Genomic DNA, 55,719 nt, shown 5'->3' on the forward strand with positions numbered 1-55,719 from the left:
GGTGGGGGCCGGGTCGGAGGGGCGGGGCGCGGTGCCGTAGCCCCGGATGGAGACGACAGCGCCCGCGGGGGCGATCGTCACGCGTGCGCTCCAGTGCCCGGACGGCTCGCGCAGATGGTCGACGTACACCTTGATCGTGAACGTCTCGCCGGGCCGGAGGGTTCCCGCGGAGCGGCTCGGATACAGCCAGGGGGCGTGGGTGGCCACGGACCAGCGGACCGGCGTGGCGCCCGACGCCGTGAGGGTGATCAGGGTGGTGTCGCCGATGCTGTCGGCGGTGATGTCGAGCCGGCCCGCGGCCTGGTGTCCTGGGCCGTCGACGCCGAGGACCTCGACGGAGACGTCGGGGGTGGGGTCCTCGCGGGACCCGGGGTCGGGCTCGGTGGCGTTGCCCGCGTTCTCGTAGCCGTAGCCGTCTCGGTCGGCGGCGCCCTTGCCGTCGCCCTGGTCGTCCTCGCGGCTGGTGGCGGTCGCGCGACCCTCCTCGCCCTCACCGGCCACCGGGGCGCCCCGGTAGGCGGACCAGAGGGCGATCACGGGGGCGGCGACCACGGTGGCGACGACGGTCGTGGTGACGGCACGCGCGCGTAGCCGGTCCCGGCGGGCGGCACGGTCCTTGGGGTCCATGGGGAAGCCGCGCCGGTCGAAGCGTGGAGCGCCGCCCCGCGCGCGCGGGTGGTGCGCCATCGCGAGGTGCAGGGCGGCGCGGGGCGCCTCCAGGACGGGCAGTTCGGCGGGGGTGACCGCGGAGCCGGGCCAGCGGCCGGGGACGGCGCGCTCCGCGGTACGGCGGCAGCGCGGGCAGTCGTCGACGTGCCGGACGAGTTCCTTGCGCACGGCGGAGCTGAGGACGAGCTGGCCGTCGCCGGTGAGGCGGGCGACGCCGGGGCAGTTGCCGGTCTCCACGACGGCGAGGGCGGCGCGGGTGCGTTCCACCTCGCAGGCGGCGGAGGCGAGCAGGTCACGGGCGGCGGCGAGGTCCATGCCGAGGACGGCGGCGACCTCGTGGGCGGCCAGGTGGTGGCGTACGGCCAGTTCGAGGGCCTCGCGCTGCTCGGGGCTGGTGCCCGCGGCCTCCGGCCAGGCGAGCCTGGCGAGTTCGCGGCGCCGCCGGCGCTGTTCCTCCTCCGGTACGGCGGCGGGGGCGGGCTGGGCGGAGCCGTGCCGGGTGGTGGGGCGGCCCGCGGCGTGGTGGGCCTGACGTTTCTGCTTGGCCTCGGCCAGCTTGCGCAGGCACGACCAGCGGGCCAGCGCGTACAGCCAGGCCCGGCGGTCCCCGGTGGCCTCGGGGGCGCGCTGGCCGCGGCGCTCGGCGAGGGCGAGGGCGTCACCGAGGGCGGCGGTCGCGGCGTCGTGGTCGCAGAGCACGGACAGGCAGTACGTGAACAGTCCGTCCAGGTAGGGCTCGTATCGCGTGGGCGGGCGCTGGGCCAGCGTGCGCGCCGCGGCGCGGTCGCGCGCCTCGCTGTGCGTGCGGCGCGCGCCGGAGCGTGCGCCGGGGGTGCGGGTCGAGGTCTCCGGGCTGCTGCTCATCACCCGGCGACCGTAGGCGTCGTGGGAGTGTCCGTTCTCGCCCCTTGAGCACTTTTAATCCGTACGGGTGAAACGATCCCTCATAAGGGGACAGGAAGGATTCATTCCATGGCCCGTTCGTGGCGGTGGCGGCTGGTTCCTGGCAGTTCCCGCAGGTTGCGGCGGTTGTCGCGCCGAGGGAAGGCCGGGCGGGAGCCTGGGGGAACTCTGGGGAAAAGCCTGGGGAAAAGCGGTCGCCGACCGCGTTGTCAGTGCCGGCGGATACGGTTCCGTGCATGGCTGCCCGTACGAAGACCACCAAGGACCGGCCGTCCTACCGCTGCACCGAGTGCGGCTGGCAGACGGCCAAGTGGCTCGGCCGCTGCCCCGAGTGCCAGGCATGGGGGACGGTCGAGGAGTACGGCGCGCCCGCCGTGCGCACCACCACCCCGGGCCGCGTCACCAACTCCGCGCTGCCCATCGGCCAGGTCGACGGCCGCCAGGCCGCCGCCCGCTCCACCGGCGTGCCCGAACTGGACCGGGTCCTCGGCGGCGGGCTCGTCCCCGGCGCCGTGGTGCTGCTCGCGGGCGAGCCGGGCGTCGGCAAGTCCACGCTGCTGCTCGACGTGGCGGCCAAGGCGGCCAGCGACGACCACCGCACGCTGTACGTCACGGGTGAGGAGTCCGCGAGCCAGGTCCGGCTCCGCGCCGACCGCATCGGCGCCATCGACGACCACCTCTACCTGGCCGCCGAGACCGATCTCGCCGCCGTCCTCGGACACTTGGACGCGGTGAAGCCGTCCCTGCTGATCCTGGACTCGGTGCAGACGGTCGCCTCTCCGGAGATCGACGGCGCGCCCGGCGGCATGGCCCAGGTGCGGGAGGTCGCGGGCGCCCTGATCCGCGCCTCCAAGGAGCGCGGGATGTCCACGCTCCTGGTGGGCCATGTCACCAAGGACGGCGCGATCGCCGGACCCCGGCTGCTGGAGCACCTCGTCGACGTCGTCCTGCACTTCGAGGGCGACCGGCACGCGCGCCTGCGTCTGGTCCGCGGCGTCAAGAACCGCTACGGCGCCACCGACGAGGTCGGCTGCTTCGAGCTGCACGACGAGGGCATCACCGGCCTCGCCGACCCCAGCGGCCTGTTCCTGACCCGGCGGGCCGAGCCCGTCCCCGGCACCTGCCTGACCGTCACGCTGGAGGGCCGCCGCCCGCTGGTCGCCGAGGTGCAGGCGCTCACGGTCGACTCGCAGATCCCCTCCCCGCGCCGCACGACCTCCGGTCTGGAGACCTCCCGCGTGTCGATGATGCTGGCCGTCCTGGAACAGCGCGGCCGCATCAGCGCCTTGGGCAAGCGGGACATCTACTCCGCGACGGTCGGCGGCGTGAAGCTGTCGGAGCCCGCCGCCGACCTCGCCGTCGCCCTCGCGCTGGCCTCCGCCGCCAGCGACACCCCGCTGCCGAAGAACCTCGTCGCCATCGGCGAGGTCGGCCTCGCGGGCGAGGTGAGACGGGTCACGGGCGTGCAGCGCAGGCTCGCCGAGGCGCACCGGCTGGGCTTCACGCACGCCCTCGTACCGGGTGATCCGGGCAAGGTTCCGTCCGGCATGAAGGTGCTGGAAGTCGCGGACATAGGGGACGCCCTGAGGGTGCTGCCGCGCTCCCGTCGGCGAGAGGCCCCCCGGGACGCGGAGGACCGCCGGTAGACTTTGCCCTGGTCTCGCCCGTCCGTGCGAACAGAGTGCGCGATACGGGAGCGCCCCAGAACCTGCGACCGGAGGAGTGCAGTGGCAGCCAACGACCGGGCAGCAGCTCCCGGAAAGTCCGGTGGGAGTGCCGGTTCAGATGGCCTGATGCGCGCCTCGCTGAGCGCCGTGGCGCCTGGCACCGCCCTGCGTGACGGCCTCGAGCGGGTCCTGCGCGGCAACACCGGCGGCCTGATCGTGCTGGGCTCCGACAAGACGGTCGAGGCGATGTGCACAGGCGGTTTCGTGCTGGACGTCGAGTTCACGGCGACCCGGCTGCGGGAGCTGTGCAAGCTGGACGGCGGCATCGTGCTCTCCTCCGACCTGTCGAAGATCCTTCGCGCGGGCGTGCAGTTCGTGCCCGACGCGACGATCCCCACGGAGGAGACGGGCACCCGGCACCGCACCGCGGACCGCGTCAGCAAGCAGGTCGGCTTCCCGGTCGTCTCCGTCTCCCAGTCGATGCGGCTGATCGCCCTGTACGTCGACGGGCAGCGCCGCGTCCTGGAGGACTCCGCGGCGATCCTGTCCCGCGCCAACCAGGCCCTCGCCACGCTGGAGCGCTACAAGCTCCGCCTGGACGAGGTCGCGGGCACGCTGTCGGCGCTGGAGATCGAGGACCTGGTGACGGTCCGCGACGTCTCCGCGGTGGCGCAGCGCCTGGAGATGGTCCGCCGGATCGCCACGGAGATCGCCGAGTACGTGGTGGAGCTGGGCACCGACGGGCGGCTGCTCGCGCTCCAGCTGGACGAACTGATCGCGGGCGTCGAGCCCGAGCGCGAGCTGGTCGTCCGGGACTACGTCCCCGAGCCCACCGCCAAGCGCTCCCGCACGGTCGACGAGGCCCTCGCCGAGCTGGACGCCCTCACCCACGCCGAGCTGCTCGAACTGCCCACGGTCGCCCGCGCCCTGGGGTACACGGGCTCGCCCGAGACCCTCGACTCCGCGGTGTCCCCGCGCGGCTTCCGGCTGCTGGCCAAGGTGCCGCGGCTGCCCGGCGCCATCATCGACCGCCTGGTCGAGCACTTCGGCGGCCTCCAGAAGCTGCTCGCCGCCAGCGTCGACGACCTCCAGACCGTGGACGGTGTGGGCGAGGCCCGCGCCCGCAGCGTGCGCGAGGGGCTGTCGCGGCTGGCGGAGTCGTCGATCCTGGAGCGGTACGTCTGAGCCCTCGCACCGCCTCGGCCGGCAGCGCCGGACGGTGAGGTGAGGACCGCGCCGGACTGGAGGACCGCGCCGGACTAGTCGGCTTCCAGCACGAACGACGTCTGGACCTTCGCGTACCCCGGCGCCTTGGCCTCCACCAGATAGGTCCCGGCCTTGGCGGTGCCCGCCGGAGGGGTGGCGCAGGACGGTGCGCTCGGCCTGCGGTCCCACTCCACGGGGTAGGTGACGCTGCTGCCCGCGGGCACCCGGAAGTACAGGCTCGCCGCGCCCTTGGGGCAGTCGGCCGACGACCAGTACGGGTCGTCGCTCGCGGCCTGAGTGATCGTCAGCACCGCTGCCTTCGGGCCGAGATCGACCTTGCAGTCGCTGCTGGAGGAGTTCTTCGCCGTCAGCCGGAAGGCGGGCCGCTGGCCGGGCTCGTACGAGTTCCGGACGCTGCGCAGGGTCAACGACACCGATCCGGACGTGCAGTTGGGGACCGAGGAACCCGTCGGCAGGGCGTCACCGCTGCCGACCTCGCCCCCCGCACCGCCGGAACCGGCGCTTCCGCCCGCACCGCCGGCACCGCCGGTACCACCGGCGCCTTCGCTCCCACCGGTCCCGCCTGTACCGCCTGTACCGGCGCTCCCCTCATCGCCGTCGTCCCCCGAACCCCCTCCGGAACCGGCCCCGTTGGAGTCCCCGCCGCTCGACTCGTCGCGCCCGCCGGGCGCCTGGCTGATCGCCGGTCCCGATCCGGACGGGCCGGGCGTGATGGTGGAGACGGTCGGCGCGGGATTCTTGCCGTTGGACCCGTTCGCGCCGTTGCCGCCGCCTCCGCCGCCGGACGTCACGATCCAGACGGTCAACAAGGCCAACAGGGCGAGCACGGACAGCATGACGGCCCTCCGTCGCCAGTAGATGGAGGAGGGAAGCGGCCCAACCGGATTGCGCAGAGATCCCACGGCGCAAACTGTACGAGAGATCGGCGCGTTCGCTTGCCACACCCGCCGCCCGCGCACCAACTTTTACGGATCATCATCCCGCGCCCGGCGCGCCAGCGCCCACCGCACGCCCGCTCGCACGCGGTCCGGCATGGCAGGATCGGAAACGCCATGACTGCGCCAACGAAGCCCCAGACCCAGCCCGAGCCCCGCACCCGGCAGCCGCAGGAGCCCAGCGGCCCGACCGCCCCCCGCGCCGTCCCCGAGGCCGACGGCCTCCCGCACGGCACCGGCGCGGACCTGCACTCCCCCGTCATCAGCTGGTTCGACGAGCATGCGCGTGACCTCCCCTGGCGGCACCCCGAGGCGGGGCCGTGGGGGGTGATGGTCAGCGAGTTCATGTTGCAGCAGACGCCGGTGAACCGCGTCCTGCCCGTCTACGAGCAGTGGATGGCCCGCTGGCCCCGCCCCGCCGATCTCGCCCAGGAGGCACCCGGCGAGGCGGTCCGCGCCTGGGGCCGCCTCGGCTACCCGCGCCGCGCCCTGCGGCTGCACGGCGCCGCGGTCGCCATAGCGGAACGGCACGGCGGTGACGTACCCACCGATCACGCGCAGCTCCTGGCGCTGCCCGGCATCGGGGAGTACACGGCGGCGGCCGTGGCGTCGTTCGCGTACGGGCAGCGGCACGCCGTGCTGGACACCAATGTGCGCCGGGTCCTCGCGCGGGCGGTCACGGGGGTGCAGTACCCGCCGAACGCGACCACCGCCGCCGAACGCAGGCTGGCGCGGGCGCTGCTGCCCGAGGAGGAGCGCACCGCGGCGCGCTGGGCGGCGGCCTCGATGGAGCTGGGCGCGCTGGTGTGCACGGCGAAGAACGAGTCGTGCCACCGCTGTCCGATCGCCGCGAGCTGTGCCTGGCGGCTCGCGGGCAAGCCGGAGCACGACGGGCCGCCGCGCCGCGGTCAGACGTACGCGGGGACGGACCGTCAGGTGCGCGGCAAGCTGCTGGCCGTGCTGCGCGAGGCACACGCGCCGGTGCCGCAGGCGACGCTGGACCGGGTGTGGCACGAGCCGGTGCAGCGGGCGCGGGCGCTGGACGGGCTGGTCGCCGACGGGTTGGTGGAGCCACTGCCGGACGGGCTGTACCGGCTGCCCCTGAGCTGAGCCGCACATCTCGCGCATATCGGGGCAGGTGTGGACCAGCCCTACCACTCCCTTAGCTCCTCCCTACTTCCGTTACACAACTGACGGACAGCCGAGCGTTTCCCGACGGGTGCTCCGCACAGCGCCGTGACAACCGCTCCGTAGCTTCGTTCCGTGCCCGACACAGGCGGCGCGGCGGCTACACAACGGGGAAGCGGGAGGCGGTTGATCATGGCGCAGAAAGAGGTGCTCGAGTTCGAGGAGTACGTCCGCACCCGGCAGGACGCGTTGCTGCGCAGCGCCCGCCGCCTCGTCCCGGACCCGGTCGACGCCCAGGACCTGCTCCAGACGGCGCTGGCGCGGACGTACGGCCGCTGGGACGGGATCGCGGACAAGCGGCTCGCGGACGCCTATCTGCGCCGGGTCATGATCAACACGCGGACGGAGTGGTGGCGGGCGCGCAAGCTGGAGGAGGTGCCCACGGAGCAGCTCCCGGACGCGTCCGTCGACGACTCCACCGAACAGCACGCCGACCGGGCCCTGTTGATGGATGTCCTGAAGGTGCTCGCCCCGAAGCAGCGCAGTGTCGTCGTGCTGCGACACTGGGAGCAGATGTCCACCGAGGAGACGGCCGCGGCCCTGGGTATGTCGGCCGGAACGGTCAAGAGCACGCTGCACCGGGCACTCGCCCGCCTCCGCGAGGAGTTGGAGGCCCGCGACCTGGACGCACGCGCTCCGGAGCGTGAGGAGCGGGAGCGTTGCGCGGCCTGACCGAACTGTGGCCCGGCCCGGCCCGGTCCACCCTCCGGGCGGTGACCGCGGCGGCCGCCGCCTTAACCGCCTTCGCGCTGCTGGTGTCGGCGTGCGGCAGCAGCGGCACCGGCGCGCGGGACGAGGGGCCCGCCGGGTCGGACTCGGTGGCGGGGGCCGCCGCGTCCCCGTCGATGATGGCGCCGTCCGTCACCCCCGAGCGGGTGGACGCGGTCCGGCTGGTCAAGGCGGACCCGCTGGTCTCGGCGGCGGTCAAACGCGATCTGAAGCCGTGCGCCGCCGACGAGTACCCCATCGACGTGTCCTACGGCGAACTGACCGGCGGCACCGCGAGCGATGTCGTGGTCAACGTCCTGACCTGCGGTGACGCCGTGGGCGTCGGCTCGTATGTGTACCGCGAGGCGGACGGCGGCTATCTGAACGTGTTCCGCGCGGAGGAGCCGCCGGTCTACGCGGAGATCGACCGCGGCGACCTGGTGGTGACCAAGCAGGTGTACGAGCGCGGCGACCCGGTGTCGAACCCGTCCGGCGAGAACGTGATCACGTACCACTGGACGGGCGGCCGGTTCGTCGAGCGGTACCGCACCCACAACGAGTACGGCACGGTCGCGGGCGAGCCGACCCCGGTCCCCGGGGACACCTGAGACCACCGACGAGAACTGAGAGCACCTGGATGGCAGAGCAGACCCACGTCCTGTTCGTCGAGGACGACGACGTCATCCGCGAGGCGACCCAACTCGCCCTGGAGCGGGACGGCTTCGCGGTCACGGCGATGCCCGACGGCCTGTCCGGCCTGGAGGCGTTCCGCGCCGACCGCCCCGACATCGCCCTGCTGGACGTCATGGTCCCGGGGCTCGACGGCGTCAGCCTGTGCCGTCGAATCCGGGACGAGTCGACCGTGCCGGTGATCATGCTGTCCGCGCGGGCCGACGCCATCGACGTGGTGCTGGGTCTTGAGGCGGGCGCCGACGACTATGTGACCAAGCCGTTCGACGGCGCGGTGCTGGTCGCCCGGATCCGTGCGGTGCTGCGCCGCTTCGGGCACGCGAGCGGCGGCGGACAGCGGGAGGAGCGGGCCGGACCGGCTGCCGGTGGGGTGCTGACCTTCGGCGATCTGGAGATCGACACCGACGGGATGGAGGTGCGCCGGGCCGGGCGCCCGGTGGCGCTGACCCCGACGGAGATGCGGCTGCTGCTGGAGTTCTCCGCCGCGCCGGGCACGGTCCTGTCCCGCGACAAACTCCTCGAACGCGTCTGGGACTACGGCTGGGGCGGGGACACCCGCGTCGTCGACGTCCATGTGCAGCGGCTGCGCGCCAAGATCGGCCAGGACCGGATCGAGACGGTCCGCGGCTTCGGCTACAAGCTGAAGGCCTGAGGTCCGGGACATGCGGGGGAAGGGAGCCGGGAGACCCGGCGGGGCGCGGATACGGCGACTGGTGCCCACGCTGGTGGAGCGCACAGGCATCCGGACGGGGCTGCGGTGGAAGCTCAGCACCGCCATCGCCCTGGTCGGGGCGCTGGTTGCGGTCGCGCTCAGTCTGGTCGTGCACAACGCCGCGCGGGTGTCGATGCTGGACAACGCCCGTGACCTCGCCGACGCGCGGCTGCGGATCGCGCAGCGCAACTACGAGCTGTCCAGCCGCCCCAACTTCCCCAACGTCAAGATCGACGACCCGGAGCTGCCCGCGGAGCTGCGCAAGAAGGTGGAGCAGGGCCGCCGGGCCACGTACGTGGGCGAGGGGCTGGGCGGCGGCGCGCCGGACATCTGGGCGGCGGTGCCGCTCAAGGACGGGCATGTGATGTCGCTGCGCGCCAGGTTCACCAGCACGGACATCCTCGACGACCTCGACCAGGCGCTGGTCATCGGCTCCATCGCGGTGGTGCTGGGCGGGAGCGCGCTCGGGGTGCTGATCGGCGCGCAGCTGTCGCGGCGGCTGCGGAAGGCGGCGGCAGCCGCGAACCGGGTGGCCAAGGGCGAGACGGACGTACGGGTCCGGGAGGCGATCGGCGGGGTCGTCCGGGACGAGACGGACGATCTGGCGCGGGCGGTGGACGCGATGGCGGACGCGCTCAAGCAGCGGCTGGAGGCGGAGCGCCGGGTCACCGCCGATATCGCGCACGAGCTGCGCACCCCGGTGACGGGGCTGCTCACCGCGGCCGAGCTGCTGCCGCCGGGGCGGCCGACGGAGCTGGTGCTCGACCGGGCGAAGGCGATGCGCACCCTGGTGGAGGACGTGCTGGAGGTGGCCCGGCTGGACGGGGCGTCGGAGCGGGCCGAGTTGCAGGACATCCTGCTGGGCGAGTTCGTCACCCGGCGGGTGGCGGCGAAGGACCCGGACGCCGAGGTCGTGGTGGTGCACGAGTCGGAGGTCACCACCGACCCCCGTCGGCTGGAGCGGGTGCTGTTCAACCTGCTCGCCAATGCCTCGCGGCACGGCAGGGGGCCGGTCGAGGTGACCGTCGAGGGCCGGGTGATCCGCGTCCGCGACCACGGACCCGGCTTCCCCGAGCACCTGCTCGTCGAGGGCCCCAGCCGCTTCCGCACCGGCAGCAAGGACCGTGCCGGACGCGGCCACGGCCTGGGCCTGACCATCGCCGCCGGACAGGCACGGGTGCTGGGCGCGCGCCTGACCTTCCGCAACGTACGGCCACCGGGTGCGCCGGAGCACACCCCGGCCGAGGGTGCGTCCGCCGTGCTGTGGCTCCCGGAACACGCACCGACGAACACGGGGAGCTATCCGATGCTGCCGGTCCGGGAAGGGCGACGGTGAGCGGCGGCGCGCATGGGCGTCGCCGACCAGGGCGCCGGGCGGCGACGGCCCGCGCGGGGGGCCTGACCTGACACGGGGGCCGAGCCCGGAACGGCGGGAGCTGCCCCAGCTCGGAGGGCTGCCCCAAGCCGAGGGCTGAACCGCCGCGGGGGCAGCGCACTTCAGAGGCAGCACGCCGCAAGGGCGGGGCGCCACACAGGAAGCACGCCGGCAAGGGCGGGGCGCAGCAAAGGGAACGCGCCGCAAGGGGCGGGGGGGCCGCAAAGGCGGGGGGCCGCAAGGGCGGGGGGCCGCAAAGGGAACGCCCCGCCAAGGCAACGCGCCACAGAGGCAGCGCCCCACAAAGGCAGCGCCCCACAAAGGCGGGGTGCCTCACCAGGCACCCCGCCCCCTCCCCCCGGTCGCCCCCTCAGACCGCTTCGGTCACCGGCGCCGGAGCCGGCGACGAGTCCGTCGGCTTCGGGCCCGCGCCCTTCAGCGGGACCTCCTTCACGAAGACCGCCGCGACCAGCGCGACCACGGCCACGCCCGCGCCGAGCAGGAAGGCGCCGTGGGTACCCGCGGAGACCGCGTGCTGGTAGGCCTCGCGCGCGGCGGCGGGGAGCTTGGCGAGGCTGGCGGCGTCCAGCTGGGCGGACTGTTCGGTGACCTGGCCGATCTGGGAGCCCGCGGCTCCGGCGCGCTCGGCCATGACGTCCTGGACACGGTGGTTGAACAGCGCGCCCATGATCGCGACACCGAAGGAGGAGCCGAGGGTGCGGAAGAGGGTGGTGGAGGAGGACGCGACGCCCATGTCCTTCATCTCCACGCTGTTCTGCGCGACCAGCATGGTGATCTGCATCAGACAGCCCATGCCGAGCCCGAGTACGGCCATGTACAGCCCGGACGTCAGGCGTGAGGTCTCCGTGTCCATGAGGGACAGCAGCCACAGCCCGGCGATCAGCAGGACACCGCCCGCGAGCGGGAAGATCTTGTAGCGCCCGGTGTTGGTGGTGACCCGCCCGGCGACCATCGAGGTGACGAGCATCGCGCCCAGCATCGGCAGGAGCAGCAGCCCGGAGTTGGTCGCGGACGCGCCCTGCACGGACTGCTGGTAGAGCGGCAGGAAGAGCACCGCGCCGAACATCACGAAGCCGGTGATGAAGCCGATGACCGACATCAGGGTGAAGTTGCGGCTGCGGAAGATGTGCAGCGGCATGAGCGGCTCGGCGGCCCGCTTCTCCCAGAGGACGAACCCGACCAGGGCGACGACTCCGATGGCGGTCAGTTCCATGATCCGCGCGGACGTCCAGGCGTACTCGGTGCCGCCCCAGGTGGTGACGAGCACGATCGCCGTGATGCCGACGGTCAGCAGCCCCGCGCCCAGATAGTCGATGCGCGCCTGCGAGCGCTTCCTCGGCAGGTGCAGTACGACACTGATGGCGACCAGCGCGACCGCGCCGAGCGGCAGGTTGATGTAGAAGGCCCAGCGCCAGCCCCAGTTGTCGGTGATGGTGCCGCCGACCAGCGGCCCGCCGATCATGGCGAGGGCCATCACGGCGGCCATCATGCCCTGGTACTTGCCCCGCTCCCGGGGCGGGATCAGATCGCCGATGATCGCCATCACGCCGACCATCAGACCGCCCGCGCCGAGGCCCTGCACCGCGCGGAAGCCGATCAGCTGGCCCATGTCCTGGGCCATGCCGCTGAGCGCGGAGCCGATCAGGAAGAGCACGATGGAGGCCATGAACGAGCCCTTGCGCCCGTACATGTCGCCGATCTTGCCCCAGATCGGGGTGGAGGCGGCGGTGGCGAGGGTGTACGACGTGACCACCCAGGACAGGTGCTCCAGGCCGCCGAGTTCGCCGACGATCGTCGGCATCGCGGTGCCGATGATCATGTTGTCGAGCATCGCGAGCATCATCGCGATCATCAGCGCGAGCAGCACGACCCGTACGCTGCGTGGCTGTTTGCCGGTGTCCGGGCCTTCCTGGCCCTCGTGGACCCCTTGCCCTGTCTCGGTCATGGCTGACGCCCCCTGCTACCCACGTGACTACTTACTTGCCGACCGGCTAGTAAACTTCACTGGGTAAGGTAGGAGCGTAACTAGCCGGTCGTCAAGTAAGTTTGAGTAAGAAGCGATCGGGGGCGAGGATGGGCGGCACCATGGAAGCCAGGGACGGTACCGACGGCAGGGGCGGCGCGGACGGCGCCAAGCAGCGGCGTCGCGGGAACACCCGCCAGCGCATCCAGGACGTGGCCCTCGAACTCTTCGCCGAGCAGGGCTACGAGAAGACGTCCCTGCGCGAGATCGCCGAACGCCTCGACGTCACCAAGGCGGCGCTCTACTACCACTTCAAGACCAAGGAAGAGATCATCGTCAGTCTCTTCGAGGACCTGACGAAGCCGATCGAGGACCTGATCGACTGGGGCCGCCGGCAGCCGCACACGCTGGAGACCAAGAAGGAGATCATCCGCCGCTACAGCGACGCGCTGACCGCCGCCTCCCCGCTGTTCCGCTTCATGCAGGAGAACCAGGCGACGGTACGTGACCTGCGCATCGGCCAGATGTTCAAGAACCGCATGCTCGGCATGCGGGACATCGTCGTCGACCCCGACGCCGACCTGGTCGACCAGGTCAGGTGCGTCAGCGCCCTGTTCACCCTGCACGCGGGGATGTTCGTCATGCGGGACATGGGCGTCGACCCCGAGGACGCGCGGGGCGCGGTCCTCGAGGTCGCGATCGATCTGGTGACGCAGGCTCAGCACGGGAGCGGCTGAGCCGGGAGCGTCGGCTGTCGTCCGCCGGACGTCAGAGGCTGACGCCCTTGCCGCGCAGGAAGCGCGCCGGGTCGATGGCGGTGCCGTAGTTCGGGGTGGTGCGGATCTCGAAGTGCAGGTGCGGGCCGCTGGAGTTGCCGGTGTTGCCGGACAGGGCGATCCGCTGGCCGGTCTTGACGACCTGGCCGACCTTCACGTTGATCTTCGACAGGTGGGCGTACTGCGAGTACGTGCCGTTGCCGTGCTTGATGACGACGGCGTTGCCGTACGCGGGACCGTCACCGGCGCCGTTGCCGCCGGCCTTGACGACGGTGCCGCCGTGCGCGGCGACGACCCGGGTGCCGGAGGGCACCGCGTAGTCCTGGCCGCTGTGGGTGGACTGCCACATGCCGCCCGCCTGCGCGTAGCTGGCGGAGAGCTTGTAGTGGCTCACGGGGTTCACCCAGGAAGCGGCCTTCTTCTTCGCCGCGGTCTGCTGGGCGGCGGCCTTCTTGGCGGCCGCGGCCTTCTTCGCGGCGGTGGCCTTGGCCTGGGCCGCCTTCGCCTTGGCTGCCGCGGCGGCCTGCGCCTCGGCGGCCTTCGCCTGGGCGGCGGCCTGGGCCTGGACGGCGCTCGCCGCGCTGGTGGCGGCGGTGGCCGCGCTGGCTTCGGCGGCGGCCGCGACCCCGGCACCCAGGACGACCGAGGCTCCCATTCCGGCGGCCAGGACGGCGGCGCGAGTGCGGAGCGAGGACGTACGGGTGACACGGGACGTGACGCGCTGGATCATCTCAACCTCATGGGTGGGGGACAGAGAGACACCCGGCGGGATCGGGCGTCCGCCGGATGGCTCATCCTTGGTAACCCCCGGCTCGCGAAAGCCCCAAACGTGTGATCTACGACGGAAGCTAGTAATTGATGGGGAAACTTAACGCTTCTTGACAGAGCTTCCATCCAGGACGAATCCGCCCATCCAGGCCGAAGCACCCAGAGAGGTGTGGACCAATAGTCCGATTTGTCCGCAACAAGGTCGCCACTATTCCGCCTAGTAACGGACAAATCGCCTGTGCGGCATGTCACCGGAGAGCAAGATCCAAGGACCCTGGAATGTGACCCGGACTACGCTGCTGACCTGCACTTCGGTAAGGCTGAGGGGGAGGTCGGATGGAACCGTCGGTGATCGGGATCAGGGTCGCCTCAGGCGTAGTAGGCCCGCTCGTGCGGAAGCTGTTCGTCAGCGAGGGACCCGGCGCGGGGCTCGTGGACCGGCCCGTACGGATCTCGGGCCTCGTCTCCTTCAGGGGCGAGCAGCGCACCCTCGACTACGAAGACCTCCAGAAGCTCTCCGCCGAGCTGGTGCGACGGGCCCTGAAGGACGGCGAGCGCCCCGTCGCGCCCGACGAGGAGGAGGCCGTACGGACCGCTCTGGCCCGGAGCCTGCACGCCCTCGGCGACCTGGACATGACCGACGTACAGGCCGTCGAACTCGGCCACCAGGCCCTGGCCCGCCGGCTGCGCGCCGCCGCCCGCCCCGATCCCGCACGGCTGCTCTCCCTGGACGCCTCCCTCTTCTACGAGCGCCTCCTGGACACCGCCTGCCTGCACGTCCTGCACTTCTTCACCCAGCGGTCCACCTTTGTCCCCCGCACCCTCGTCGAGCAGACCCACCGGCAGCGCGAGCTGATCGCCAAGCTCGACGAGCTGATCGCCCGCACCCCGCCCACCGGCGGCACCGACCCCGCGTTCGAGCAGCGCTACCTGGCGTACGTCGCGACCCGGCACAGCCACCTCACCATCTACGGCATCGACCTGCACGACTCCCCCGACCGCTGGCCCCTGGACGCCGCCTACCTCAGCCTCCAGGCCCTCGGCCCGGCCGACGACACCCCGGACGAGCAACACCTCACCGCGGCGGCAGCCGCCCTCCCCGCCGAACACGCCCTCGCCGACCACGACCGGGTCCTGCTGCGCGGCGTCGCCGGGTCCGGCAAGACGACGCTCGTGCAGTGGCTCGCGGTGACCGCGGCCCGCGGCGAGCGCGGCGACCTCATCCCCTTCGTCCTGCCGCTGCGCACCCTCGTCCGCCGCCGCGACGGCCTCCCCTCCCCCGACGCCTTCCTGACCGCCGTACGCGTCCCGTTCCACGCCAACCAGCCCGACGGCTGGACCGACCGCGTCCTCACCGCCCGCCGCGCACTGCTCCTCGTGGACGGCATCGACGAGATCCCCCAGCGCGAGCGCGAACGCACCCGGCGCTGGCTGCGCGAACTGCTGGACGTCTATCCCGGCAACCGGTGGCTGGTCACCTCCCGCCCGTCCGCCGTACGGGAGGACTGGCTCGCCGCCGACGGCTTCACGGAACTCGCCCTCACCCCCATGAGCCAGGACGACGTCGCCGCGTTCATCACCCGCTGGCACACGGCGGCCCGTATCGACGCACGCGATCCCGAACGCCTCGACGGCTACGAACGCTCCCTCCTCGACGCCATACGCACCAAGCCCGACCTCGGCCGTCTCGCCACCAACCCGCTGATGTGCGGCCTGATCTGCGCCCTGCACCGCGACCGGCGCGGCTACCTCCCGCACGGCAGACAGGAGTTGTACGACGCCGCCCTGTCGATGCTGCTCGCGCGGCGGGACGCGGAACGGGACATGACGGGCGAGGACGAGATCCAGCTCGGCGAACTGCCGCAGATCCAGCTGCTCCAACGGCTGGCGTACTGGCTGATCCGCAACAACCAGTCGGAGCTGGACCGGGAGCGCGCCGAGCGGATCGTCGGCGAGGTCCTGCCGTCCCTGCCGTCCGCCGCGACACAGGGCGACGCCGGGGCGGTCCTGCGGCACCTGCTGGTACGCAGCGGACTGCTGCGCGAACCCGCGGTCGGCACGGTGGAGTTCGTTCACCGCACCTTCCAGGACTACCTCGGCGCCAAGGCCGCCGTGGAGGACGGCGACTTCGGGCTGCTGGTGCGCGGCGCGGCGGACGAGCAGTGGGCCGACGTCATCCGGATGGCGATGGCCCACGCCCGCCCCCGGGAGCGGGCCGAGCTGCTGTGGGACCTGACCGAGGCCGCGGACCGCGCGGAGGGCGCCGCGAGCACCCGGATACGGCTGCTGGCGCTGGCCTCGCTGGAGCACGCGACCCAGTTGGACCCGGCGGTGCGGGCGGAGGTCGAGCGGCGGGCGGCGGCGCTGATCCCACCCCGGACCGCGGAGGAGGCCCGCGCGCTGGCCGAGGTGGGCCCGCTGGCGCTGGAACTGCTGCCGGGGCCCGAGGGGCTGACGGACGCGGAGGCGCGGGCGGTGGTGGTGACCGCCTCACTGGTCGGGACGGAGGCCGCGCTGTCGGTGCTGCGGCGCTTCCGGGACCATCCCTCGGTGGGCGTCCTCGCCCAGCTGAGCTGGACATGGCACCGGTTCCCGGCCCGGCGCTACGCCGCCGAGATCGTCTCGCACCTCAGACAGGACGGTCTCTTCTTCACGGCCCACTCCGCGGAACACCTGGACATCCTGCGCGAACTCGGCGGCCGGGCGGCCGTCCAGCTCGTCGGGGACCTCGATCCGGCCGGTCTGCCGTCGGACGTGGTGACGGCCTTGCGCGTCCGCTACAACCAGCGGCTGGGGGACCTGCGGGCGCTCTCCGGTCTGCACCGGCTGGACCATCTGGAACTCGGCCGCTGCCCGTCCGTGCGGGACCTCACGCCGTTGGCCGACCTGCCCCTGTCGTGGCTGTCGATCGACGGGACGCCCGGCCTGGAGCGGCCGGACGTCTTCGCCCCGCTCTCCGGCTGGCGGCGGCTCGAACAACTCCATCTGGGCAGCGACCTGGGCGGTGCCTCCCTCGACCAGGTCCTGCCCGGCGGCTGGCCGCTGCGGTGCCTGCGCTTCGTCGGCAGCGCGCTGAACAGCACCGGCCTGCGCGGTCTGCACCGCTTCGGCTCCCTGCGTCAGCTCGGTCTCGCCGCCCTGGCCAGGCCGCTGCACGCCGAGGACTACGCGGAGATCGCGCGGCTGCCCGCACTGGAGGAACTGCACCTCGACTGGGGGCGCCTCACGTGGAGCGGGCCGCCTCTGCCGGGTGTCACCCACCTCAAGCTCAACGAGTTCCAGGGCACGGAGAACCTCTCGCGCCTCCCGGACCGGTTCCCCGGTCTGCGCGAGATCACCGTGGTCCTCGCCTCGGGTGTGACCGAGGTGCCGGACGAAGTCCTCGCGGCGCTTCCGGTGCCGCCCACGGTGACCGGCATCGGCGGCGTCGTCTGACGCACACCCCTAGCCACCTACCCGCCAGTAACCCTACGGTTCCCCACGCGCCACCCTCGTTCGCGACCATGCACACGACACGTCGGCACCGTGAAGGGACCCCCACATGACGACACGACGCCCCTGGGTGGGCCGTATCGCCGCCCCCGCCGTCGCCGCGGCGGCGCTCCTGACCCTGGCCGCGCCCGCCGAGGCCGCGACCACCACGGCGACGGCCCAGGCCGCCGCCACCGCCGCCGCGGCCGACGTCGACTACGCCACCTGGCAGCGCGACTGCCAGGCCGTGATGGACCAGGCGCTGCCCTACCTCAAGGAGCGCATCGCGGCGCCCCGGCCCGGTGAGAGGCAGGCGATCGTCCTCGACATCGACAACACCGCGCTGGAGACCGACTTCGGCTTCAGCTACCCGCAGCCCGCCAACAAGCCGGTCCTGGAGGCCGCCCGCTACGCCCAGGACCACGGCGTCGCCGTCTTCTTCGTCACCGCCCGCCCTGGGATCATCTACTCCTTCACGGAGTACAACCTGAAGCACCGCGGCTACCAGGTCTCCGGCCTCTACGTCCGTGGCCTGATCGACCTCTTCAAGAACGTCGCCGACTACAAGACGGCCCAGCGCGCCGACATCGAGTCGAAGGGCTACACGATCATCGCCAACATCGGCAACAGCGCCACCGACCTGTCCGGCGGCCACGCCGAACGGACCTTCAAGCTGCCGGACTACAACGGCCAGCTCTCCTGAATCCGGCGACGGGAAAGGGGCTGCCCCGGAACCCAGCCGGGTTCCGGGGCAGCCCCTTCCGTACTGCTCGGGCCGAGCGTGGCGGCTACGCGTCCTTGCTCAGGTTCGGACCGGCGCCGCCGGCCGCCTGCTCGATCGGCGGGACGTCCGGCAGCGCGGACTTCTCCTCGCCGCGGAAGGTGAAGGTCTTGGCCTCACCCTCGCCCTCGGTGTCCACGACCACGATGTGACCGGGACGCAGCTCGCCGAAGAGGATCTTCTCCGACAGCGAGTCCTCGATCTCGCGCTGGATGGTCCGGCGCAGCGGCCGGGCGCCCAGCACGGGGTCGTAGCCCTTCTTGGACAGCAGCTCCTTGGCGGACTGGGACAGCTCGATGCCCATGTCCCGGTCCTTCAGGCGCTCGTCCACCTTGCCGATCATCAGGTCGACGATCCGCAGGATGTCCTGCTGCGACAGCTGCGGGAAGACGACCACGTCGTCGACGCGGTTGAGGAACTCGGGCCGGAAGTGCTGCTTCAGCTCGTCCGAGACCTTGTTCTTCATGCGCTCGTAGTTGGTCTTCGTGTCACCCGCGGCGGCGAAGCCGAGGTTGAAGCCCTTGGAGATGTCCCGGGTGCCGAGGTTGGTCGTCATGATGATGACCGTGTTCTTGAAGTCCACGACCCGGCCCTGGGAGTCGGTCAGGCGACCGTCCTCCAGAATCTGCAACAGCGAGTTGAAGATGTCCGGGTGGGCCTTCTCGACCTCGTCGAAGAGGACCACGGAGAACGGCTTGCGGCGGACCTTCTCGGTCAGCTGGCCGCCCTCCTCGTACCCGACGTAGCCGGGGGGCGAGCCGAAGAGCCGCGAGACCGTGTGCTTCTCGCTGAACTCCGACATGTCGAGGGAGATCAGCGCGTCCTCGTCGCCGAAGAGGAACTCCGCGAGCGCCTTGGACAGCTCGGTCTTACCGACACCGGACGGACCGGCGAAGATGAACGAGCCACCGGGACGCTTCGGGTCCTTCAGACCCGCACGGGTACGGCGGATCGCCTTCGACAGCGCCTTGACGGCGTCGTTCTGGCCGATGACCCGCTTGTGCAGCTCGTCCTCCATGCGGAGCAGACGGCTGGACTCCTCCTCCGTGAGCTTGAAGACCGGGATGCCGGTGGCGGTGGCGAGGACCTCGGCGATCAGGTCGCCGTCGACCTCGGCCACGACATCCATGTCACCGGCCTTCCACTCCTTCTCCCGCTTCGCCTTGGCGGCCAGGAGCTGCTTCTCCTTGTCGCGCAGGGAGGCGGCCTTCTCGAAGTCCTGCGAGTCGATCGCGGACTCCTTGTCACGGCGGACACCGGCGATCTTCTCGTCGAACTCGCGCAGGTCCGGCGGCGCGGTCATCCGGCGGATCCGCATCCGGGAACCGGCCTCGTCGATCAGGTCGATCGCCTTGTCCGGCAGGAAGCGGTCCGAGATGTAGCGGTCGGCCAGGGTGGCGGCCTGGACCAGGGCCTCGTCCGTGATCGAGACGCGGTGGTGCGCCTCGTAACGGTCGCGCAGGCCCTTCAGGATCTCGATCGTGTGCGGCAGCGACGGCTCCGCGACCTGGATGGGCTGGAAGCGGCGCTCCAGGGCCGCGTCCTTCTCCAGGTGCTTGCGGTACTCGTCCAGCGTGGTCGCACCGATGGTCTGGAGCTCACCGCGGGCCAGCATCGGCTTGAGGATGCTCGCCGCGTCGATGGCGCCCTCGGCGGCACCCGCACCGACCAGCGTGTGCAGCTCGTCGATGAACAGGATGATGTCGCCGCGGGTGCGGATCTCCTTGAGCACCTTCTTCAGGCGCTCCTCGAAGTCACCGCGGTAACGGGAACCGGCGACCAGGGCGCCCAGGTCAAGCGTGTAGAGGTGCTTGTCCTTCAGCGTCTCGGGCACCTCGCCCTTGACGATGGCCTGGGCGAGACCCTCCACGACGGCGGTCTTGCCGACGCCGGGCTCACCGATCAGGACCGGGTTGTTCTTCGTACGGCGGGACAGCACCTGCATGACCCGCTCGATCTCCTTCTCGCGCCCGATGACCGGGTCGAGCTTGGACTCACGAGCGGCCTGGGTGAGGTTCCGGCCGAACTGGTCGAGGACCAGGGACGTCGAGGGGGTGCCCTCCGCAGGGCCGCCGGCGGTGGCGGTCTCCTTGCCCTGGTAACCGGAGAGCAGCTGGATCACCTGCTGCCGCACGCGGTTGAGATCTGCGCCCAGCTTGACCAGGACCTGGGCGGCGACGCCCTCGCCCTCACGGATCAGGCCGAGCAGGATGTGCTCCGTGCCGATGTAGTTGTGGCCCAGCTGAAGGGCCTCGCGGAGCGACAGCTCCAGGACCTTCTTGGCACGGGGGGTGAAGGGGATGTGGCCCGAGGGCGCCTGCTGGCCCTGGCCGATGATCTCCTCCACCTGCTGGCGGACCGCCTCGAGCGAAATCCCGAGGCTCTCAAGGGCCTTGGCGGCGACACCCTCACCCTCGTGGATCAAGCCCAGGAGGATGTGCTCGGTGCCGATGTAGTTGTGGTTGAGCATCCGGGCTTCTTCCTGAGCCAGGACGACAACCCGCCGCGCGCGGTCGGTGAACCTCTCGAACATCGTTAATCGCTCCTCAGAGCGGTCAGGCAGTGGGGGGAACTTCCCCTCCCTGTCCTTCCGCAGCTTAGTCCCGCAAGCGGGGACCGCTCATTCCAACTGCCGACACCGTCGATGGCCTCCTGACCCCGAACGCCGACATCTGCTCCAACCCGATGGTGCGAGACGATGTTCCCGCAGGCCAGGCAGATACCCCCTTCGCCAGTACGCCGATGGCGAACGTGAGACGGCCTGTCCTGCGTGTCGCCCCCTCCCACTAGGGATGTCTTACCCGTAGGGACTGACAGTCCATGCCGCGCGCACCCGTTCCCTCCGCTACGGGCGAACAACCTTGCGCCTCCCCGTACCCCCACACGCTCCCCGTTTCGGCACTCTGGGCATCCATGGGGATACCCAGCGTAACTCGCGTGCTCTTCCGGCGGTTGCACTTGGCATGGCTGGCGTCCCTCCCACGGTCCCACTTCCCCGCCGTCCTCTCGACCCGAGCGGCCCGGACCCGGACGGCCGGGTGCGGCTACGGCTGTCCGCCGAGTACTACGAGAACGATCTGGGGTGGCCCACGGTGCCCGGCCCGCCGACCGGACTCGTCGTGGGGCCGCGCTTCGACGTCCTGGACGTGCCCGCCGAGGCCGGTCTCGCCGCGCTGCGGCACCTCGTCCCCGGCTCTCCCGTGGCCGTCCAGGGCGCCCGGATGCGGCTGCTGGTGGCACCGGGGAGCGCCGAGGAACTGCCCGGGCTGCTGGAGTGGCTCGAGTGGGGGGCGCTGATGCCGGGGCTGGACCTGGTGGGGGTGGGGGCGGGAGGCGTCATGGAGGCGCCCGAGGTGCCGGGGGCGGTGGGGGTTCCGGGGACGCTGGAGGCGCTGGAGGTCCAGGGGGCCCTGGAGCCGGAACGTCCGCAGGGGGCCGCCGTGTGGCTGCGGCCCCCTTTGCCCGGGTGCGAGGTCGAGGCCTCGCTGCCGACGCTGTCGGCCATGGGAGGTGCGAGGGGTACGGGGCGGGCCCCCGATCTCGCACGGCTGGTGGACACGGTGGCAGCACAGTGCCACCGGGTCCGGTTGAGGCGCGCCCCTGCTCAGGCGTTGGCCTTCTCGTAGGCCTCGCGAATGGTCGCCGGAACACGGCCGCGGTCATTGACTTCGTAACCGTTCTCCTTCGCCCACGCGCGGATCGCGGCAGTGTCCTGGCTGCCGCCGGAAGCGGCGCGCGCCTTTCCACGTCCGCCCGAGGCGCGGCCTCCGGTACGACGACCGCCCTTCACATAGGGCTCGAGAAGGCCGCGCAGCTTGTCCGCATTCGCAGTCGTGAGATCGATCTCGTACGACTTGCCGTCCAGCGCGAACGTTACGGTCTCGTCCGCCTCGCCGCCGTCGAGGTCGTCGACAAGAAGGACCTGAACCTTCTGTGCCACCGGATTTCCTTTCATCGATAACGTGAGGACCAGGGGCCTGCGGCGTCCGCCGTTTCGCCGCGGCCCCTCTTATATGCACTACAGCAGTACGTCGGAAAGCAAACCGCTTTTGCGGGAAAAACACAAACCCCTGGGAGAGACCCACTGCCCGGCTCCGGTCCGGAAACGTGCGCGTTTCGGACATAGGGAACCTGGGCAGGGGTGTGCGCCGAATACCTGGCGGTGATCACTTGGTCATCGCTTGGTCACAGATGCAGAAGCATCCGGCTGTTGCCCAAGGTGTTCGGTTTCACTCGTTCGAGCCCGAGGAACTCCGCGACGCCCTCGTCGTAAGAACGCAGCAGCTCCGCGTAGACATCGGTGTCGACGGGCGTCTCGCCGATCTCCACGAAGCCGTGCCGGCCGAAGAACTCCACTTCGAAGGTGAGGCAGAAAACCCGGCGAACGCCGAGCCAGCGGGCGGTCTGGAGCAACTTCTCCAGCAACTGATGTCCGACGCCCGCGCCCTTGAGGCCGGGCTTGACCGCGAGAGTGCGGACTTCCGCGAGGTCTTCCCACATCACGTGGAGTGCGCCGCAGCCGACCACCTCGGCGTTGTCGTCCCGTTCCGCGACCCAGAACTCCTGGATGTCCTCGTAAAGCGTCACCATCGCTTTGTCGAGCAGGATGCCACCGCGGACGTAGGCGTCAAGGAGCCGACGTACGGCCGGGACATCGCTGGTCCGGGCCCGCCGGACGGTGATGGCTTTAGCGGTGACTTCAGGGCTCTCTGCGGACATGAGCGGGACGCTATCGCCCGCCGGTCTCCGGCGCCGAGCCGGGGTTCTCGCGGTGCGGGTTCTCGCGGCCGGGGTTCTCGGCGGTGGATTCGGCGGTGGGGGTTTCCGGGCCCTGGACGACGCGGATGGCGTCCCGCAGAGCCTGCCGCTGTTCGTCGCTCATCATCCCGAAGAAGGCGACGAGGGCGGCCGCCGGGTTGTCACTCTGGGACCATGCGTCGTTCATCAGCGCGGCGGCGTAGGCGGCCCGCGTGGACACCGCCTCATATCGATAGGCCCGGCCTTCCGCCTCGCGGCGCACCCAGCCCTTCTGGTGGAGATTGTCCAAAACGGTCATCACCGTGGTGTAGGCGATGGAGCGTTCCTGTTGGAGATCTTCCAGGACTTCTCGAACGGTCACCGGGCGGTTCCACTTCCACACCCGCGTCATGACCGCGTCTTCGAGTTCTCCCAATGGGCGAGGCACGTTCAGCACAATAGTGGCTGATCTCGGTAATCGCGTGCGGGACGGGCGCCTTCTGTGCCAAAGGGCAACAAAAAGGGCGTACGACGGGATCGAGTGGATCGTCGTACGCCGGGTGCGCCGGGTGCGCCGGGGTTGCCTGGGGGTCAGCCCTCGCGGGCGGCCTCCGTGCGCTTGAGGGCGGCGTCCACTGCCGCGTCCTCCTTGGCCTTGTTGGTGCCGCCCTGGGTCTTCACGATCACCCTGATCACGCTGATGAAGAGCACGGCCATGACGACCGGGGGCAGGAGCGCGGAGACGTAGTCCATGGCTCCAGGGTAGCCAGGTCAGCCGGCGGCCAGTTGCTGCGGGGGGCCGGCGGGGCGCTGGGGCGGTTTGCGGCGGGGGAAGACCTCGCCCGGGGTGGGGACGGGGCGGCGGGCCGGGACCGGTTTCTCGGCGGGCTTCTTCGCCGGGTCCGCGGGCTTGGCGGGCTTGGGCTTCTCGGCGGGGTTCTCGGTGGCGAGGCCGCCGGGGAGGGCGTGCAGGGGGGTGCGGGAGGCGGGGATGGCGAGGGGGGCGGCGGCGGTGGGAACGGTGCGGTCGAGGAGGGCGGCGGCTCTGGGGTTGCCGCGGAGGGCGCGCAGGGCGCTGACGTCGTCGGGGGTCGGGCGGTAGCCCGTGGGCAGGACCTCCTCCAGGAGGGCGAGGTAGCCGACTGCGGTGCCGGGGAGGGCGGCGCGGTAGCGGGCCAGGTCGGCCACGAGGAAGGCCCGCAGCCGGGCGCCCTCGCGGGCCGCCTCGTCGAGGGACTCGGCGAGACTGAGGCAGTCCTGGACGTCCTCGGCCGAGGGGCGACCGGGGTGGAGGGCGAGGGCGAGAGCACGGCGGAGCACTTGCAGCTCCTCCACACCGAACGCCATGCCGCCGCGGGATCCGTAAGGCGTGGGCATGCCCCGACAATACGCGCTAATCAGACAAACCCCAGGTACCAGGCAAGTCTGACGCGCAAGAGCCACACCATGGGCGCAGCGCGGTACGCGGTCCGTGGGGGCGCGCCCCGTCCTGGCTGCGGGCAGTCGTGCCACAGGGCGGCAGGGGTGGGCGCGGCGGCACCCCCGTAGCGCCGGGCTGCGCGATCCACCCCCCGGCCCGCCCCCGCGCCGGGGGCGGCGTCACATGCGGGACACGTTGCGTTCGTAGACCAGGCGGAGGCCGATCAGGGTCAGCCACGGCTCGTGTTCGTCGATGACGGAGGACTCGCCCAGGACCATCGGCGCGAGCCCACCCGTCGCGATCACCGTCACGTCGTCGGGATCGTCGGCCAGCTCACGGGCCATGCGCGAGACGACGCCGTCGACCTGACCGGCGAAGCCGTAGACGATGCCCGCCTGCATCGCCTCGACCGTGTTCTTGCCGATCACGCTCCGCGGCCGGGCGACCTCGATCTTCCGCAGCTGCGCGCCCTTGACGCCGAGCGCGTCCACGGAGATCTCGATGCCGGGCGCGATGACCCCGCCGATGTACTCCCCGCGCGCGCTGACCGCGTCGAACGTCGTCGCCGTACCGAAGTCGACGACGATCGCGGGTCCGCCGTAGAGGTCGACCGCGGCGACCGCGTTGATGATGCGGTCGGCGCCGACCTCCTTGGGGTTGTCGGTGAGGATCGGCACGCCCGTCTTGACGCCGGGTTCGACGAGGACCGCGGGCACGTCGCCGTAGTAGCGGCGGGTGACCTCACGGAGTTCGTGCAGCACCGAGGGGACGGTCGCGCAGATGGCGATGCCGTCGATGCCGTCGCCGAGTTCGTCGCCGAGGAGCGGGTGCATGCCCATCAGGCCCTGGAGCAGGACGGCCAGCTCGTCGGCGGTGCGCCGGGCGTCCGTGGAGATGCGCCAGTGCTCGACGATGTCCTCGCCGTCGAACAGGCCCAGGACGGTCTGGGTGTTGCCTACGTCGATCGTCAGCAGCATGGCCCTACTCCGCGGCCCTCAGGTCCAGGCCGATGTCCAGGATCGGCGAGGAGTGGGTGAGGGCGCCTACGGCGAGGTAGTCGACGCCCGTCCCGGCGTACGCACCGGCGTTGTCCAGGGTGAGGCGGCCGGACGCCTCCAGGGCGGCGCGGCCGTGCACCAGGGCCACCGCCTCCTCGCACTCGCCCGGCGTGAAGTTGTCCAGCAGGATCAGGTCGGCACCCGCGTCGACGACCTCGCGGAGCTGGTGGAGGGTGTCGACCTCCACCTCGATGGGGACGTCGGGGAAGGTCTCCCGGACCGCCTTGAAGGCCTGCGCGACGCCGCCCGCGGCGACCACGTGGTTGTCCTTGACGAGGGCCGCGTCCGAGAGGGACATGCGGTGGTTCACGCCGCCGCCGCAGCGGACCGCGAACTTCTCCAGTGAGCGCAGGCCCGGCGTCGTCTTGCGGGTGTCGCGGACCTTGGCCTTGGTGCCCTCCAGGGCGTCCGCCCACGCGCGCGTGGCGGTCGCGATGCCGGAGAGGCGGCACAGGATGTTCAGGGCGCTGCGTTCGGCGGTCAGCAGGTCGCGGGTGCGGGTGGTGACCGAGAGGACCTTCTGGCCCTCGGACACCCGGTCGCCGTCGTCGACGTGGCGTTCCACCTCGAACTCGTCCGTGCAGACGATCGAGATCACCGCCTCGGCGACCCGCAGACCCGCCACCACGCCCGCCTCGCGCGCGACGAAGTCGGCGGTGGCCACGGCGTCCTCGGGGATGGTCGCGACCGTCGTCACGTCCACGCCGTGCGCCAGGTCCTCCTGGATGGCCACGTTGGCGATGTCCTCGACCTCCACGGGGTCGAGTCCGGCTTCGGCCAGGAGCTGGGCGAGGGCGGGGTCGAGGCCGCTCTCCAGGTACGCCTCGTCGGCGCCGCAGGCGCAGCCGTCGCCGCAGCCGCCGCTCTCGGCGAGGGGAAGGTCGGGGGTGCTCACGTCTGTCACTGCTCCTGGGGCCGGTGGGGCGGGAGGGTTGGGGGGAAGTCTGCGGTGTCCGTGGTGTGCACGGCCAGCGAGCGGTCGGGATTCAGCCGTACGACGATGTGGCGGCGCCAGGTCTCGTCGTCGCGGTCGGCGTGGTCCTCGCGCCAGTGGCAGCCGCGGGTCTCCTCGCGCTGCCGGGCGGCGGCCACCAGGACGCGGGCCACGCACAGGAGGTTGGTGGTCTCCCAGGTGTCGACGCCGGGCTCGGCCGTCTTGCCGTTCTCGGTGAGCGCGTCCTTGGCCTCGGCGTGCAGGTGCTGGAGCTGCTCGGCGGCGCGGGCGAGGGAGGCGGCGGAGCGCAGAACGCCCGCGCCCTGCGTCATGGTCCGCTGGATGGTGAAGCGGGCCTCGGGGGCGAGCAGCGGGTGGGCCGGGTGGTCGGGCTGCGGGACCGGCTGGGGCACGCGCGCGTGCAGGGCCTCCCGGCGGTGGGCCACCGCGATGTCGTGGGCGATGCGCTCGGCGTAGACCAGGCCTTCGAGGAGGCTGTTGGAGGCGAGGCGGTTGGCGCCGTGCACGCCCGTGCAGGCGACCTCGCCGCACGCGTACAGGCCGGGGACGGTCGTACGGCCGTGGGCGTCGGTGCGGACGCCGCCGGAGGCGTAGTGGGCGGCCGGGGCGACCGGGACGGGCTCGGTGACCGGGTCGATGCCGTGGGCGCGGCAGGCGGCGAGGATCGTCGGGAAGCGGTGCTCCCACATGTCGGCGCCGAAGTGCCGCGCGTCGAGGTACATGTGCTCGGCGCCCTGCTCCTGCATGCGGCGCATGATGCCCTTGGCGACGATGTCGCGGGGCGCGAGTTCGGCCAGTTCGTGCTGCCCGGCCATGAAGCGCACGCCGTCGGCGTCGACCAGGTGGGCGCCCTCGCCGCGTACCGCCTCGGAGACCAGGGGCTGCTGGCCCTCGGCGTCGGGGCCGAGGAAGAGCACGGTGGGGTGGAACTGGACGAACTCCAGGTCGCTGACCTCCGCTCCGGCGCGCAGCGCCAGGGCGACGCCGTCGCCCGTGGAGACGGACGGGTTGGTGGTCGCGGAGAAGACCTGGCCCATGCCGCCGGTCGCGAGGATCACGGCGGGGGCGTGCACGGCCCCCACGCCGTCGTGCTGGCCCTCGCCCATGACGTGCAGGGTCACGCCCGCGGTGCGGCCCTCGGCGTCGGTGAGGAGGTCCAGGACGAGCGCGTTCTCGATGGTGCGCAGCGCACGCGCGCGTACCGCCTCGACCAGGGCGCGGGAGATCTCCGCTCCGGTGGCGTCGCCGCCCGCGTGGGCGATGCGGCGGCGGTGGTGGCCGCCCTCCCGCGTGAGTTCCAGGTCGCCCTCGGCGGACTCGTCGAAGTGCGCGCCGGTCTCCATCAGGCGGCGGACCGAGCCGGGGCCCTCGGTGACGAGGATGCGGACCGCCTCCACGTCGCACAGGCCCGCGCCCGCGACCAGGGTGTCGTCGAGGTGCTGTTCGGGGGTGTCGCCCTCGCCGAGGGCCGCGGCGATGCCGCCCTGCGCCCAGCGGGTGGAGCCGTCGTCGAGGCGGGCCTTGGTGACGACGACCGTCCTGAGGCCCGCCGCCTCGCAGCGCAGCGCCGCGGTGAGGCCCGCGACGCCGGAGCCCACGACGACGACGTCGGCGGAGATGGACCAGCCCGGGGCGGGGGCGTGCAGTCGTATGCCTGTGCTGGTCACAAGGCGGCTCCGAAGGTGAGGGGAATGTTGTCGATCAACCGGGTGGTGCCGACCCGGGCGGCGACGGCGAGGACGGCCTCGCCGGTGAAGTCGTCGCCGATCTCGGTGAAGTCGGAGGGGTCGACGAGGGCCAGGTAGTCCAGGTCGAGCGGCGGGTCGAGGCGGGCTGCCTCGTCGAGGACCAGGCGGGCCGCCGCGCGGACGGCGGCGGGGCCGCCCGGCACGGCCTTGGCGACGGCGTGCGCGTCGGCCGCCGCGCGGGACTCCCCTATGGCGCTGAGCGCCTCGGCACGCGCGCGCGTGGAGGGCACTTCCCGGGCCCGCGCGCGCAGCGCCTCCAGCGCGGCGTGCCGGTCCAGACCCGCGAACAGGGCCCGGGAGAGGGCGAGGGCGGTACGGCGTTCCTGCGGGGAGAGGTAACGGTTGCGGCTGGACAGGGCCAGGCCGTCGGCCTCGCGGACCGTGGGGACGGCGACGATCTCCACGCCGAAGTTCAGGTCGCGCACCATACGGCGGATCAGCGCGAGCTGCTGGGCGTCCTTCTGGCCGTACAGGGCGAGGTCGGGGCGGGTGAGGTGGAGCAGCTTGGCGACGACGGTGAGCATGCCGTCGAAGTGGCCGGGGCGGGAGGCGCCCTCCAGGCGTGCGCCCATGGGGCCCGCGCTGATCCGCACCTGGGGTTCGCCGCCGGGGTAGACCTCGTCGGCGGAGGGCGCGAACACGGCGTCGGCTCCGGCCTGCTCGGCGAGCTTGACGTCGGCCTCCAGGGTGCGCGGGTAGCGGTCGAGGTCCTCGCCCGCGCCGAACTGGAGGGGGTTGACGAAGACGGTGACGACGACCTCGCCGTCCGGTCCGGCGATCTCGCGGGCGGTGCGGATCAGGGTGGCGTGGCCCTCGTGCAGGGCGCCCATGGTCATCACGACGGCGCGGCGTCCGCCACGCGCGCGTGCCCGCAGTTCCTCGGCGGTGTGCAGCAGGGCGGTGGTCATCCGGCGTCCCCTTCGGTGCCGTGGGCGAGTACCCCGAGGAGGTCCTCGGCGAGTTCCGGCTTGAGCAGGCCGTGCGCGAGGGCGCGGTCGGCGGTGGCGCGGGCCATCGCCAGGTACCCGGCGACGGCTCCCGGGGCGTGCGTGCGCAGCTCGGTGACATGGGCGGCGACGGTGCCCGCGTCGCCGCGGGCCACGGGGCCGGTGAGGGCGGCGTCGCCGGAGCGCAGGGCATTGTCGAGGGCGGCGCCGAGGAGCGGGCCGAGCATCCGGTCAGGGGCCTCGACGCCCGCCGTGCGCAGCAGCTCCATGGACTGGGCGACCAGGGTGACGAGGTGGTTGGCGCCCAGGGCGAGGGCCGCGTGGTAGAGCGGGCGGCTCTCCTCGGCGATCCACTCGGGTTCGCCGCCCATCTCGATGACGAGCGCCTCGGCCGCGAGCCGCAGTTCGACGGGGGCCGTGACGCCGAAGGAGCATCCGGCGAGCCGCTGCACGTCGACGGGGGTGCCGGTGAAGGTCATCGCCGGGTGCAGGGCCAGCGGCAGCGCGCCGACGCGCAGGGCGGGGTCGAGCACCTTGGCGCCGTACCGCCCGGAGGTGTGGACGAGGAGCTGGCCCGGGCGGACCGCGCCGGTGGCGGCGAGGCCCTCCACGAGGTCGGGCAGGGCGTCGTCGGGGACGGTGAGCAGGACCAGCTCGGCGCGCTCCAGGACCTCGGCGGGGGTGACGAGGGGGATGTCGGGCAGCATCTGCGCGGCCCGCCTCCTGGAGGCGTCGGAGACTCCGGAGACGGCGACCGGGCGGTGTCCGGCGAGCTGGAGGGACGCGGCGAGCGCGGGGCCCACGCGTCCGGCGCCGACGACGCCGACGGTGAGCCGCGCGGGGCGGTCCCTGGGGTCTGGTTGTTGGACTGTACTCACGCGACGGCGGCCTTCCCGTTCCAGTCCGCTCTGGGTACCGGACGATTTCTCGTCATGTTAACGCGATTGGTTCGAGCGGCGTTCGGTTGTCCACAGGCTGTGGGTTTCCACGGCGCCGGGTTCCCGTGAAATGCGGGTGCCCGCGCGGGCCGCCGCCCGGCATGATTCCGGACCATGGCTGACACGCGCGACGACACCGCTGAGACGGCTCCCACGACCCCCACGCTCGAGGAGCAGCGCGAGGAGCGCTACCGACGGCGCAAGGCGGCGCAGCGGAGCGCCAAGCGCACGCTCGCGCGTCTCGGCGTGCACCAGAGCCTCCGGGACCGGCTGGCCCTCTTGGAGGCGGCCGACGAGGTGTACGACCTGGACCGGCCCGTCGACCTCTACGGCGGCGGTGTGGTGGAGGACCTGGAACGCAAGGTCGCCGGACTGCTCGGCACCGAGGCCGCCGCGTTCTTCCCGACCGGCACGATGGCCCAGCAGGTGGCCCTGCGCTGCTGGGCGGGCCGCACCGGGAACCCGGCCGTCGCCCTGCACGGGCTCTCCCACCCGGAGCTGCACGAGCGGCACGCGTTCAGCGAGGTCAGCGGGTTGCGTCCGGTCCGGCTCACCAGCGAGGCACGGCTGCCGACCGCGGCGGAGGTGCGCGACCTCGACGAGCCGTTCGGGGCGCTGATGCTGGAGCTGCCGCTACGGGACGCCGGGTATCTGCTGCCGTCCTGGGAGGAGCTGACGGAGGTCGTGGCGGCGGCGCGGGAGCGGGATGCCGTGGTGCACTTCGACGGTGCCCGGCTGTGGGAGACCACGGTCCACTTCGGCCGCCCGCTGGACGAGATAGCCGCCCTCGCGGACAGCGTGTACGTGTCGTTCTACAAGTCCCTCGACGGCTTCGCCGGGGCCGCGCTGGCCGGACCGGCGACGCTGATCACGGAGGCCAGGGCGTGGCGGCACCGGTACGGCGGCCAGCTGTTCCAGCAGTTCCCCACCGTGCTGTCGGCGCTGATCGGCCTGGAGCGGGAGCTGCCCCGGCTGCCGGAGTACGTGCGGCACGCGCGCGTGGTGGCCGCCGCGCTGCGCGAGGGGTTCGCCGGGGCGGGGCTGCCGTGGGCGCGCGTGGCGCCCGAGGAGCCCACCACGCACGACTTCCAGGTCTGGCTGCCGTACGACGTCGACGTCGTCCACGAGGCCGCGGTGCGGGCCGCCGAGGCGACCGGTGTGATGCTCTTCGCCGGGCCTTGGGACCCCAAGGGGCCGGGGATCGCCTTCACGGAGGTGCATGTGCGGGCCGCGGGCCTGGAGTGGACGGCGGACGACGTGAAGGAGGCGGTGGCACAGTTCGCCGCCCGGCTGGGGGACGTCGTCGCCGAGGCCGGGGAACGGTAGGTCCGTCAGTCGAGGCGGATGTGCCGTACGCCCACCGCCGCCTGCCGCAGCCGGGTCCGCAGCGCGCCCTCGTTGTTGGGCCTCAGGGTGAGACCGGCCAGGACGGCGATGCGGTCGGCCGTCTTGGGCACGGTCGTGCCGTCGGTCCACAGGTGCTCGGCGAACTCCGGCTCGCGCAGCCGCTCCAGGCAGTGGTCGAGCCGCCGTACCGCCCAGGTCTCCTCACGCGGGCCGGGTTTGCGTCCGGTGACGCGCTGGAGCAGGCGGCCGAGGCCGCGCTCGCGAAGCCGCCGCAGGACGGTCTCGCGCTGGGCGAGCAGGGTGAAGTGGTGGACGTCGTGGCCGAGTTCGCGCAGGCGGCCGACGGTCCCGGCGAAGCAGTCGGAGTCGGTGACCGTCATGGGGGCGATCACCACGCCGTCGTGCTTGGTCAGCGCGATGTCGAGGACCTCCACGACGCCCTGCCGCCAGGACGCCAGGTCCTGGAAGTCACCGCGCAGTTCGGGCGGCAGCATGCGGCGCAGCCCGAAACCGGCCAGCTCGGGGTCGCAGATGACGCTGCCGGGCAGGCGGCGCCGTATCTCGTGTGCGGTCTGTGTCTTACCGCCCCCGAAGGGGCCATTGATCCACAGGAGCATGCGCGGAGCCTACCGACGGCGGCGGGCGCCCGTACGGGAAAGCGCCGTCAGCCGTGGCCCCCGGCCCGGACGAGCCCCGTCTCATACGCGAGGACGACGACCTGCACCCGGTCGCGCAGCCCCAGCTTGGTGAGGATGCGGCCCACGTGCGTCTTGACCGTCGCCTCCGACAGCACCAGCCGGGCCGCGATCTCACCGTTGGACAGGCCCTGCGCGACCAGCACCATGACCTCGCGCTCCCGTTCGGTGAGCCGGTCCAGCGCCTTGTGCCGGGGCTCGCCGCCGGGGCTGGGCAGCATCGGCGCGAACCGGTCCAGGAGGCGCCGGGTCGTCGACGGGGCGACGACGGCGTCACCGCTGTGCACGGAGCGGATCGCCGCGAGGAGTTCCGCGGGCGGCACGTCCTTGAGCATGAACCCGGAGGCGCCCGCCTTCAGGGCCGAGAAGGCGTACTCGTCGAGGTCGAAGGTGGTCAGGATCAGCACCTTGGGCGGGTCGGTGTCCGCGCAGATCCGGCGGGTAGCCTCGACTCCGTCGAGCTTGGGCATGCGTACGTCCATCAGCACCACGTCGACGGGTGTGCCGCGCAGCACCTGGAGGGCCTCGACGCCGTCGCCCGCCTCCGCCACGACGTCCATGTCCGGCTGCGCGGCGAGCACCATCCGGAATCCGGTGCGCAACAGCACCTGGTCGTCGACGAGCATCACGCGGATCGTCATCGGGGTCTCTTCCTGGTCGGCGGTGGTTCGGCGGTGGTCTGCTGTTGTCGGCAGTGTCTGCTGTTGTCGGGTGTCTTCTGCTGTCGGCGCTGTCGGCGGTTGTCGTTCGTTGTCGGCTTGATCGGCTTACAGGTGTCAACGGAGGGCGCGCGTCGGCGTCAGTGCGCCGTTCTGAGCGGCAGCAGGGCGCTGATCCGGAATCCTCCGCCCGGACGCGGCCCCGCGTCCAGGGTGCCGCCGACCATGCCGACCCGCTCACGCATGCCGATCAGCCCGTGGCCGCTGCCGTCGGCGCCGCCGTCCTCGTACAGCTCGTGGGGTGCGCCCTTGCCGTCGTCCTCCACGAGCAGGCCGAGACCGTCGTCGAAGTAGACCAGGCGGACGCTGGCGCCCGCGTTCGGCCCGCCGTGCTTGCGGGTGTTGGTGAGCGCCTCCTGCACGATCCGGTACGCGGTCAGCTCGACGCCGCTGGGCAGCGGGCGGGGCGTGCCCTCGATCTTGAAGTCGACGGGCAGGCCCGCGCCGCGGCACTGCTCCACGAGGTCCTCTATCTGCTGGACGTCGGGCTGGGGGACGTACTCGCCGCTCTCCTGGTGCTCGCCGGTGCGCAGGACGCCGAGCAGGCGGCGCATCTCGGCGAGGGCCTGGCGGCCGGTGGAGGAGATGGTCTCCAGGGCCTTCTTGGCCTGGTCGGGGGCGGCGTCGAGGACGTAGGCGGCGCCGTCGGCCTGCACCACCATCACGGACACGTTGTGCGCGACCACGTCGTGCAGCTCGCGCGCGATCCGGGCGCGTTCGGCGGCGACCGCGACCTTGGCCTGCGCCTCGCGCTCCCGCTCCAGGCGGGCCGCGCGCTCCTCCAGCTGGGCGAAGTACGCCCGGCGCGTGCGGATGGAGTCGCCGAGCACCCAGGCCAGGGCGAACGGCACCGTCTGGAGGATCGCCAGCGCCAGGTTCGCCAGCGGGCTGGCCTCCTCCTGCGGCCACCGCAGCTGCGCCGCCGGGGCCGCGCACAACCCGCCGACCAGCGCGAACCGCGAGGCCCAGCGGGCGCCGTTCGCGGCGACGGTGTAGACGATCACCAGCATGGCGAAGTCCGCGGGCAGCGTCGCCACGTCCAGGACGAGCTGTGCCACGCCCACCACCGCGGCCAGCACCAGCATCCGCTCCGGCATCCGCCGACGCAGCGCGATGACCAGGCACAGCAGCACCGTGACCGGGACGATCAGGGCGGGCAGCTCGGTGCCGGTGGCCTCCTCGCCGACCACTCCGCTCGCGACGGACATCCCGAACAGGACGATGGCCCAGAAGCCGTCGACCCATGTCGGGTGCCTGCGGAGGAAGTCATAGAGGCGCTGCACGTAACCCAGCGTAGGGAAGCGTGATGCGTGCGGGAGTCAACCGATGGGCCGATCCGCACGCCCCCGGCGTACTCCGCAAGGTGGAGGCCCCCTTCCCCAGTGCGCATAGCCTTGCGGCGTGACAGAAGGTGTGACAGGCGGGTCGGCGGACGCGGTGGACGGTCCGGCCGACGCGGCGGGCCGGGACGAGCGGCGCGGGACGGCGGGCCGGGACGAGTGGCGCGGCTGGCGCGTGGCGGCGCAGGAGGCCCTGTACGGGCCCGGAGGCTTCTACCGCAGGCCCGAGGGGCCGGGCGGGCACTTCCGTACGTCGGTGCACGCCTCGCCGCTGTTCGCGCGGGCCGTGGCGGGGCTGCTGTGCCGGGTCGACGCGGTTTTGGGCGCTCCGGACGTGCTGGACTTCGTGGACATGGCGGCGGGCCGGGGCGAGCTGGCCGCCGGCGTGCTCGCGGAGCTGCCGGAGGAGGTGGCGGCCCGCACGCGCGCGTGCGCCGTCGAGGTGGCCGACCGCCCGGCGGGCCTCGACCCGCGGATCGAGTGGCTGGCCGAGCCCCCGCGCGGGATCACGGGTCTGCTGTTCGCCAACGAGTGGCTGGACAACGTACCCGTGGACGTCGCCGAGGTGGACGCCGCCGGGGTGCCCCGGCTGGTCGAGGTGCGCGACGACGGGGCCGAGCGGCTCGGGGACCCGGTCACCGGGGCGGCCGTGCGGTGGCTCGCGCGGTGGTGGCCGCTGCCCGGCGAGGCGGGGTACCGGGCGGAGATCGGGCTGCCGCGGGACGAGGCCTGGGAGGACGTCGTCGCCGGTGTGGAGCGCGGGCTGGCCGTCGCCGTCGACTACTGGCACACCGCAAACGCCCGGCCGCCCTTCGGCACCCTGACCGGGTTCCGGCAGGGCCGGGAGACGGTGCCCGTGCCGGACGGATCCTGCGACATCACGGCCCACGTCGCCCTGGACGCGGCCGCCCTGCCCGGAGCCCGCCTGCTCCCGCAGCGCGCCGCGCTGCACTCCCTCGGCGTCATCGGCGCGCGCCCCCCGCTCTCGCTGGCGTCCACCAACCCTGTGGCCTACGTGCGCGCCCTCGCGAACGCCGGGGAGGCCGCGGAGCTGACCGCGGCGGGCGGGCTCGGCGACTTCGGATGGCTGCTCCAGCCCGTGGGGATCGAGATCGAGGACGTACTGGACTGAGCGGGCGGCGACGACGGCGTCCCGCCACGTCGTGCGGAGCCATCCGGCCCGCGCCGGTCCGAGCGTCCCGCGAAGCCGCGGCGGTCGAGCGGCTGCGCCATTTCGCGGGACGCCACCGCGGCCGCCGCGCTACTTGTCGCTACTTGTCGATGTCCCCGACCACGAAGAACAGCGACCCCAGGATCGCCACCATGTCCGCGACCAGCGTCCCCGGCAGCAGTTCCGTCAGCGCCTGGATGTTGTTGTAGGAGGCGGAGCGCAGCTTCAGCCGGTACGGCGTCTTGTCGCCCTTGCTGACCAGGTAGTAGCCGTTGATGCCGAGCGGGTTCTCGGTCCACGCGTAGGTGTGTCCCTCGGGTGCCTTCAGCACCTTGGGCAGCCGCTGGTTGACCGGCCCGGGCGGGAGGTCCGCGAGCCGGTCGAGGCAGGCGTCGGCGAGGTCGAGCGAGTTGTGCGTCTGGTCCAGCAGGCACTCGAAGCGGGCGAGACAGTCACCCTCCTGACGGGTGACGACCCGCAGCACGTCCTGGAGTTCCCCGTAGGCGAGGTACGGCTCGTCGCGGCGCAGGTCGAAGTCGACACCCGAGGCACGCGCGATGGGCCCGCTCACGCCGTACGCGTGCGCCGTCTCGGGGGCGAGGACGCCCACGCCCCGCGTGCGCCCCCGGAAGATCTCGTTGCCGATCACCAGTTCGTCGAAGACGTCCATCCGTGAGCGCACGGCGGCCACGGCGGCACGCGCGCGTGCGGTCCATCCGGCCGGGAGGTCCTCCTTGAGGCCGCCGACGCGGTTGAACATGTAGTGCATCCGGCCGCCGGAGACCTCCTCCATCACGTTCTGGAGGGTCTCGCGCTCCCGGAACGCGTAGAAGACCGGTGTGATCCCGCCCAGCTCCAGCGGGTACGACCCGAGGAACATCAGGTGGTTCAGCATCCGGTTCAGCTCGGCCAGCAGCGTCCGCGTCCACACCGCGCGCGTGGGCACCTCCATGCCGAGCATCCGCTCCACGGCGATGACCACGCCCAGCTCGTTGGAGAACGCCGACAGCCAGTCGTGCCGGTTGGCGAGCATGATGATCTGCCGGTAGTCGCGGGCCTCGAAGAGCTTCTCCGCGCCGCGGTGCATGTACCCGATCACGGGCTCCGCGCTGGTGACGCGCTCCCCGTCCAGCGTCAGCCGCAGCCGCAGCACCCCGTGCGTCGACGGGTGCTGCGGTCCGATGTTGAGCACCATGTCGGTGCTCTCCGCGGCGCCGCCGATCCCGACCATGGTCTCCGTCGTAGGAGTCATGGACACAGTCTCTCCTACGTACGCTTGCGGCATGGAGACGGGGAGCCCGGCGAACAGCCCGGAGAGCACCGAGTACGGCGGGACGGCGGGGGCCGAGCCGCAGTGGACCGGCCTGCCGCCGGGACTGCTGCGCATGCGACGGCTGTTGCTGGTGGTGTGGCTGGGGCTGCTGACCCTGGCGGCCGCACTGCTGCCCGGCCTGCTCGCGGGCCCCGCGTGGGCAGCCCTCGCCCTGCTGCCGCTGGCGCTGGCGGCCTGGGGCTGGGTCATGCTCGGCCGCAACTGGCGCTCCTGGCGGTACGCCGAGCGCGTCGACGACCTGCTGATCAGCCGGGGCGTGCTGTGGCGGGCGACCACGGTGGTGCCGTACGGGCGGATGCAGCTGGTGGAGGTCACCTCCGGGCCCGTGGAACGGCACTTCGGGCTGGCCAGCGTCCAGCTGCACACGGCGGCCGCCGCGACCGACGCCACCATTCCCGGGCTCGACCCGGCCGAGGCGGAACGGCTCCGCGACCGGCTCACCGAGCTGGGCGAGGCCCGATCGGCGGGGCTGTGACGACGCCGGCCACGGACGACAGGCCGCACGAGGTGACCGAGCGGCGGCTGCACCCCGTCACCCCGCTCAGGCGGGCCTGGGCGCCCGTCGCGGTGCTCATCGGGTGGGCGCTGCACGACCCGGACCAGGCGCAGCGCCAGCTGGCCCGGCTGACGACGACCACCCTGCTGCTCGCGCTCGCCGTGCTGGTCCCGGCCGCCGCCCTCTACGGCTTCCTGACGTGGTGGTACACCCACTTCGCGGTCACCGACACCGAACTGCGCATCCGCACCGGCCTGTTGTTCCGGCGCACCGCGCACATCCGGCTGGAGCGCATCCAGGCGGTCGACGTCACCCAGCCGCTGCTCGCGCGGGTCGCCGGTGTCGCCAAACTCAAACTCGACGTCATCGGCACGGACAAGAAGGACGAACTCGCCTTCCTGGGCGAGAAGGAGGCCCGTGCCCTGCGCGCCGAACTGCTCGCGCGCGCGGCCGGTTTCGCGCCGGAGACCGCCCATCAGGTCGGTGAGGCACCGGCCCGGCAGCTGCTGCGGGTGCCGCCGCGCGTGCTCGCCGTCTCGCTGCTGCTGACCGGCGCCACCTGGGGCACGCTGGCCGCCGCCGTCGTCGTACCGCCCGTGCTGTGGCTGGTCACCGGCAGTGTGTGGACGGTCCTCGCGGTGGGCCTGCCGCTGCTCGGCGCGGCGGGCGCGAGCAGTGTGGGGCGGTTCGTCGCCGAGTACGACTGGACGGTGAGCGACTCCCCGGACGGGCTGCGCATCGACCGGGGGCTGCTCGACCGGGTGCACGAGACGGTGCCGCCGGGGCGGGTGCAGACCGTGCGGATAGTGGAGCCGCTGCTGTGGCGGCGCTGGGCGTCGCCCGGTCCGGACGGCTCCGGGAGCGGCGGCGGCTGGGTGCGGGTCGAGCTGGACGTGGCCGGTTCGTCCAACTCCCTGCTCGTCCCGGTCGCCCCGCGCGAGGTCGCCGAGTCCATCGTGGCCCGGGTGCTGCCCGGGGTGACCGTGCCGCCGCGGGCGTCACTGTCCCGGCCGCCGCGGCGGGCGGGCCGGTGCGTGCCGCTGTGGTGGCGGGGGTACGGCTTCGGCGCGTCCGACGCCGTGTTCGCCGCCCGGCACGGGCTGCTGCGCCGCAGCCTCGCCCTGGTGCCGCACGCGAAGGTCCAGAGCGTCCGCCTCACCCAGGGCCCCTGGCAGCGCCTCTGGGGGCTCACGGACGTCCATGTGGACACGGGGGCCAACAAGACCGTCACGGCCCGCCTGCGGGACGCTCAGGAGGCCAGGGAGATCCTCCACGACCAGGCCGAGCGCTCCCGCACGGGCCGCCGGGACGCGCTGCCGGACCGCTGGATGGCGTGACCGTCGCCGTCGGCGGCCGGGCGTCGCTCAGGAGGCCGCGGTGCGCAGGCCCTCCACATCGATGTGCTCGGTCTCGTCGTGGGCGGTCAGGTCGATCACCTGACCGGCCGCGCGCGTGCCCTCGTCCGCGGGCTTGAACTGCGCCTCGGCCTCCGCCTTGTGCAGGTCAAGGGCCTCCTGTCCGACGACGTCGGCGAGGTCCTCGTTCTGCACGCCGGCCTCCAGCGCGTCGCCCCCGGACTTCGTGCCGAAGAAGTCGAACCCGCCCTCGGTCGTGGGACGCCGCACGGGCGCGCTCGCCGGTACGACGGCCACCGCGGTCGGCACCGTGAAGTGCCCGCCGGGCTGCCGCGCGGGCGGGGCCGGACGGGCACCCTGTGCGTCGGCGGGCTCGGCGGCGTTCGTGCGCTGCTCGGCGGGGGCGGGGGCGGTTGCTGGGGCGGCGGCCGCGCGCTGGTGCCCGTCGGCCGCCTCGGGCTTCCCCTTGGCCTCGGCCTCCTGGGCATCGGCTTCGCGGGCATCGGCGTCACGGGCGTGGGCTTCGTGGACGTCGGCCCGCTGCGCCGTGGCCTCGCGCGTGTCCGTCGTCCGCTTCGCCGCGGGCGTCCGCGAGTTGTCCGACGTGTCGTGCTCCCGCTCCCGCGGCTCACCCTGCGACTGCTCCGGCCCCGCCGCCTCGGACTTCCCCGCGTCGGTCTCCTGGACCTCGCCGGTCGGGGCGTCGGCCGTGGACGCCACGCCCTTCACTGCCTGGTCCATCAGGGCTTCGCCCTTCGGCGCCTCGCCCTTCGGCCCGTCACCCTGCGGTCCGTCGCCCTCCGGCCCGTCAGCCTCCGGCCCGTCGCCCTGGACCGCGTCCCCCGGCGTCCCGTCGTCGGCCGCCGCGGCGGAGCCGTCCTCCCGCGCGGGCGCGTCACCGGCGAGCCGTGCCAGCGCCGCGTTCGCACGCAGGAACAGCTGCGAGCCCTCCGGCGAGAAGAGGCCGGAAATCGCCGTTTCCTCGACCGGTTCGGCCTCCTCCGCCACGGGTTCCGGCTCCACGGCCACGGGTGCGGGCGGCAGCGCGGGCGCCGGGACGGTCGCCTCGATCTCCAGCAGACGGCGGCCCTCGAGGGCGCTCGCCCGCTCGGTCTCGGCGGTGGCGTACCGCCGCAGCAGCCCCGCGTGCTCGTTGCGCAGGCCCTGCAACTCGGCGCGCTTGGACCGCAGTCGCTGCTCGAGTTTGACGCGCAGTTCGCGCGATTCGTCGAGATCGGTCTCCAGTTCGGCGATCCGTTCCTCGAAACGCCACTCGTCGCTCGCTCGCGCACGCGTGAGGTCAGCCACCTGTTTACCGGCCTGTATGTCCCAGCGGCGCATGATGAACGCGCCGGTCACCGCCGTCAGCGCGGCGGCCCCGGCCAGACCGCGGAGCACGCCCGGTTCGGTGAACACCCAGGGACCAAGTGCGCAGACGAGGGAGACGCCTGCGATCGCCGACGGCGGCAGCAGCCTGTGCAAAGGCGGGGAATGGCGGTGACGTCCACGTGGCATGGCCAGAAACTTACCGCGCGTACGCGAATCGTGGTGGCCCGGGCCGTAAAAACAAAGCCACGATGACGACTTCGAACGATCCGTGAATTCCACACGAGATCAATCAAGATCATTTCACAAGGTCATCCGGTCGTCATTGATCAAGCCGCTGCTGAACGGCGGCCCGGTCGGGCCTACGCTGAATGTATGAGCGAGCTGAGCGGACGCGGACATGTCGCGGGTCTACCGGAGTGGGACCGCTGCGCGGTCATGGGGGTCGTGAACGTGACCCCCGACTCCTTCTCGGACGGCGGCCGCTGGTTCGACACGACCGCCGCCATCAAGCACGGCCTCGACCTGGTCGCCGAGGGCGCCGACCTGGTCGACGTCGGCGGCGAGTCCACCCGCCCCGGCGCCACCCGGGTCGACGAAACCGAAGAACTCCGCCGGGTCGTCCCCGTCGTCCGCGGCCTCGCCTCCGAGGGCGTCGTCATCTCCGTCGACACGATGCGCGCCTCCGTCGCCGAGCAGGCCCTCGCGGCCGGTGCCGCCCTGGTCAACGACGTCAGCGGCGGCCTCGCCGACCCCGCGATGATCCCCGTCGTTGCCGAGGCGGACGCCCCGTTCGTCGTCATGCACTGGCGGGGCTTCCTGGAAGGCGGCAACGTCAGGGGGGTGTACGACGACGTGGTCACCGAAGTCGTGGACGAACTCCACGCGCGCGTGGAGGCCGTCCTGGCGGGCGGCATCGCCCCGGACCGCATCGTCGTCGACCCCGGCCTCGGCTTCTCCAAGGACGGCACCCACGACCTGGCCCTGCTCGCCGCCCTGGACCGACTGCGCGCCCTGGGCCACCCGCTGCTCGTCGCCGCCTCCCGCAAGCGGTTCCTCGGCCGGGTCCTGGCCGGTCCCGGGGGTGCCCCGCCGCCCGCGCGGGAGCGCGACGCCGCCACGGCCGCCGTCTCGGCCCTCGCGGCGCACGCCGGGGCGTGGGCGGTCCGGGTGCACGAGGTGCGCGCGACGGCGGACGCGGTACGCGTCGCCCGCGCCATCGAGGGAGCCCGCGCCCCGCAGCACGACACCGAGGGAGCCCTGTGAGCGCCCCCCACACCGACGTCGAGCAGGTCGAACTCGCCAACACGGCCTTCTACGAGGCACTGGAGCGCGGCGACTTCGAGGAGGTGTCCGCCCTCTGGCTCACCCCCGCCGACCTGGGCGTCGACGAGACCTACCACGACCCCGCGGACACCGGTGTGGTCTCCTGCGTGCACCCGGGCTGGCCGGTGCTGACCGGGCGGGGCGAGGTCCTGCGGTCGTACGCGCTGATCATGGCGAACACCGACTACATCCAGTTCTTCCTCACCGATGTGCATGTCTCCGTCACCGGCGACACCGCCCTGGTGACCTGCACCGAGAACATCCTCAGCGGCGGGCCAGCCCCCCAGGGCGACGACGAGCTGGGTCCGCTCGTCGGCCAGCTCGTGGTCGCCACGAACGTGTTCCGGCGCACCCCCGAGGGGTGGAAGCTCTGGTCGCACCACGCCTCGCCGGTGCTCACCGAGAACACCGAGAACACGGAGTCCGAGGACGACGACACGCCCTCCTGAGTGGGTAGGCGGGATCACAGGGGCACGACGTGGTTGGAATCACGGCGCCCCGGGTATGGGCGGCTACCAACCTGTGAGCCGCCGGGTTCCCCGGGGGAAACACTCCGTGAATCCTCCCGGCCCCGGTCCGGGCCCGCGCCCCCGTGGCCCGGCCCTGTCAGTGCCCGCAGGTAGATTCGTCCGAGGCCGGTGTACCGCCCGCACCCGGTACCGACCGGCCGCAACCGACGATTGCAGGAGTGATTCGCGTGGATCGTGTCGCGCTGCGCGGCCTGAGGGCTCGCGGGCACCACGGGGTGTTCCCCGAGGAACGCGAGGAGGGGCAGACCTTCGTCGTGGACCTCGTCCTGGGCCTGGACACCCGGCCGGCCGCGGCCGACGACGACCTGACGAAGACCGTGCACTACGGCATCGTGGCCGAGGAGGTCGTGGCCGTCGTCGAGGGCGAGCCCGTCAACCTCATCGAGACGCTCGCCGAGCGCATCGCCCGGACCTGTCTGAAGCACGAAGCGGTCGAGGAGGTCGAGGTCCGCGTCCACAAACCGGACGCGCCGATCACGGTGCCCTTCGACGACGTGACCGTCACGATCACCCGGAGCCGAGTATGACCGCGTTCTTCACCGGGGGTCACAGCGACCCGACCGTACAGCCGGTGCCCGCCTCCGTCGTCGAGAAGGTGGACGCCGCCGACACCACCCTGCACAACCCCCAGCGCGCGGTGCTCTCCCTCGGCTCCAACCTGGGCAACCGCCTGGAGAACCTCCAGGGCGCCGTGGACGCCCTCGCCGACACCCCCGGCCTGCGCGTCAAGGCCGTCTCCCCGGTGTACGAGACGGAGCCGTGGGGCGTCGAGCCAGGCAGCCAGCCCTCGTACTACAACGCGGTCGTGGTCCTGAAGACCACCCTTCCCCCGTCCTCCCTGCTGGAGCGGGCGCACGCGGTCGAGGAGGCCTTCCACCGGGTCCGCGACGAGCACTGGGGCCCGCGCACCCTCGACGTCGACATCGTCGCCTACGCCGATGCCGTCTCCGACGACCCGCAGCTCACCCTGCCCCACCCGCGCGCCCATGAACGCGCCTTCGTCCTCGCCCCCTGGCACGACATCGACCCCGACGCCCAGCTGCCCGGCCGCGGCCCCGTAGCCGATCTGCTGGGCACGGTCACCAGGGAAGGCGTCGCCCCGCGCGTGGACCTGGAACTCCGGCTGCCGGAATAGTCGTTAAGGTCAAGACGACCGGGCCACGGTCGGTGAGAGCCGGGGGAGCTGAAGGGACACCGTGAGAGAACTGCGCATCAGGGTGCTGGTAGGCGTGTTCGTCGTCGCCGGTGTCCTGTCCTGGGCGGGCGCCCGCCTCTGGAACTCCGTCGGGACCCTCCCCAGCGTCCCCCTGGCCGCCCCCATCGTGCTGGCCCTGATCGCCGTGGTCCTGCTCGCCACGGCGCTCTCGCTGCGCGCCCGGCTCAGGGCCCAGCGCGAGCGGCGCCCCGGCGCCAAGGGCGTCGATCCCCTGATGGCGGCCCGAGCGGTCGTCTTCGGCCAGGCCAGCGCCCTGGTCGCCGCCCTCGTCGCCGGGATGTACGGCGGCACGGGCGTCTTCCTGCTGGAGTCCCTCGACATCCCCGCCCGCCGTGACCAGGCCATCTACGCCGGGCTCTCGGTGGTGGCGAGCATCGGCGTGATAGCGGCGGCGATCTTCCTGGAGCATGTCTGCAAGCTCCCGGAGGACGACGACAACGACACCGCGGGGACGGCACCGGCGGCCTGAGACCAGCCGGGCCCGAGCCCACGGGCCCTCTCCTCGGAGTCGCCCGGCCCGCGTCAGCGCGCCATGATCAGGCTCATCGCCTCGGCGCGGGTCGCCGCGTCCCGCAGCTGACCGCGCACCGCCGAGGTGATGGTCTGCGCACCCGGCTTGCGAATCCCCCGCATCGACATGCACATGTGCTCGCACTCGACCACGACGATCACCCCACGCGGCTCCAGGATCTCCATCAGGGAGTCCGCGATCTGCGTGGTGAGCCGTTCCTGCACCTGCGGCCGACGGGCGTAGACATCCACCAGCCGCGCCAGCTTCGACAGCCCGGTGATCTTGCCGGTGGTGGCCGGAATGTAACCCACGTGCGCGACGCCCCTGAAGGGCACCAGGTGGTGCTCACAGGTCGAGTACACCTCGATGTCCTTCACCAGCACCATCTCGTCGTGCCCGATGTCGAACGTCGTGGTCAGCACGTCCTCGGGCTGCTGCCACAGCCCCGCGAATATCTCCTTGTACGCCCGCGCCACCCGCGCCGGCGTCTCCCTGAGGCCCTCACGGTCCGGGTCCTCGCCGACCGCGATCAGCAGTTCGCGTACGGCGTTCTCGGCACGCTTCTCGTCGAACTCGCCGATGGTGCCCTCGCCGTCCAGCGTCACGGGGTCGGTCATGTGGTGCCTCGTTCCTCTGCCTGTCACGCGTGCGGACCACGCGTCCGATCTGCGGATACACGGAAATGCCGCGCCCCCCAGGCTAGAACCTGGGGGGCGCGGCATCCATTCCTGGCCAAGTGAGGTGACCCTCACCCGGCCGGAACGGGGTGTCAGCTGTCGGAACGGTCCTCGGGGGCCGGTTCGGCCACCGGGGCGGGCTCCGTGGCGGTGCTCTTGGCGGTGCTGATCGCCGCCGGGGCGCCGTTGGCCCCGTTCGTCAGTGCCAGCTCCTTCGGGGAGAGCACCGGCGGACGAGTGGAGGGCGTACGGCGCGACGAGCCGGTCCACGCGGGCCGCGGCGGGCGCTTGACGATCGGGGCGAAGATCTCGGCGATCTCCTCCTTGCCCAGCGTCTCCCTCTCCAGGAGCGCGAGGACGAGGTTGTCGAGGACGTCACGGTTCTCGACCAGGATCTCCCACGCCTCGTTGTGCGCGGTCTCGATGAGCTTCTTGACCTCTTCGTCGACCAGCGCGGCGACCTCCTCGGAGTAGTCGCGCTGGTGAGCCATCTCACGGCCCAGGAACGGCTCGCTGTTGTCGCCGCCGAACTTGATGGCGCCGAGCCGCTCGGTCATGCCGTACTGCGTGACCATGGCGCGGGCCAGGCCGGTGGCCTTCTCGATGTCGTTCGCGGCGCCCGTCGTCGGGTCGTGGAAGACCAGTTCCTCGGCCGCGCGGCCGCCCAGCATGTAGGCCAGCTGGTCGAGCATCTCGTTGCGCGTGGTCGAGTACTTGTCCTCGTCCGGCAGGACCATGGTGTAGCCCAGGGCCCGCCCTCTGGAGAGGATCGTGATCTTGTGGACCGGGTCGGAGTTCGGTGAGGCCGCCGCGACCAGGGCGTGTCCGCCCTCGTGGTACGCGGTGATCTTCTTCTCCTTGTCCGACATGATCCGCGTCCGCTTCTGCGGACCGGCCACGACGCGGTCGATCGCCTCGTCGAGCATCTTGTTGTCGATCAGCTTCTGGTCGCTGCGGGCCGTCAGCAGGGCGGCCTCGTTCAGCACGTTCGCCAGGTCGGCACCGGTCATGCCAGGCGTACGGCGGGCGACGGCCGACAGGTCGACGTCGGGGGCGACCGGCTTGCCCTTCTGGTGGACCTTGAGGATCTCCATCCGGCCCTGCATGTCCGGGCGGTCGACGGCGATCTGCCGGTCGAAGCGGCCGGGGCGCAGCAGCGCCGGGTCGAGGATGTCGGGCCGGTTCGTCGCGGCGATGAGGATCACACCGCCCTTGACGTCGAAGCCGTCCATCTCGACCAGCAACTGGTTCAGGGTCTGCTCGCGCTCGTCGTGACCGCCGCCGAGCCCGGCGCCGCGGTGGCGGCCGACGGCGTCGATCTCGTCGACGAAGACGATCGCCGGGGCGTTCGCCTTGGCCTGCTCGAACAGGTCACGGACCCGGGAGGCACCGACACCGACGAACATCTCGACGAAGTCGGAACCGGAGATCGAGTAGAAGGGGACGCCCGCCTCACCGGCGACGGCACGCGCGAGCAGCGTCTTGCCGGTACCAGGGGGGCCGTACAGCAGCACGCCCTTGGGGATCTTGGCGCCGACGGCCTGGAACTTCGCCGGCTCCTGGAGGAACTCCTTGATCTCGTGGAGTTCCTCGACGGCCTCCTCCGACCCCGCGACGTCCGCGAACGTCGTCTTCGGGGTGTCCTTGGTGATGAGCTTGGCCTTCGACTTGCCGAAGTTCATCACTCGCGAGCCGCCGCCCTGCATCTGATTCATCAGGAACAGGAAGACGACGACGATGAGGACGAAGGGGAGCAGCGAGAGCAGCACGCCCACGAACGGGTTCTGCTTGGACGGCGAGACCGTGTAGCCGTCCGGGATCTGGTTGTCCTGGAACTTGGTTTGCAGTGTCTGGGCGAGGGTCACGCCCTGATCGCCGATGTAGCTCGCCTGGATCTTCGAGCTGTCCTCGATCTTTTCGCCGTCCTTGAGCTGGACCTTGATGGTCTGCTCGTCGCCGGTGGTCAGCTTGGCCGATTCGACCCTGTTGTCATTGATCGCCTGGACGACCTGGCCGGTGTCCACCGTCTTGTAGCCGCCGGACGAGCCGACGACCTGCATCAACACGACCACGGCAAGGACGGCCAGCACGATCCACATGACCGGCCCACGGAAGTATCGCTTCACGTCCATCCATACGGAGCGGTGCCGCCCCGTCCCTCCTGCCATAGTGAGTTTGATAAGACAGTTCTTCTGACGGTACCCCAGCATTGTGGCCCCAAGCCGCGCGGGACAGCTGGCGAACCCGTCTGCATGCTCCAACGGCGCTGGGGCCGCCGGGGTTCCCGATCTTCGTACGTGCTGGGCCCTTCGAGTCAGCCCCGGGCGCCGACCCCGGGCTCAGCCGCCGTAGACGTGGGGCGCGAGAGTACCGACGAACGGGAGATTGCGGTACTTCTCGGCGTAGTCGAGGCCGTAGCCGACGACGAACTCGTTGGGGATGTCGAAGCCGACCCACTCCACGTCGATGGCGACCTTGGCGGCGTCCGGCTTGCGCAGCAGGGTGCACACCTTCAGCGACTCCGGCTCGCGCGAGCCGAGGTTGGACAGCAGCCAGGACAGGGTCAGGCCGGAGTCGATGATGTCCTCGACGATCAGGACGTGCTTGCCCTTGATGTCGGTGTCCAGGTCCTTGAGGATCCGCACGACACCGGAGGACTGGGTGCCCGCGCCGTAGGAGGACACGGCCATCCAGTCCATGGTGACGGGGGTGGACAGCGCCCGCGCGAGGTCGGCCATGACCATCACCGCGCCCTTGAGGACGCCGACGATCAGCAGGTCCTTGCCCGCGTACTCCGCGTCGATCTTCGCGGCCAGCTCGATGAGCTTCGCGTCGATCTCTTCCTTGGTGATGAGCACCTGCTGGAGGTCGGCACCCATGTCTTTCGCGTCCACCCGCATCACTTTCGGTCGTCCCACCGGCCGTCCGGCCGCTCCTCGACTTCACCGAGGGGCGACCGGTGCCCTCCCCGGAGGGAGGAGTTTCAGCCTTGCCGAATCACCAGTCTGCCACCCTGACGCTGGGCGACGACTTTGCCGGGGAGATTGATGGCCCCCTGACCACGCCATCCGGTGATCAGGCGGTCGACTTCCTCGATGTGCCGGGCGAACAGCGAACCGGCCGGGGCACCGGCCTCGATGGCGGCGCGGCGCAGGACTCGGCGGCGTACGGCGGGCGGCAGGGCGTAGAGCTTGGCGCACTCCAGCCGGCCCGTGGCGTCGCGGACACTGGCCTCGGCCTGGCTGGCCCAGGCGTCGAGGGCGTCGGCGTCGTCCCGGGAGAGCTGGGCCGTCCGGGCGAGCGCCTCGACGACGCCCTTGCCGAGCGCCTTCTCCAGGGCGGGCAGGCCCTCGTGCCGCAGCCTGGACCTGGTGTAGGCGGGATCGGCGTTGTGGGGGTCGTCCCAGACGGGGAGGGACTGGACCATGCAGGCCTTGCGGGCGGTCTGCCGGTCGAGCCCGAGGAAGGGCCGCCGGTAACGGCCGCCGGCCCCCGAGACCGCGGCCATTCCGGACAGGGAGCGGATGCCGGAGCCCCGGGCGAGGCCCAGCAGGACGGTTTCGGCCTGGTCGTCGCGGGTGTGGCCGAGCAGCACCGCGCGGGCGCCGTGGCGTTCGGCGGCGGTGTCGAGGGCGGCGTAGCGGGCGTCACGGGCGGCGGCTTCGGGGCCGCCCTCGCGGCCCACCGTCACGGCGGTGGACACGACGGGGTCGAGCCCGAGTTCGCGCAGGCGCTGGACGACCTCGGCGGCGCGCGCGTCGGACTCGGCCTGGAGGCCGTGGTCGACGGTGACGCCGCCCGCGCGGATGCCCAGCTTGGGGGCCTCGAAGGCGAGCGCGGAGGCCAGGGCCATGGAGTCGGCGCCGCCGGAGCACGCCACGAGCACGAGCGGTGAGGGGGGACGCTCGTGGGACGGGACGGCCGGGGTGCGGCGGTGTTCGGTGAGGATGTCGTGGAGGACGCGGCGGACCGCCAGGCGTATCGCCGCGACCGCAGGATGGGGACCCATGTCCGGTTCCCTTCATGAAGTTGTCGGGGGTGAGACCCGAGGTTCGGTCACTCAGAGTGTGTAGATGGTGACAGAACCGTGCGGTTCCCCGAGCATTGCACGCCTACCCATGGCTCACGGTCCCTCGGACGGGTGATTGAAGGGGCGTTTGCCTGCCGTCGGCGGAATTCGGTTCACGACCCGGACACGGTGTTCACCCCTCCGGCTTGCGGTGCACCCGCGCGACCCAGTCCGCCGGTTTGGCGATCTCCGCCTTGGTGGGGAGGGTGTTCGGCGAGGTCCACACGCGGTTGAAACCGTCCATGCCGACCTCGTCCACGACGGCCCGTACGAAGCGTTCGCCGTCGCGGTACTGCCTGAGCTTGGCGTCCAGGCCGAGCAGCTTGCGCAGGGCGAGGTCGAGGCGGGAGGCGCCCTTCGCGCGGCGCTGCTGGAACTTCTCGCGGATCTCCGCGACCGACGGCACGACCGCGGGGCCGACGCCGTCCATCACGAAGTCGGCGTGCCCCTCCAGCAGGGACATCACGGCGGTGAGACGGCCGAGGATCTCCCGCTGGCCCGGGGTCTGCACGATCTCCACGAGGGACCGGCCGCCGTTGTCCTCCTCGCCCTCCGGGCGCCCCCCGGCGAGGCTCTGCGCGGCCTCCCGGATGCGCTCCAGGACGGTCATGGGGTCGACGTCGGTCTCCGCGAGGAACGCCTGGATCTCGCTCTCCAGGTGGTCCCGCAGCCAGGGCACCGCGGTGAACTGGGTGCGGTGCGTCTCCTCGTGCAGACACACCCACAGCCGGAAGTCGTGCGGCTGTACGTCGAGTTCGCGCTCCACGTGGACGATGTTCGGGGCGACCAGCAGGAGCCGGCCGCCGCCGTTCTCACCGGCGGGCAGGTCCCGGGTGGGCGGGGCGAAGGTCTCGTACTGGCCGAGGACGCGGGAGGCCAGGAAGGACAGCAGCATGCCCAGCTCGACGCCGGTGACCTTGCCGCCGACGGCGCCGAGGACGGCGCCGCCGGGGGTGCTGCCGCGCCGCTCCTGCATCTTGTCGAGCAACGGCTTGAGGATCTCGCGGAACCCGGCGACGTTCGCCCGGACCCAGCCGGGGCGGTCGACCACCAGGACGGGGGTGTCGTGGGTCTCCTCGGTGCCCAGACGAGTGAAGCCCCGGACGTGTTCCTCCGAGGCCCTGGCGTGCCGGCGAAGCTCCGCGACGACGGCCCTGGCCTCGTCACGGGTGACCTCGGGGCCCGGCCGTACCAGCCGGGTCGCGGTCGCCACCGCGAGGTTCCAGTCGACCATCCCAGAAGATGCGGCACCACCGATGCTCGTCATGCGTCAACCGTACGTGAGCGCATCCACTTGGGGCAGGCCGTGATGGCCGACAGGGGGTAAGGCGCCTCCGGGACCGCGGCGGGGCGGTTCATCCGCAGCCGCACCCCGCCAGCGCCGTCGCCGCGCGGTCCAGGGCGGCCTGGGCGGCGTACGGGTCGACGGTCTCCGAGGAGAGGAACCCGAAGGCCAGGAGGCGTCCGTCGGCGGTGACGACCGTGCCCGCGAGGGTGTTGACGCCGGTGAGCGTGCCGGTCTTGGCGCGTACGACACCGGCGGCGCCGTCCGTGTAGCGGCTGGTCAGCGTGCCGGTGAACCCGGCCACCGGGAGGCCGGTGAGGGCGGGGCGCAGCTCGGGGCGGGCGGGGTCGGCGGCGGTGACCAGCAGGTCGGTCAGCAGGTCGGCGGAGAGCCGGTTGTCGCGGCTGAGGCCACTGCCGTCCTTGAAGACGGCGCCGTCCAGCGGCAGGCCGAGCTTCTCCAGCTGGGCGTGGATGGCGCGTCCGGCGCCGTCGAAGTCGGGGCGCTGACCGGAGGCGATGGCGGTGTGCCGCGCGAGGTGCTCGGAGAGGTCGTTGTCGCTGTTGGTCAGCATCCGCTCGACGAGGGCGGAGACGGGGGGCGAGGAGACGGCGGCGAGCGTCTCGGCGCGGCCGGTGGCCTTGGAGGGGCCAGGGGCGGTCGACTCGATGCCGTGGTCCTCGAGGAAGCCCGCGAAGGCGCGGGTCGCCTCGGCTGCGGGGTCGGGCACGCGCGGGACGGGCCCGCGCGTGGAGTCGTCGGTACGGCCTTCGTCGGCCATGAGGGGCGTCACGCGCGCGAGGTTGTCGTTCACGCCGATGGTGTGCAGGTCGGTACCGGCGTACAGGGTGGTGTCGTACGACAGCGTCACCTGGCGTACGTCGCGTTCCGCCAGGGCGGCGGCGGTCCTGGCGGCGAGGGTGCGCAGGCTGGCCGAGCCCGCGGCGTCCTCGCGGGCGGTGAGGGTGGGGTCGCCGCCGCCGACGAGGACGAGTTCGCCGGTGTCGGGCTCGTAGGCGGCGCGGGTGGTGAGGCGGTGGTCGGGGCCGAGTGCGGCGAGGGCGGCGACGGCGGTGGGCAGCTTGGTGGTGGAGGCGGGGATGAAGGTTTCTCCGGTGGCGCTGCCGTGGAGCCGCTTGCCGGTGCCCAGGTCGACCACGGAGGCGGCGCGGCGGGCGCCGAGCGCCGGGTCGCCCAGGAGGGGGCCGAGGACCTCGCTGAGGCTCGGGCCGTCCGGCGCGGAGCGCACCGTCTCGGCGCCGAGGCCGGTCAGCACGGACGCGGCGCTGGGCGCGGGGCGCGGGGCACCGGCCGCGGTGTCGGAGCCGCCGGAGCTGTTCGAGCTGTCGGACGTACCGGAATTACGTCCGTGATCTGCGCCACCCGCCTGTTCCGCGGCGACGGCACGGGCCCGCTCGGACGTACGCTGGCCGGAGGAGTCCCAGGGGCCGGCGACGGTCACCGCACCGGCGGTCAGCGCCAGCCCCGCCACGGTGGCTCCGGTCGTGTACCGCCAGGTCGCCGCGCCCTTGACCTGCGGTTTCAGCGCTCGGGTCAGTCGCGTCACCCGCGGCCGGGCGACCCCCACGACCCGGGTGAGCCGGGGACGTACGGCGTCCGCGACCCGCGCCACACGCGGCCTCGCGGCCCGCCAAGGCCTCAGCTCTGGCACGACCACCAGCCCCTTTCGCGATCACACACCTGCGTAGGGGACACTTAACCACCAGAACTGTGTGCTGATCATGGAGGAGCCACCGGTGGAGTTCGACGTCACGATCGAGATCCCGAAGGGTTCGCGCAACAAGTACGAGGTGGACCACGAGACCGGTCGTATCCGCCTGGACCGCCGACTCTTCACCTCGACGACCTACCCGGCCGACTACGGCTTCGTCGAGAACACCCTGGGCGAGGACGGTGACCCGCTGGACGCCCTCGTCATCCTGGACGAGCCGACGTTCCCCGGCTGCCTCATCAAGTGCCGCGCGGTCGGCATGTTCCGGATGACCGACGAGGCGGGCGGCGACGACAAGCTGCTCTGCGTCCCGGCGTCCGACCCGCGCATGGAGCACCTGCGGGACATCCACCACGTCGCGGAGTTCGACCGGCTGGAGATCCAGCACTTCTTCGAGGTCTACAAGGACCTGGAGCCCGGCAAGTCCGTCGAGGGCGCAGACTGGGTCGGTCGCGCGGACGCCGAGGTCGAGCTGGAGAAGTCGTACAAGCGCTTCAAGGAGCAGGGCGGTCACTGAGACCACGTCCTGCCGTTCACGGGCCGCGTGACCCCCTGGGGGTGACGCGGCCCGTCCGCGTGTCCGCGCGCGGCACGCGTGCGTGTCCGTCCGCATGGCTGTGCGCATACTGGGGCAGTCGTTGCCGGGCACAGGAGTCGTACGTCGTACAGGGAGCGCTGCGCAAGTGACGGACGCGGAGGACCGCAAGCCGCATTCCGACGAGGCGAGGAGCGCGTTCGCACCGCCGCCGTCGGTGGACGGTGAGTCGTCGACGACGTCCGAGTTCGCGGTGCCGGTGGGCTTCGACGTCCCCAGGGTCGCCCCCGAGCCGGAGACGACGTCCGAGTTCGCCGTCCCGGACGGGCTCGACGTCCGTCCCGCGGGCGAGCACGAGGGGTCGGCGTTCAGTCCGCCGAGCACCTACAGCACCCGCAGCGCGCCGCCCGCCTTCACCCCGCCGAGCGGTGTGCCGGTCGTCAGCCTCACGAAGGACGCGCCGTGGCAGGTGCGGATGCGCACCATGCTGCGGCTGCCGGTGACGGAACGGCCCGCTCCGGAGCCGGGGCCCAAGACGGAGGAGGGCGGACCGGCCGCCCCGCGCGTGCTCGACCTGACGCTGCGTATCGGGGAGCTGCTGCTGGCGGGCGGCGAGGGCGCGGAGGACGTGGAGGCGGCGATGTTCGCCGTGTGCCGGTCCTACGGCCTGGACCGCTGCGAGCCGAACGTGACCTTCACCCTGCTGTCGATCTCCTACCAGCCGTCCCTGGTCGACGATCCCGTCACCGCCTCGCGGACCGTACGTCGACGGGGCACCGACTACACCCGGCTGGCGGCGGTGTTCCAGCTGGTGGACGACCTGAGTGACCCGGAGGCCCACCTCTCCCTGGAGGAGGCCTACCGGCGGCTCGCGGAGATCCGCCGCAACCGGCACCCTTACCCGACCTGGGTGCTGACCGGGGCGAGCGGGCTGCTCGCGGGCGCGGCCTCGGTGCTGGTCGGCGGTGGGGTGCTGGTCTTCTTCGCGGCGGCGCTGGGCGCCATGCTCGGGGACCGGCTGGCGTGGCTGTGCGCGGGGCGCGGGCTGCCGGAGTTCTACCAGTTCACCGTCGCGGCGATGCCTCCGGCCGCGATAGGCGTCGCGCTGACGCTGGCACACGCCGACGTGAAGGCCTCCGCGGTCATCACCGGTGGGCTGTTCGCGCTGCTGCCCGGGCGGGCCCTGGTGGCGGGTGTGCAGGACGGTCTGACCGGCTTCTACATCACCGCCGCCGCCCGGCTGCTGGAGGTCATGTACTTCTTCGTGGGCATCGTCGTCGGGGTGCTGGTGGTGCTCTACTTCGGCGTCCAGCTGGGCGCCCAGCTCAACCCGGACGCGGCGCTGAGCATCGAGGAACGGCCGCTCTGGCAGCTGGCGGCGTCGATGCTGCTGTCGCTCACCTTCGCGGTGCTGCTCCAGCAGGAACGGTCCACCGTCCTCGCGGTCACCCTCAACGGCGGTGTCGCGTGGGCCGTCTACGGCGCCATGCACTACGCGGGCGATCTGTCGCCCGTCGCCTCCACGGCGGTCGCGGCGGGTCTGGTGGGCCTCTTCGGGCAGTTGCTGTCCCGCTACCGCTACGCCTCCGCGCTGCCTTACACGACGGCCGCCATCGGCCCGCTGCTGCCGGGTTCGGCGACGTACTTCGGTCTGCTGTCGATCGCCCAGAACGACGTCGACAGGGGCCTGGACTCGCTCACCAAGGCCGGTGCGCTCGCCATCGCCATCGCGATCGGGGTCAACCTCGGGTCGGAGATCTCACGCCTCTTCATGCGGGTGGGTTCGCCGGAGGGCCGCAAGGGCGCCAAGCGGACGCGCGGCTTCTGAGCCACGGGCCCGGGGCAGGGCTCCCGGTGCTCCCGCGTGGGCGGGTCATAACCTGGACGGCATGTCAGCGATCCGTCTCCTGGTGCTCGGCGCGGTGCGCCAGCACGGGCGGGCCCACGGCTACCAGGTGCGCAACGACCTGGAGTACTGGGGCGCGCACGAGTGGTCCAACGCCAAGCCCGGCTCGATCTACCACGCCCTGAAACAGATGGCGAAACAGGGCCTGCTGCACGCGCACGAGATCGCCCCGTCGACGGCCGGCGGCCCGCCCCGCACCGAGTACGAGATCACCCCGGCGGGCGACGAGGAGTTCTTCACGCTGCTGCGCGGGGCGCTCGTCGCCTACGACCAGAAGATGGACGTCAAGTCCGCGGCCATCGGCTTCCTCGTGGACCTGCCCAGGGACGAGGCGGTGGCGCTGCTGAAGGAGCGCATCCGGCGCATCGAGGAGTGGCGGGCGGCGGTCACCGAGCACTACGTGCCCGAGTCCGGCCCCGAACAGCTGGGCCACATCGGCGAGATCATGAACCTGTGGGTGCACACGGCCGACGCCGAGGCCGAGTGGACCCGGGGGCTGATCGGCCGCGTCGAGCGCGGGGCGTACACCTTCGCCGGTGAGGGCGAGCCGTTCGTCGGCGTCCTGTCGGAGGGCCAGGAGAACCCGTACGCCACCGGGGAACGGCATCCGGGGGACGCCCACTAATCAAGTTTGACCAGTAGCCCGCGACGGTTTACCCTCGATCACGTAGTCAAGTTTGACTAACTAGGGGGTCATCGTGGCCGACACGGCCATCACCGTCGTGGACGCACACAAGAAGTACGGCGGCAAGAACGGCAGATCCGCACTGGCGGGGCTCGACCTCACCGTCGCCCGCGGCACGGTGCACGGCGTGCTCGGACCCAACGGGGCGGGCAAGACGACCCTGGTCCGCGTCCTGTCCACCCTGCTGCGGCCGGACTCCGGCCGGGTCGAGGTGGCCGGGTACGACGTCCTGACCCGGGCCCGCGAGGTGCGCTTCCGCATCGGCCTGCTCGGCCAGCACGCGGCACTCGACGAGGAACTCGGCGGCCACCAGAACCTGGAGATGTTCGGCCGCCTCTACCACCTGGGCGCCCGCCGCGCCCGCGCCCGCGCGGACGAACTGCTGGACCGCTTCGGTCTCGCGGACACCGGACGCAAGGCGGTCAGGCAGTACAGCGGCGGCATGCGGCGACGGCTCGACCTCGCCGCGTCCCTGATCACCGAACCGGAGGTGCTCTTCCTGGACGAACCCACCACCGGCCTCGACCCGCGCGGCCGCACCGAGGTGTGGACGGCCGTCCGGTCCCTGGTCGGCGGCGGTACGACGGTCCTGCTCACCACCCAGTACCTGGAGGAGGCCGACCAGCTCGCCGACCGCATCTCCGTCGTCGACCGGGGCCGGGTCGTCGCCGAGGGCACCGCAGGCGAACTGAAGGCACTGACGGGCGGCGACCGCATCGACGTCGTCCTGCGCGACGCCGGTCAGCTCGGCGCCGCCGTCGCCCTGCTGCCGGTGCCGAAGGACACCGTCTCCGTCGACCCCGACCGACGGCTGCTCAGCGCCCCCGTCACCGACCGGATGGCCGCGCTCTCCGGCGTCGTACGGGCCCTGGAGGAGGGCGGTGTCGAGGCGGAGGACATCGCCCTGCGCCGCCCCACCCTGGACGAGGTGTTCCTGCACCTCACGGGAGACGACGGCGACCCGGCGAAGGAGGCCGCGTGAACACCTACGCACTGACCGACTCCTGGACCATGACCCGGCGCGAACTCGCCCACTGGGCGCGGCAGCCGGTGCAACTGGCCGTGAACCTGGTCTTCGCCGTGATGCTGCTGCTGATGTTCGGCTATCTGATCGGCGGCGGCCGAGGCGTCAGCGGGCAGTACGTCGACTACCTGGTGCCCGGCATGCTGGCGCTGACCATGGCGTTCGGCCTGGAGAGCACGATGCTGGCCGTCACCCAGGACCTCAACAAGGGCGTCATCGACCGCTTCCGCTCGATGCCCATGACCAGCGGAGCCGTGCTGGTGGGCCGGTCCGCCGCCGACATGCTCCAGTCGGCACTGACCCTGGCCGTGCTCATCGGCGTCGGCCACGCCCTCGGCTGGCGGGCCGACGGCGGGGTGGGGGCGTTCCTCGGCGCGGTCGGACTGCTGCTGCTGTTCCGGTTCGCGATGCTGTGGATCGGCATCGAGCTGGCGCTGGTCGCGGGGAGGCCGGAGATGGTGCAGGCCGTCCAGATCCTGGTCTGGCCGGTCGGCTTCCTCTCCAACGCCATCGCCGAACCCGCCTCGATGCCGGACTGGCTGGGCACGGTCGTCCAGTGGAACCCGATGTCCCAGACCGCCACCGCCGTCCGTGACCTGTTCGGCAACCCCGGCGGGGAGCCGGGCCACGTCTGGGCCGCGGTCGCCTGGCCCCTGGCCCTGCTCGCGGTGTTCTTCCCGCTGGCGGTGCGGAGGTTCGGGCGGCTGAGCAAGTAGGCGGGAGGCGGCGCGGGAGAAGGCACGGGGCGGGGTGGAGCGAGGTGAGGTGGGGCGAGGTGGGGTGG

General features: G+C 72.1%; 51 protein-coding genes. 25 read left to right on the forward strand and 26 right to left on the reverse strand.

Annotation, left to right across the window (positions count from 1 at the left end):
- On the reverse strand, positions 1 to 1,536 hold a 1,536-nt coding region (locus tag KBY47_RS29745), incomplete at its 3' end, for a hypothetical protein (RefSeq protein ID WP_210926485.1).
- Positions 1,537 to 1,808: 272 nt separating this feature from the next.
- On the opposite strand from KBY47_RS29745, the gene radA reads away from it, so the two are divergent.
- Together radA and disA are read left to right on the forward strand one after the other, a co-directional pair.
- Positions 1,809 to 3,218, forward strand: a complete 1,410-nt coding sequence (gene radA / locus KBY47_RS29750; RefSeq protein ID WP_210926487.1) for a DNA repair protein RadA — start codon at positions 1,809 to 1,811, stop codon at positions 3,216 to 3,218.
- Between the two features lie 81 nt (positions 3,219 to 3,299).
- On the forward strand, positions 3,300 to 4,424 hold the full coding sequence (disA, locus tag KBY47_RS29755) for a DNA integrity scanning diadenylate cyclase DisA (RefSeq protein WP_210926489.1): 1,125 nt from the start codon (positions 3,300 to 3,302) through the stop codon (positions 4,422 to 4,424).
- Between the two features lie 74 nt (positions 4,425 to 4,498).
- Here the strand turns inward: disA and KBY47_RS29760 are convergent, their stop codons facing one another.
- Positions 4,499 to 5,368, reverse strand: coding sequence for a hypothetical protein (locus KBY47_RS29760; RefSeq protein WP_210926491.1), 870 nt, complete (start codon positions 5,366 to 5,368; stop codon positions 4,499 to 4,501).
- 150 nt (positions 5,369 to 5,518) lie between these two features.
- Between KBY47_RS29760 and KBY47_RS29765 the strand changes: the two genes are divergently transcribed.
- The 5 genes from KBY47_RS29765 (at position 5,519) to cseC (ending at position 10,035) form a co-directional block, all read left to right on the forward strand.
- Complete coding sequence (locus KBY47_RS29765; RefSeq protein ID WP_247695440.1) at positions 5,519 to 6,511, forward strand: A/G-specific adenine glycosylase; 993 nt, start codon at positions 5,519 to 5,521, stop codon at positions 6,509 to 6,511.
- 210 nt (positions 6,512 to 6,721) lie between these two features.
- Complete coding sequence (locus KBY47_RS29770) at positions 6,722 to 7,261, forward strand: SigE family RNA polymerase sigma factor (RefSeq protein WP_210926493.1); 540 nt, start codon at positions 6,722 to 6,724, stop codon at positions 7,259 to 7,261.
- Entirely contained in the window at positions 7,249 to 7,905 is a 657-nt protein-coding gene (locus KBY47_RS29775; protein ID WP_210926496.1) for a hypothetical protein, read from the forward strand. Before KBY47_RS29770 ends, KBY47_RS29775 begins: the two co-directional genes overlap by 13 nt.
- Positions 7,906 to 7,934: 29 nt before the next feature.
- On the forward strand, positions 7,935 to 8,639 hold the full coding sequence (gene cseB / locus KBY47_RS29780; protein ID WP_210926498.1) for a two-component system response regulator CseB: 705 nt from the start codon (positions 7,935 to 7,937) through the stop codon (positions 8,637 to 8,639).
- A gap of 10 nt (positions 8,640 to 8,649) precedes the next feature.
- Positions 8,650 to 10,035, forward strand: a complete 1,386-nt coding sequence (cseC, locus tag KBY47_RS29785; protein WP_210926500.1) for a two-component system sensor histidine kinase CseC — start codon at positions 8,650 to 8,652, stop codon at positions 10,033 to 10,035.
- A 409-nt stretch (positions 10,036 to 10,444) separates the two neighbouring features.
- On the opposite strand, the gene KBY47_RS29790 is transcribed toward cseC, so the two are convergent.
- The gene (locus KBY47_RS29790; protein WP_210926502.1) at positions 10,445 to 12,040 is read right to left on the reverse strand and encodes an MDR family MFS transporter; all 1,596 of its coding nucleotides are present in this window, start codon (positions 12,038 to 12,040) and stop codon (positions 10,445 to 10,447) included.
- Positions 12,041 to 12,168: 128 nt separating this feature from the next.
- Here KBY47_RS29790 and KBY47_RS29795 point away from each other — a divergent pair, with 128 nt between their 5' ends.
- A complete protein-coding gene (locus tag KBY47_RS29795; protein WP_210926505.1) occupies positions 12,169 to 12,795 on the forward strand; it encodes a TetR/AcrR family transcriptional regulator in 627 nt (208 codons plus the stop codon).
- Between the two features lie 31 nt (positions 12,796 to 12,826).
- Here KBY47_RS29795 and KBY47_RS29800 read toward each other — a convergent pair whose 3' ends face one another.
- Positions 12,827 to 13,564 carry a M23 family metallopeptidase gene (locus KBY47_RS29800; RefSeq protein ID WP_210926507.1) on the reverse strand — a complete coding sequence of 246 codons (738 nt, stop codon included), beginning with the start codon at positions 13,562 to 13,564 and terminating at the stop codon, positions 12,827 to 12,829.
- Positions 13,565 to 13,938: 374 nt separating this feature from the next.
- Between KBY47_RS29800 and KBY47_RS29805 the strand changes: the two genes are divergently transcribed.
- Together KBY47_RS29805 and KBY47_RS29810 are read left to right on the forward strand one after the other, a co-directional pair.
- Positions 13,939 to 17,037: an NACHT domain-containing NTPase gene (locus KBY47_RS29805; protein ID WP_210926509.1), complete on the forward strand. Its 3,099-nt coding sequence runs from the start codon at positions 13,939 to 13,941 to the stop codon at positions 17,035 to 17,037.
- Positions 17,038 to 17,143: 106 nt separating this feature from the next.
- Positions 17,144 to 17,776, forward strand: coding sequence for an HAD family acid phosphatase (locus KBY47_RS29810; RefSeq protein ID WP_210926511.1), 633 nt, complete (start codon positions 17,144 to 17,146; stop codon positions 17,774 to 17,776).
- Positions 17,777 to 17,861: 85 nt separating this feature from the next.
- On the opposite strand, the gene KBY47_RS29815 is transcribed toward KBY47_RS29810, so the two are convergent.
- Positions 17,862 to 20,387 (reverse strand): ATP-dependent Clp protease ATP-binding subunit, encoded by a 2,526-nt coding sequence (locus KBY47_RS29815; RefSeq protein ID WP_210926513.1) that lies wholly within the window; start codon positions 20,385 to 20,387, stop codon positions 17,862 to 17,864.
- A gap of 430 nt (positions 20,388 to 20,817) precedes the next feature.
- Here KBY47_RS29815 and KBY47_RS29820 point away from each other — a divergent pair, with 430 nt between their 5' ends.
- Entirely contained in the window at positions 20,818 to 21,480 is a 663-nt protein-coding gene (locus tag KBY47_RS29820; RefSeq protein ID WP_210926515.1) for an SCO3374 family protein, read from the forward strand.
- On the opposite strand, the gene KBY47_RS29825 is transcribed toward KBY47_RS29820, so the two are convergent.
- The 10 genes from KBY47_RS29825 to KBY47_RS29870 all read right to left on the reverse strand — a co-directional run bounded on the left by KBY47_RS29825 (position 21,459) and on the right by KBY47_RS29870 (position 29,597).
- Entirely contained in the window at positions 21,459 to 21,794 is a 336-nt protein-coding gene (locus KBY47_RS29825) for an Lsr2 family protein (RefSeq protein WP_210926517.1), read from the reverse strand. The genes KBY47_RS29820 and KBY47_RS29825 overlap by 22 nt on opposite strands.
- Before the next feature lie 245 nt (positions 21,795 to 22,039).
- Entirely contained in the window at positions 22,040 to 22,573 is a 534-nt protein-coding gene (locus KBY47_RS29830) for an amino-acid N-acetyltransferase (protein ID WP_210926519.1), read from the reverse strand.
- 10 nt (positions 22,574 to 22,583) lie between these two features.
- Positions 22,584 to 23,039 carry a BlaI/MecI/CopY family transcriptional regulator gene (locus KBY47_RS29835; protein ID WP_308405336.1) on the reverse strand — a complete coding sequence of 152 codons (456 nt, stop codon included), beginning with the start codon at positions 23,037 to 23,039 and terminating at the stop codon, positions 22,584 to 22,586.
- A gap of 143 nt (positions 23,040 to 23,182) precedes the next feature.
- Complete coding sequence (locus tag KBY47_RS29840) at positions 23,183 to 23,344, reverse strand: hypothetical protein (protein WP_210926521.1); 162 nt, start codon at positions 23,342 to 23,344, stop codon at positions 23,183 to 23,185.
- Between the two features lie 18 nt (positions 23,345 to 23,362).
- Positions 23,363 to 23,968 (reverse strand): hypothetical protein, encoded by a 606-nt coding sequence (locus tag KBY47_RS29845; protein ID WP_210926523.1) that lies wholly within the window; start codon positions 23,966 to 23,968, stop codon positions 23,363 to 23,365.
- A 222-nt stretch (positions 23,969 to 24,190) separates the two neighbouring features.
- Entirely contained in the window at positions 24,191 to 24,988 is a 798-nt protein-coding gene (locus KBY47_RS29850) for a type III pantothenate kinase (RefSeq protein WP_210926525.1), read from the reverse strand.
- A 4-nt stretch (positions 24,989 to 24,992) separates the two neighbouring features.
- Positions 24,993 to 25,964 carry a carboxylating nicotinate-nucleotide diphosphorylase gene (nadC, locus tag KBY47_RS29855; RefSeq protein WP_210926526.1) on the reverse strand — a complete coding sequence of 324 codons (972 nt, stop codon included), beginning with the start codon at positions 25,962 to 25,964 and terminating at the stop codon, positions 24,993 to 24,995.
- Between the two features lie 5 nt (positions 25,965 to 25,969).
- Complete coding sequence (locus KBY47_RS29860; protein WP_210926528.1) at positions 25,970 to 27,691, reverse strand: L-aspartate oxidase; 1,722 nt, start codon at positions 27,689 to 27,691, stop codon at positions 25,970 to 25,972.
- The gene (gene panC, locus KBY47_RS29865; RefSeq protein ID WP_210926530.1) at positions 27,688 to 28,680 is read right to left on the reverse strand and encodes a pantoate--beta-alanine ligase; all 993 of its coding nucleotides are present in this window, start codon (positions 28,678 to 28,680) and stop codon (positions 27,688 to 27,690) included. The genes KBY47_RS29860 and panC overlap by 4 nt, the downstream gene beginning before the upstream one ends.
- A complete protein-coding gene (locus tag KBY47_RS29870; RefSeq protein ID WP_210926538.1) occupies positions 28,677 to 29,597 on the reverse strand; it encodes a Rossmann-like and DUF2520 domain-containing protein in 921 nt (306 codons plus the stop codon). The genes panC and KBY47_RS29870 overlap by 4 nt, the downstream gene beginning before the upstream one ends.
- A 174-nt stretch (positions 29,598 to 29,771) precedes the next feature.
- On the opposite strand from KBY47_RS29870, the gene KBY47_RS29875 reads away from it, so the two are divergent.
- A complete protein-coding gene (locus KBY47_RS29875; RefSeq protein WP_210926540.1) occupies positions 29,772 to 30,983 on the forward strand; it encodes a low specificity L-threonine aldolase in 1,212 nt (403 codons plus the stop codon).
- Positions 30,984 to 30,988: 5 nt separating this feature from the next.
- Here the strand turns inward: KBY47_RS29875 and KBY47_RS29880 are convergent, their stop codons facing one another.
- The 3 genes from KBY47_RS29880 to KBY47_RS29890 all read right to left on the reverse strand — a co-directional run bounded on the left by KBY47_RS29880 (position 30,989) and on the right by KBY47_RS29890 (position 33,701).
- Positions 30,989 to 31,621, reverse strand: coding sequence for an AAA family ATPase (locus KBY47_RS29880; RefSeq protein WP_210926542.1), 633 nt, complete (start codon positions 31,619 to 31,621; stop codon positions 30,989 to 30,991).
- A gap of 47 nt (positions 31,622 to 31,668) precedes the next feature.
- Complete coding sequence (locus KBY47_RS29885; protein ID WP_210926544.1) at positions 31,669 to 32,340, reverse strand: response regulator transcription factor; 672 nt, start codon at positions 32,338 to 32,340, stop codon at positions 31,669 to 31,671.
- A gap of 158 nt (positions 32,341 to 32,498) precedes the next feature.
- Positions 32,499 to 33,701: a sensor histidine kinase gene (locus KBY47_RS29890; RefSeq protein ID WP_210926546.1), complete on the reverse strand. Its 1,203-nt coding sequence runs from the start codon at positions 33,699 to 33,701 to the stop codon at positions 32,499 to 32,501.
- A gap of 154 nt (positions 33,702 to 33,855) precedes the next feature.
- On the opposite strand from KBY47_RS29890, the gene KBY47_RS29895 reads away from it, so the two are divergent.
- Positions 33,856 to 34,890: an SAM-dependent methyltransferase gene (locus KBY47_RS29895; RefSeq protein WP_210926606.1), complete on the forward strand. Its 1,035-nt coding sequence runs from the start codon at positions 33,856 to 33,858 to the stop codon at positions 34,888 to 34,890.
- A gap of 139 nt (positions 34,891 to 35,029) precedes the next feature.
- On the opposite strand, the gene KBY47_RS29900 is transcribed toward KBY47_RS29895, so the two are convergent.
- Complete coding sequence (locus tag KBY47_RS29900) at positions 35,030 to 36,181, reverse strand: NADH-quinone oxidoreductase subunit D (protein WP_210926548.1); 1,152 nt, start codon at positions 36,179 to 36,181, stop codon at positions 35,030 to 35,032.
- 31 nt (positions 36,182 to 36,212) lie between these two features.
- Here KBY47_RS29900 and KBY47_RS29905 point away from each other — a divergent pair, with 31 nt between their 5' ends.
- Positions 36,213 to 36,737 carry a PH domain-containing protein gene (locus KBY47_RS29905; RefSeq protein WP_210926555.1) on the forward strand — a complete coding sequence of 175 codons (525 nt, stop codon included), beginning with the start codon at positions 36,213 to 36,215 and terminating at the stop codon, positions 36,735 to 36,737.
- Positions 36,734 to 38,095, forward strand: a complete 1,362-nt coding sequence (locus KBY47_RS29910; protein WP_210926564.1) for a PH domain-containing protein — start codon at positions 36,734 to 36,736, stop codon at positions 38,093 to 38,095. The genes KBY47_RS29905 and KBY47_RS29910 overlap by 4 nt, the downstream gene beginning before the upstream one ends.
- Before the next feature lie 27 nt (positions 38,096 to 38,122).
- Here the strand turns inward: KBY47_RS29910 and KBY47_RS29915 are convergent, their stop codons facing one another.
- Positions 38,123 to 39,628 (reverse strand): hypothetical protein, encoded by a 1,506-nt coding sequence (locus tag KBY47_RS29915; protein ID WP_210926566.1) that lies wholly within the window; start codon positions 39,626 to 39,628, stop codon positions 38,123 to 38,125.
- Between the two features lie 186 nt (positions 39,629 to 39,814).
- Here KBY47_RS29915 and folP point away from each other — a divergent pair, with 186 nt between their 5' ends.
- The 5 genes from folP to KBY47_RS29940 all read left to right on the forward strand — a co-directional run bounded on the left by folP (position 39,815) and on the right by KBY47_RS29940 (position 42,980).
- Positions 39,815 to 40,705 carry a dihydropteroate synthase gene (folP, locus tag KBY47_RS29920; protein ID WP_210926568.1) on the forward strand — a complete coding sequence of 297 codons (891 nt, stop codon included), beginning with the start codon at positions 39,815 to 39,817 and terminating at the stop codon, positions 40,703 to 40,705.
- On the forward strand, positions 40,702 to 41,214 hold the full coding sequence (locus KBY47_RS29925; RefSeq protein WP_210926571.1) for a nuclear transport factor 2 family protein: 513 nt from the start codon (positions 40,702 to 40,704) through the stop codon (positions 41,212 to 41,214). The genes folP and KBY47_RS29925 overlap by 4 nt, the downstream gene beginning before the upstream one ends.
- Positions 41,215 to 41,462: 248 nt before the next feature.
- The gene (folB, locus tag KBY47_RS29930; protein WP_374103129.1) at positions 41,463 to 41,822 is read left to right on the forward strand and encodes a dihydroneopterin aldolase; all 360 of its coding nucleotides are present in this window, start codon (positions 41,463 to 41,465) and stop codon (positions 41,820 to 41,822) included.
- The gene (folK, locus tag KBY47_RS29935) at positions 41,819 to 42,430 is read left to right on the forward strand and encodes a 2-amino-4-hydroxy-6-hydroxymethyldihydropteridine diphosphokinase (protein WP_210926575.1); all 612 of its coding nucleotides are present in this window, start codon (positions 41,819 to 41,821) and stop codon (positions 42,428 to 42,430) included. The genes folB and folK overlap by 4 nt, the downstream gene beginning before the upstream one ends.
- Positions 42,431 to 42,491: 61 nt before the next feature.
- Positions 42,492 to 42,980 carry a DUF3180 domain-containing protein gene (locus KBY47_RS29940; RefSeq protein WP_210926576.1) on the forward strand — a complete coding sequence of 163 codons (489 nt, stop codon included), beginning with the start codon at positions 42,492 to 42,494 and terminating at the stop codon, positions 42,978 to 42,980.
- 53 nt (positions 42,981 to 43,033) lie between these two features.
- Here KBY47_RS29940 and folE read toward each other — a convergent pair whose 3' ends face one another.
- From folE to dacB, 6 genes are all read right to left on the reverse strand, one after another.
- Entirely contained in the window at positions 43,034 to 43,639 is a 606-nt protein-coding gene (gene folE, locus KBY47_RS29945; protein ID WP_210926577.1) for a GTP cyclohydrolase I FolE, read from the reverse strand.
- A gap of 152 nt (positions 43,640 to 43,791) precedes the next feature.
- On the reverse strand, positions 43,792 to 45,831 hold the full coding sequence (ftsH, locus tag KBY47_RS29950) for an ATP-dependent zinc metalloprotease FtsH (RefSeq protein ID WP_210926578.1): 2,040 nt from the start codon (positions 45,829 to 45,831) through the stop codon (positions 43,792 to 43,794).
- 207 nt (positions 45,832 to 46,038) lie between these two features.
- A complete protein-coding gene (gene hpt, locus KBY47_RS29955) occupies positions 46,039 to 46,599 on the reverse strand; it encodes a hypoxanthine phosphoribosyltransferase (protein ID WP_210926608.1) in 561 nt (186 codons plus the stop codon).
- 83 nt (positions 46,600 to 46,682) lie between these two features.
- On the reverse strand, positions 46,683 to 47,708 hold the full coding sequence (gene tilS / locus KBY47_RS29960; protein WP_210926580.1) for a tRNA lysidine(34) synthetase TilS: 1,026 nt from the start codon (positions 47,706 to 47,708) through the stop codon (positions 46,683 to 46,685).
- A gap of 193 nt (positions 47,709 to 47,901) precedes the next feature.
- Complete coding sequence (locus KBY47_RS29965) at positions 47,902 to 49,035, reverse strand: zinc-dependent metalloprotease (RefSeq protein WP_210926583.1); 1,134 nt, start codon at positions 49,033 to 49,035, stop codon at positions 47,902 to 47,904.
- Between the two features lie 88 nt (positions 49,036 to 49,123).
- Positions 49,124 to 50,731, reverse strand: a complete 1,608-nt coding sequence (gene dacB / locus KBY47_RS29970; RefSeq protein ID WP_210926585.1) for a D-alanyl-D-alanine carboxypeptidase/D-alanyl-D-alanine-endopeptidase — start codon at positions 50,729 to 50,731, stop codon at positions 49,124 to 49,126.
- A 79-nt stretch (positions 50,732 to 50,810) separates the two neighbouring features.
- Between dacB and KBY47_RS29975 the strand changes: the two genes are divergently transcribed.
- The 5 genes from KBY47_RS29975 (at position 50,811) to KBY47_RS29995 (ending at position 55,651) form a co-directional block, all read left to right on the forward strand.
- Positions 50,811 to 51,302 (forward strand): inorganic diphosphatase, encoded by a 492-nt coding sequence (locus tag KBY47_RS29975; protein ID WP_210926587.1) that lies wholly within the window; start codon positions 50,811 to 50,813, stop codon positions 51,300 to 51,302.
- A gap of 166 nt (positions 51,303 to 51,468) precedes the next feature.
- Positions 51,469 to 53,148: a threonine/serine exporter ThrE family protein gene (locus KBY47_RS29980; protein ID WP_210926590.1), complete on the forward strand. Its 1,680-nt coding sequence runs from the start codon at positions 51,469 to 51,471 to the stop codon at positions 53,146 to 53,148.
- Positions 53,149 to 53,209: 61 nt separating this feature from the next.
- Entirely contained in the window at positions 53,210 to 53,851 is a 642-nt protein-coding gene (locus KBY47_RS29985) for a PadR family transcriptional regulator (protein WP_210926592.1), read from the forward strand.
- A gap of 73 nt (positions 53,852 to 53,924) precedes the next feature.
- Positions 53,925 to 54,893: an ATP-binding cassette domain-containing protein gene (locus KBY47_RS29990; protein ID WP_210926594.1), complete on the forward strand. Its 969-nt coding sequence runs from the start codon at positions 53,925 to 53,927 to the stop codon at positions 54,891 to 54,893.
- Entirely contained in the window at positions 54,890 to 55,651 is a 762-nt protein-coding gene (locus tag KBY47_RS29995) for an ABC transporter permease (RefSeq protein ID WP_308405339.1), read from the forward strand. Before KBY47_RS29990 ends, KBY47_RS29995 begins: the two co-directional genes overlap by 4 nt.
- Positions 55,652 to 55,719 lie beyond the last annotated feature (68 nt).

Source organism: Streptomyces sp. B93 (genome assembly GCF_018070565.1).
Taxonomy (GTDB): domain Bacteria; phylum Actinomycetota; class Actinomycetes; order Streptomycetales; family Streptomycetaceae; genus Streptomyces.

Coding starts and splice junctions, on each gene's coding strand:
- cseB (WP_210926498.1), top strand. CDS start 7,935: ATGGCAGAGCAGACCCACGTCCTGTTCGTCGAGGACGACGACGTCATC.
- radA (WP_210926487.1), top strand. CDS start 1,809: ATGGCTGCCCGTACGAAGACCACCAAGGACCGGCCGTCCTACCGCTGC.
- KBY47_RS29965 (WP_210926583.1), bottom strand. CDS start 49,035: ATGACGAGCATCGGTGGTGCCGCATCTTCTGGGATGGTCGACTGGAAC.
- KBY47_RS29875 (WP_210926540.1), top strand. CDS start 29,772: ATGGCTGACACGCGCGACGACACCGCTGAGACGGCTCCCACGACCCCC.
- KBY47_RS29915 (WP_210926566.1), bottom strand. CDS start 39,628: ATGCCACGTGGACGTCACCGCCATTCCCCGCCTTTGCACAGGCTGCTG.
- KBY47_RS29770 (WP_210926493.1), top strand. CDS start 6,722: ATGGCGCAGAAAGAGGTGCTCGAGTTCGAGGAGTACGTCCGCACCCGG.
- folP (WP_210926568.1), top strand. CDS start 39,815: ATGAGCGAGCTGAGCGGACGCGGACATGTCGCGGGTCTACCGGAGTGG.
- cseC (WP_210926500.1), top strand. CDS start 8,650: ATGCGGGGGAAGGGAGCCGGGAGACCCGGCGGGGCGCGGATACGGCGA.
- KBY47_RS29830 (WP_210926519.1), bottom strand. CDS start 22,573: ATGTCCGCAGAGAGCCCTGAAGTCACCGCTAAAGCCATCACCGTCCGG.
- KBY47_RS29840 (WP_210926521.1), bottom strand. CDS start 23,344: ATGGACTACGTCTCCGCGCTCCTGCCCCCGGTCGTCATGGCCGTGCTC.
- ftsH (WP_210926578.1), bottom strand. CDS start 45,831: ATGGACGTGAAGCGATACTTCCGTGGGCCGGTCATGTGGATCGTGCTG.
- KBY47_RS29850 (WP_210926525.1), bottom strand. CDS start 24,988: ATGCTGCTGACGATCGACGTAGGCAACACCCAGACCGTCCTGGGCCTG.
- KBY47_RS29985 (WP_210926592.1), top strand. CDS start 53,210: ATGTCAGCGATCCGTCTCCTGGTGCTCGGCGCGGTGCGCCAGCACGGG.
- panC (WP_210926530.1), bottom strand. CDS start 28,680: ATGACCACCGCCCTGCTGCACACCGCCGAGGAACTGCGGGCACGCGCG.
- folE (WP_210926577.1), bottom strand. CDS start 43,639: ATGACCGACCCCGTGACGCTGGACGGCGAGGGCACCATCGGCGAGTTC.
- hpt (WP_210926608.1), bottom strand. CDS start 46,599: ATGCGGGTGGACGCGAAAGACATGGGTGCCGACCTCCAGCAGGTGCTC.
- folK (WP_210926575.1), top strand. CDS start 41,819: ATGACCGCGTTCTTCACCGGGGGTCACAGCGACCCGACCGTACAGCCG.
- KBY47_RS29795 (WP_210926505.1), top strand. CDS start 12,169: ATGGGCGGCACCATGGAAGCCAGGGACGGTACCGACGGCAGGGGCGGC.
- KBY47_RS29810 (WP_210926511.1), top strand. CDS start 17,144: ATGACGACACGACGCCCCTGGGTGGGCCGTATCGCCGCCCCCGCCGTC.
- KBY47_RS29805 (WP_210926509.1), top strand. CDS start 13,939: ATGGAACCGTCGGTGATCGGGATCAGGGTCGCCTCAGGCGTAGTAGGC.
- KBY47_RS29800 (WP_210926507.1), bottom strand. CDS start 13,564: ATGATCCAGCGCGTCACGTCCCGTGTCACCCGTACGTCCTCGCTCCGC.
- KBY47_RS29880 (WP_210926542.1), bottom strand. CDS start 31,621: ATGCTCCTGTGGATCAATGGCCCCTTCGGGGGCGGTAAGACACAGACC.
- KBY47_RS29815 (WP_210926513.1), bottom strand. CDS start 20,387: ATGTTCGAGAGGTTCACCGACCGCGCGCGGCGGGTTGTCGTCCTGGCT.
- KBY47_RS29765 (WP_247695440.1), top strand. CDS start 5,519: ATGACTGCGCCAACGAAGCCCCAGACCCAGCCCGAGCCCCGCACCCGG.
- KBY47_RS29905 (WP_210926555.1), top strand. CDS start 36,213: ATGGAGACGGGGAGCCCGGCGAACAGCCCGGAGAGCACCGAGTACGGC.
- KBY47_RS29845 (WP_210926523.1), bottom strand. CDS start 23,968: ATGCCCACGCCTTACGGATCCCGCGGCGGCATGGCGTTCGGTGTGGAG.
- KBY47_RS29820 (WP_210926515.1), top strand. CDS start 20,818: ATGGCTGGCGTCCCTCCCACGGTCCCACTTCCCCGCCGTCCTCTCGAC.
- KBY47_RS29885 (WP_210926544.1), bottom strand. CDS start 32,340: ATGACGATCCGCGTGATGCTCGTCGACGACCAGGTGCTGTTGCGCACC.
- tilS (WP_210926580.1), bottom strand. CDS start 47,708: ATGGGTCCCCATCCTGCGGTCGCGGCGATACGCCTGGCGGTCCGCCGC.
- KBY47_RS29900 (WP_210926548.1), bottom strand. CDS start 36,181: ATGACTCCTACGACGGAGACCATGGTCGGGATCGGCGGCGCCGCGGAG.
- KBY47_RS29790 (WP_210926502.1), bottom strand. CDS start 12,040: ATGACCGAGACAGGGCAAGGGGTCCACGAGGGCCAGGAAGGCCCGGAC.